Origin of the sequence: Methylocystis sp., from assembly GCF_050246715.1 — a bacterium.
Classification (GTDB): domain Bacteria; phylum Pseudomonadota; class Alphaproteobacteria; order Rhizobiales; family Beijerinckiaceae; genus Methylocystis.
Map to the genome: position 1 here is coordinate 1 of NZ_JBFWVN010000013.1, position 54596 is coordinate 54596.

At 62.4% G+C, this 54596-nt stretch carries 56 protein-coding genes and 1 pseudogene (1 of these 57 running past the window's edge); 34 read left to right on the forward strand and 23 right to left on the reverse strand.

The features are described from left to right. Positions 1 to 170: 170 nt before the first annotated feature. Both AB7I51_RS06590 and AB7I51_RS06595 read right to left on the reverse strand, forming a co-directional pair. Entirely contained in the window at positions 171 to 929 is a 759-nt protein-coding gene (locus tag AB7I51_RS06590) for a hypothetical protein (RefSeq protein WP_428406160.1), read from the reverse strand. A gap of 133 nt (positions 930 to 1062) precedes the next feature. Continuing rightward, positions 1063 to 2046: an IS1595 family transposase gene (locus AB7I51_RS06595; protein WP_428406161.1), complete on the reverse strand. Its 984-nt coding sequence runs from the start codon at positions 2044 to 2046 to the stop codon at positions 1063 to 1065. A 111-nt stretch (positions 2047 to 2157) separates the two neighbouring features. Between AB7I51_RS06595 and AB7I51_RS06600 the strand changes: the two genes are divergently transcribed. From AB7I51_RS06600 to dprA, 3 genes are all read left to right on the forward strand, one after another. Beyond that, on the forward strand, positions 2158 to 2397 hold the full coding sequence (locus tag AB7I51_RS06600; RefSeq protein WP_428406162.1) for a DUF6471 domain-containing protein: 240 nt from the start codon (positions 2158 to 2160) through the stop codon (positions 2395 to 2397). Between the two features lie 107 nt (positions 2398 to 2504). Beyond that, entirely contained in the window at positions 2505 to 3260 is a 756-nt protein-coding gene (locus AB7I51_RS06605; RefSeq protein ID WP_428406163.1) for a hypothetical protein, read from the forward strand. 11 nt (positions 3261 to 3271) lie between these two features. Continuing rightward, complete coding sequence (gene dprA, locus AB7I51_RS06610) at positions 3272 to 4516, forward strand: DNA-processing protein DprA (RefSeq protein WP_428403650.1); 1245 nt, start codon at positions 3272 to 3274, stop codon at positions 4514 to 4516. 1 nt (position 4517) lies between these two features. On the opposite strand, the gene AB7I51_RS06615 is transcribed toward dprA, so the two are convergent. Continuing rightward, a complete protein-coding gene (locus tag AB7I51_RS06615) occupies positions 4518 to 4769 on the reverse strand; it encodes a hypothetical protein (RefSeq protein ID WP_428403598.1) in 252 nt (83 codons plus the stop codon). Between the two features lie 133 nt (positions 4770 to 4902). Beyond that, positions 4903 to 5367, reverse strand: a complete 465-nt coding sequence (gene ruvX / locus AB7I51_RS06620) for a Holliday junction resolvase RuvX (RefSeq protein WP_428403599.1) — start codon at positions 5365 to 5367, stop codon at positions 4903 to 4905. Positions 5368 to 5521: 154 nt separating this feature from the next. Here ruvX and gatC point away from each other — a divergent pair, with 154 nt between their 5' ends. The 3 genes from gatC to AB7I51_RS06635 are packed head-to-tail and all read left to right on the forward strand — an operon-like array spanning position 5522 to position 7735. Beyond that, entirely contained in the window at positions 5522 to 5809 is a 288-nt protein-coding gene (gatC, locus tag AB7I51_RS06625; RefSeq protein WP_428403600.1) for an Asp-tRNA(Asn)/Glu-tRNA(Gln) amidotransferase subunit GatC, read from the forward strand. Between the two features lie 52 nt (positions 5810 to 5861). Continuing rightward, entirely contained in the window at positions 5862 to 7352 is a 1491-nt protein-coding gene (gatA, locus tag AB7I51_RS06630) for an Asp-tRNA(Asn)/Glu-tRNA(Gln) amidotransferase subunit GatA (RefSeq protein WP_428403601.1), read from the forward strand. Positions 7353 to 7354: 2 nt separating this feature from the next. Then, positions 7355 to 7735 (forward strand): chorismate mutase, encoded by a 381-nt coding sequence (locus AB7I51_RS06635; RefSeq protein WP_428403602.1) that lies wholly within the window; start codon positions 7355 to 7357, stop codon positions 7733 to 7735. On the opposite strand, the gene AB7I51_RS06640 is transcribed toward AB7I51_RS06635, so the two are convergent. Further along, entirely contained in the window at positions 7702 to 7980 is a 279-nt protein-coding gene (locus tag AB7I51_RS06640; RefSeq protein ID WP_428403603.1) for a hypothetical protein, read from the reverse strand. The genes AB7I51_RS06635 and AB7I51_RS06640 overlap by 34 nt on opposite strands. A 189-nt stretch (positions 7981 to 8169) precedes the next feature. After that, positions 8170 to 9834, reverse strand: coding sequence for a phytase (locus AB7I51_RS06645; RefSeq protein ID WP_428403604.1), 1665 nt, complete (start codon positions 9832 to 9834; stop codon positions 8170 to 8172). Positions 9835 to 10119: 285 nt separating this feature from the next. Between AB7I51_RS06645 and gatB the strand changes: the two genes are divergently transcribed. Beyond that, on the forward strand, positions 10120 to 11589 hold the full coding sequence (gatB, locus tag AB7I51_RS06650) for an Asp-tRNA(Asn)/Glu-tRNA(Gln) amidotransferase subunit GatB (protein ID WP_428403605.1): 1470 nt from the start codon (positions 10120 to 10122) through the stop codon (positions 11587 to 11589). Positions 11590 to 12263: 674 nt separating this feature from the next. Then, entirely contained in the window at positions 12264 to 12548 is a 285-nt protein-coding gene (locus AB7I51_RS06655; RefSeq protein WP_428403606.1) for a histone, read from the forward strand. A gap of 157 nt (positions 12549 to 12705) precedes the next feature. On the opposite strand, the gene AB7I51_RS06660 is transcribed toward AB7I51_RS06655, so the two are convergent. Beyond that, the gene (locus AB7I51_RS06660; RefSeq protein WP_428406165.1) at positions 12706 to 13170 is read right to left on the reverse strand and encodes a hypothetical protein; all 465 of its coding nucleotides are present in this window, start codon (positions 13168 to 13170) and stop codon (positions 12706 to 12708) included. A gap of 113 nt (positions 13171 to 13283) precedes the next feature. Between AB7I51_RS06660 and hemB the strand changes: the two genes are divergently transcribed. From hemB to pyk, 3 genes are all read left to right on the forward strand, one after another. Further along, a complete protein-coding gene (gene hemB / locus AB7I51_RS06665; protein WP_428403607.1) occupies positions 13284 to 14309 on the forward strand; it encodes a porphobilinogen synthase in 1026 nt (341 codons plus the stop codon). A gap of 258 nt (positions 14310 to 14567) precedes the next feature. Then, entirely contained in the window at positions 14568 to 14987 is a 420-nt protein-coding gene (locus AB7I51_RS06670) for a DUF1036 domain-containing protein (RefSeq protein ID WP_428403608.1), read from the forward strand. Positions 14988 to 15011: 24 nt separating this feature from the next. After that, positions 15012 to 16454, forward strand: a complete 1443-nt coding sequence (pyk, locus tag AB7I51_RS06675) for a pyruvate kinase (RefSeq protein WP_428403609.1) — start codon at positions 15012 to 15014, stop codon at positions 16452 to 16454. A gap of 158 nt (positions 16455 to 16612) precedes the next feature. Here the strand turns inward: pyk and AB7I51_RS06680 are convergent, their stop codons facing one another. Further along, on the reverse strand, positions 16613 to 17083 hold the full coding sequence (locus AB7I51_RS06680; RefSeq protein WP_428403610.1) for a GNAT family N-acetyltransferase: 471 nt from the start codon (positions 17081 to 17083) through the stop codon (positions 16613 to 16615). After that, the gene (locus tag AB7I51_RS06685) at positions 17080 to 17871 is read right to left on the reverse strand and encodes an inositol monophosphatase family protein (protein WP_428403611.1); all 792 of its coding nucleotides are present in this window, start codon (positions 17869 to 17871) and stop codon (positions 17080 to 17082) included. Before AB7I51_RS06685 ends, AB7I51_RS06680 begins: the two co-directional genes overlap by 4 nt. 643 nt (positions 17872 to 18514) lie before the next feature. Between AB7I51_RS06685 and AB7I51_RS06690 the strand changes: the two genes are divergently transcribed. Continuing rightward, positions 18515 to 19048, forward strand: coding sequence for a DUF1465 family protein (locus AB7I51_RS06690; protein WP_428403612.1), 534 nt, complete (start codon positions 18515 to 18517; stop codon positions 19046 to 19048). A 49-nt stretch (positions 19049 to 19097) separates the two neighbouring features. On the opposite strand, the gene rpmE is transcribed toward AB7I51_RS06690, so the two are convergent. Both rpmE and cpdR read right to left on the reverse strand, forming a co-directional pair. Continuing rightward, a complete protein-coding gene (rpmE, locus tag AB7I51_RS06695; protein ID WP_409979448.1) occupies positions 19098 to 19328 on the reverse strand; it encodes a 50S ribosomal protein L31 in 231 nt (76 codons plus the stop codon). 198 nt (positions 19329 to 19526) lie between these two features. Then, positions 19527 to 19901, reverse strand: coding sequence for a cell cycle two-component system response regulator CpdR (cpdR, locus tag AB7I51_RS06700; protein WP_428403613.1), 375 nt, complete (start codon positions 19899 to 19901; stop codon positions 19527 to 19529). Positions 19902 to 20081: 180 nt separating this feature from the next. On the opposite strand from cpdR, the gene AB7I51_RS06705 reads away from it, so the two are divergent. Continuing rightward, positions 20082 to 21038 (forward strand): N-formylglutamate amidohydrolase, encoded by a 957-nt coding sequence (locus tag AB7I51_RS06705; protein ID WP_428403614.1) that lies wholly within the window; start codon positions 20082 to 20084, stop codon positions 21036 to 21038. 33 nt (positions 21039 to 21071) lie between these two features. Further along, positions 21072 to 21884 carry a histidinol-phosphatase gene (hisN, locus tag AB7I51_RS06710; protein WP_428403615.1) on the forward strand — a complete coding sequence of 271 codons (813 nt, stop codon included), beginning with the start codon at positions 21072 to 21074 and terminating at the stop codon, positions 21882 to 21884. A 115-nt stretch (positions 21885 to 21999) separates the two neighbouring features. On the opposite strand, the gene AB7I51_RS06715 is transcribed toward hisN, so the two are convergent. From AB7I51_RS06715 to AB7I51_RS06730, 4 genes are all read right to left on the reverse strand, one after another. Further along, on the reverse strand, positions 22000 to 22947 hold the full coding sequence (locus AB7I51_RS06715; RefSeq protein ID WP_428403616.1) for an alpha/beta fold hydrolase: 948 nt from the start codon (positions 22945 to 22947) through the stop codon (positions 22000 to 22002). A gap of 79 nt (positions 22948 to 23026) precedes the next feature. Continuing rightward, positions 23027 to 23593 (reverse strand): TlpA family protein disulfide reductase, encoded by a 567-nt coding sequence (locus AB7I51_RS06720; RefSeq protein WP_428403617.1) that lies wholly within the window; start codon positions 23591 to 23593, stop codon positions 23027 to 23029. A 63-nt stretch (positions 23594 to 23656) separates the two neighbouring features. Continuing rightward, on the reverse strand, positions 23657 to 26050 hold the full coding sequence (locus AB7I51_RS06725; protein WP_428403618.1) for a TonB-dependent receptor: 2394 nt from the start codon (positions 26048 to 26050) through the stop codon (positions 23657 to 23659). A gap of 60 nt (positions 26051 to 26110) precedes the next feature. Further along, positions 26111 to 26485: a hypothetical protein gene (locus tag AB7I51_RS06730; RefSeq protein ID WP_428403619.1), complete on the reverse strand. Its 375-nt coding sequence runs from the start codon at positions 26483 to 26485 to the stop codon at positions 26111 to 26113. Between the two features lie 287 nt (positions 26486 to 26772). Between AB7I51_RS06730 and AB7I51_RS06735 the strand changes: the two genes are divergently transcribed. Beyond that, positions 26773 to 27879: a LuxR C-terminal-related transcriptional regulator gene (locus tag AB7I51_RS06735; RefSeq protein ID WP_428403620.1), complete on the forward strand. Its 1107-nt coding sequence runs from the start codon at positions 26773 to 26775 to the stop codon at positions 27877 to 27879. A gap of 146 nt (positions 27880 to 28025) precedes the next feature. After that, positions 28026 to 28490, forward strand: coding sequence for an Hsp20 family protein (locus tag AB7I51_RS06740; protein ID WP_428403621.1), 465 nt, complete (start codon positions 28026 to 28028; stop codon positions 28488 to 28490). 54 nt (positions 28491 to 28544) lie between these two features. On the opposite strand, the gene AB7I51_RS06745 is transcribed toward AB7I51_RS06740, so the two are convergent. Continuing rightward, positions 28545 to 29600 (reverse strand): hypothetical protein, encoded by a 1056-nt coding sequence (locus tag AB7I51_RS06745; RefSeq protein WP_428403622.1) that lies wholly within the window; start codon positions 29598 to 29600, stop codon positions 28545 to 28547. Between the two features lie 460 nt (positions 29601 to 30060). Here AB7I51_RS06745 and gltB point away from each other — a divergent pair, with 460 nt between their 5' ends. The 4 genes from gltB (at position 30061) to AB7I51_RS06765 (ending at position 37933) form a co-directional block, all read left to right on the forward strand. Next, positions 30061 to 34755, forward strand: a complete 4695-nt coding sequence (gene gltB / locus AB7I51_RS06750) for a glutamate synthase large subunit (protein WP_428403623.1) — start codon at positions 30061 to 30063, stop codon at positions 34753 to 34755. Between the two features lie 135 nt (positions 34756 to 34890). Next, on the forward strand, positions 34891 to 36096 hold the full coding sequence (locus AB7I51_RS06755) for a diguanylate cyclase (RefSeq protein ID WP_428403624.1): 1206 nt from the start codon (positions 34891 to 34893) through the stop codon (positions 36094 to 36096). Between the two features lie 203 nt (positions 36097 to 36299). Further along, a complete protein-coding gene (locus tag AB7I51_RS06760) occupies positions 36300 to 37718 on the forward strand; it encodes a glutamate synthase subunit beta (RefSeq protein WP_428403651.1) in 1419 nt (472 codons plus the stop codon). A gap of 5 nt (positions 37719 to 37723) precedes the next feature. Further along, entirely contained in the window at positions 37724 to 37933 is a 210-nt protein-coding gene (locus AB7I51_RS06765) for a hypothetical protein (RefSeq protein ID WP_428403625.1), read from the forward strand. 54 nt (positions 37934 to 37987) lie between these two features. Here AB7I51_RS06765 and AB7I51_RS06770 read toward each other — a convergent pair whose 3' ends face one another. Beyond that, positions 37988 to 38770 (reverse strand): L,D-transpeptidase, encoded by a 783-nt coding sequence (locus AB7I51_RS06770; RefSeq protein WP_428403626.1) that lies wholly within the window; start codon positions 38768 to 38770, stop codon positions 37988 to 37990. Between the two features lie 82 nt (positions 38771 to 38852). Then, positions 38853 to 40172 (reverse strand): SGNH/GDSL hydrolase family protein, encoded by a 1320-nt coding sequence (locus AB7I51_RS06775; RefSeq protein WP_428403627.1) that lies wholly within the window; start codon positions 40170 to 40172, stop codon positions 38853 to 38855. 151 nt (positions 40173 to 40323) lie between these two features. On the opposite strand from AB7I51_RS06775, the gene AB7I51_RS06780 reads away from it, so the two are divergent. Genes AB7I51_RS06780 through AB7I51_RS06790 form a run of 3 tightly spaced genes read left to right on the forward strand, consistent with a single transcriptional unit; the run spans position 40324 to position 42408 of the window. Beyond that, positions 40324 to 40806: a hypothetical protein gene (locus AB7I51_RS06780; RefSeq protein WP_428403628.1), complete on the forward strand. Its 483-nt coding sequence runs from the start codon at positions 40324 to 40326 to the stop codon at positions 40804 to 40806. A gap of 27 nt (positions 40807 to 40833) precedes the next feature. Next, entirely contained in the window at positions 40834 to 41550 is a 717-nt protein-coding gene (locus AB7I51_RS06785) for a ribonuclease T2 family protein (protein WP_428403629.1), read from the forward strand. Between the two features lie 12 nt (positions 41551 to 41562). Continuing rightward, positions 41563 to 42408: a 23S rRNA (adenine(2030)-N(6))-methyltransferase RlmJ gene (locus AB7I51_RS06790; RefSeq protein ID WP_428403630.1), complete on the forward strand. Its 846-nt coding sequence runs from the start codon at positions 41563 to 41565 to the stop codon at positions 42406 to 42408. A gap of 77 nt (positions 42409 to 42485) precedes the next feature. Here the strand turns inward: AB7I51_RS06790 and AB7I51_RS06795 are convergent, their stop codons facing one another. After that, entirely contained in the window at positions 42486 to 42821 is a 336-nt protein-coding gene (locus AB7I51_RS06795; RefSeq protein WP_428403631.1) for a hypothetical protein, read from the reverse strand. Between the two features lie 101 nt (positions 42822 to 42922). Here AB7I51_RS06795 and AB7I51_RS06800 point away from each other — a divergent pair, with 101 nt between their 5' ends. Further along, a complete protein-coding gene (locus AB7I51_RS06800; protein WP_428403632.1) occupies positions 42923 to 43516 on the forward strand; it encodes a glutathione S-transferase in 594 nt (197 codons plus the stop codon). A 59-nt stretch (positions 43517 to 43575) separates the two neighbouring features. Here AB7I51_RS06800 and AB7I51_RS06805 read toward each other — a convergent pair. Beyond that, positions 43576 to 43848: pseudogene (locus AB7I51_RS06805) on the reverse strand (LysM peptidoglycan-binding domain-containing protein); the annotation flags it as partial. 298 nt (positions 43849 to 44146) lie between these two features. On the opposite strand from AB7I51_RS06805, the gene coaD reads away from it, so the two are divergent. The 8 genes from coaD (at position 44147) to AB7I51_RS06845 (ending at position 50261) form a co-directional block, all read left to right on the forward strand. Further along, complete coding sequence (gene coaD / locus AB7I51_RS06810) at positions 44147 to 44671, forward strand: pantetheine-phosphate adenylyltransferase (protein WP_428403633.1); 525 nt, start codon at positions 44147 to 44149, stop codon at positions 44669 to 44671. A gap of 9 nt (positions 44672 to 44680) precedes the next feature. After that, entirely contained in the window at positions 44681 to 45232 is a 552-nt protein-coding gene (locus AB7I51_RS06815) for a peptidylprolyl isomerase (protein ID WP_428403634.1), read from the forward strand. Positions 45233 to 45273: 41 nt separating this feature from the next. Continuing rightward, a complete protein-coding gene (locus AB7I51_RS06820; RefSeq protein ID WP_428403635.1) occupies positions 45274 to 45729 on the forward strand; it encodes a peptidylprolyl isomerase in 456 nt (151 codons plus the stop codon). A 65-nt stretch (positions 45730 to 45794) separates the two neighbouring features. Continuing rightward, positions 45795 to 46856 (forward strand): tRNA preQ1(34) S-adenosylmethionine ribosyltransferase-isomerase QueA, encoded by a 1062-nt coding sequence (queA, locus tag AB7I51_RS06825; RefSeq protein WP_428403636.1) that lies wholly within the window; start codon positions 45795 to 45797, stop codon positions 46854 to 46856. Further along, positions 46853 to 47185, forward strand: a complete 333-nt coding sequence (locus AB7I51_RS06830; protein ID WP_428403637.1) for a hypothetical protein — start codon at positions 46853 to 46855, stop codon at positions 47183 to 47185. The genes queA and AB7I51_RS06830 overlap by 4 nt, the downstream gene beginning before the upstream one ends. Positions 47186 to 47354: 169 nt before the next feature. After that, positions 47355 to 48479 (forward strand): tRNA guanosine(34) transglycosylase Tgt, encoded by a 1125-nt coding sequence (gene tgt / locus AB7I51_RS06835; protein ID WP_428403638.1) that lies wholly within the window; start codon positions 47355 to 47357, stop codon positions 48477 to 48479. A gap of 297 nt (positions 48480 to 48776) precedes the next feature. After that, positions 48777 to 49061 carry a HigA family addiction module antitoxin gene (locus AB7I51_RS06840; RefSeq protein WP_428403639.1) on the forward strand — a complete coding sequence of 95 codons (285 nt, stop codon included), beginning with the start codon at positions 48777 to 48779 and terminating at the stop codon, positions 49059 to 49061. A 3-nt stretch (positions 49062 to 49064) separates the two neighbouring features. After that, a complete protein-coding gene (locus AB7I51_RS06845) occupies positions 49065 to 50261 on the forward strand; it encodes a DNA methyltransferase (RefSeq protein WP_428403640.1) in 1197 nt (398 codons plus the stop codon). A gap of 266 nt (positions 50262 to 50527) precedes the next feature. Here the strand turns inward: AB7I51_RS06845 and recG are convergent, their stop codons facing one another. Next, complete coding sequence (gene recG / locus AB7I51_RS06850; RefSeq protein ID WP_428403641.1) at positions 50528 to 52630, reverse strand: ATP-dependent DNA helicase RecG; 2103 nt, start codon at positions 52628 to 52630, stop codon at positions 50528 to 50530. A 34-nt stretch (positions 52631 to 52664) separates the two neighbouring features. Further along, complete coding sequence (locus tag AB7I51_RS06855; RefSeq protein ID WP_428403642.1) at positions 52665 to 53309, reverse strand: M15 family metallopeptidase; 645 nt, start codon at positions 53307 to 53309, stop codon at positions 52665 to 52667. 81 nt (positions 53310 to 53390) lie between these two features. On the opposite strand from AB7I51_RS06855, the gene AB7I51_RS06860 reads away from it, so the two are divergent. Together AB7I51_RS06860 and AB7I51_RS06865 are read left to right on the forward strand one after the other, a co-directional pair. Beyond that, the gene (locus AB7I51_RS06860) at positions 53391 to 53684 is read left to right on the forward strand and encodes a peptide-binding protein (protein ID WP_428403643.1); all 294 of its coding nucleotides are present in this window, start codon (positions 53391 to 53393) and stop codon (positions 53682 to 53684) included. Positions 53685 to 53740: 56 nt separating this feature from the next. Then, on the forward strand, positions 53741 to 54457 hold the full coding sequence (locus AB7I51_RS06865; RefSeq protein ID WP_428403644.1) for a superoxide dismutase: 717 nt from the start codon (positions 53741 to 53743) through the stop codon (positions 54455 to 54457). Positions 54458 to 54506: 49 nt separating this feature from the next. Here the strand turns inward: AB7I51_RS06865 and AB7I51_RS06870 are convergent, their stop codons facing one another. Continuing rightward, positions 54507 to 54596, reverse strand: partial view of a glutathione binding-like protein gene (locus AB7I51_RS06870; RefSeq protein WP_428403645.1) — the final stretch only. 615 nt of this gene lie beyond the right edge of the window; 90 of the gene's 705 nt are visible here — the last part of the coding sequence; the start codon falls outside the window, past its right edge; it ends in the stop codon at positions 54507 to 54509.

A 54596-nucleotide genomic window follows, 5' to 3' on the forward strand; every position in this document is an offset into this window, starting at 1 on the left:
ATCCCTCCAACGCGTTCCATAAAGTGCGGTCCTAGAAGGGGTGAAAAACCCGAACGCCGCCGCGCGGCCATGCCGCCCGACATCACGACGACGCCGAAAGTCGCGCCGTCACGAATAAGACGGGTTAAGGCCTATTTACTATAATCGAAGGGATATCCCATTGAGGTGGCTCATTCCATTGTATATTCGATAATAATTCCGGCATCTTGTAATGCATCAAATAAAACAGAAGATCGTATGTCAGGGTGGTCTTTATCTTTTACCACTACAGATATTCCACGGTTGCTGACCGGCATTCCATGAACAAGATTAGGAGTGGTTGGTTTAATTGCGTGAAACGGATTAAATGGCTTTAAACGATAACCAAGAGTAACGAAAAGCTGTTCCGCGTATTGATATGCTTCGGAGTCATCAATTGCGTATACGGTTATATCTTTTATATCGTCTTTATGCGGACAAATCTTACTATGTATTAGTTTTTTATCATCATCAGATAAGCTGCGTATCGTATGTTTTTCAATATAAAATCGTCCAGCCTTGGTTATAAGATCGCTGTTGGATAGCCGGTCTCCAAGTAATGCTGCAATTATAAATGCAGAAGCCATGCCGAATAATAACCAGCCAATAATAAGTGCAAATTTTTCAACTTTTTGGTTGTCATCTGATTTAATCGCCAGTGGGATTCCAATAAGCCCAGTTAGTATTAGGCCCAGCCCAAAAAATGGATGAGAAACAATTGATATGAACATAATCATATCTCCGCCGAAAAATTTCCAAACATCTTTTGCGGTAAATAAATCAGATACTCTCCGCCAAACCCACTGAAATCTATCAACCGTGAGAAGAAGAGCGCCAAGGGCGGAAACTTCACCCCAGCCGATTTTGAGCCATTTGATAGCCAATAATTTACTTTTTTGTATATCAAACATTTTCTGTTCACAGAAAAAGCATGGACCATGACAATAGCTCCCGTTTCGTGCTAGGTCTGACCTAGACGATGGAGCCATTCGTCAACATGGATGGAAGCGGGGATTCCGGCCCCGCCCATCAACCTTCCTTCTATCACGCCGCAAGATGGCGTTGCCAGTAGCCGACGAAATCCGCACTGGTCTTTTTCTTCGTCATCAAGCCGGCGAGACGCGCCACCTGTTCGCAGTTTGACATGCGCCGGTGATCCTCGCGCCAAGAGGCTTCCTGCGCGTAGCGGAGCAAATAGACGCCCGCGACGTGGTGATGATGGCCAATCTCGGCGCGGCGTAGGCGGCTGAAATATTCCTCGGCTGCGTTCGTGCAGGCGCCATCGAAGCTATAAGCTTCTTCGTGATTGATGCGCTTCATTTCGAACTGGCCGTGCAACGCGTCCCACGCTTTGCCTTCGTCGGCGTTCACGATGCTGCCCTTGGCGATACGTGATTTGATGAACGCCAGCGCATGGCCTTCCGAACGGAAGACGGCCGGAACGGAACCACCCTCGCGCTCGCGGACGATAACGACGCACTGGCGCTTGCCCGATTGATTGACCGCGAGACGGCGATCGCGACGGTTCTCTTTGAGATTGGCGGGCTTCACATACCCTCCAAAGTAGCCGCCGTCGATTTCGCAAACCTTGCCATCGCCGCCGACAACGCGGCCTTTCATCTCTTCGGCCATCGCCTCGCGCAGCTTATGCAACAAGACGAAAGCGGCCTTGTAGGACGTTCCAAGATCGCGGGACATGGCGAGAGCGCTCTTGCCCTTCACCTCATTGGCGAAGATGGCGATAGCGGCGAGATAGACGCGCAGCGGGAGCTTATGAGACGCAAAGAGCGTCCCGCTGGTCACGCTGAAATCCTTCGCGCAGGCGCGGCAACGGAAGCGCGGCGCGCCATTTGGGCGCCGGCAGTCATAGGCGTCGACGCCCCCGCAATGCGGGCAGACCGGCTTGCCATCCGTCCCGGGCCAGCGCACGCGGCGGAACATCGCCTCGGCTTCCGCGTCGGACATGCGGAAGACCTGAGCAAGGCTCAGGGTCTTTGCCGACCGCGAAAGGAGGAAATGCTGCGACACGTTCTTGTATCCGAGATTGCGTTCTCAGATACGATAACAAATGAGTTATCCTTGTCTATATTAAATTCTCATATATGATAACTTTTGTGAGGAAATGAGATTGAGGCGCATATGGGATTCGCAAAAACTGAAAAGGAATGGGGCGAGCGGGCGGCTCGGTTCCTAAAAGCAGAATTGAAGCGGGCCAATGTGACCTATGAGCAGCTAGCGGAACGTCTCAAAGAGCATGGTTTCGTTGAAACGAAGGCGAGCGTAGCCAACAAGCTCGCAAGAGCGACTGTTTCGGCGGCGTTTCTGTTGGCGGCCATTGCCGTGCTTGGGCTCACTGGCATAGATTTGGAAGACATTTAGCCGCAGAACGCTTCACCTATTTCGACAATGATCGGAGTGCCAAACAAAAAAGCGCTCGCGAGGACGACCATTGCGAAACCGATGTTCTGTCTTTTTAGTGACAACCCATGCCGGGATGGTCCAAAGAGCAATACGAAGCCAAGCGCGCCGAGCGCTCCAAGAAACGTCAGGAATCCGCCAAGAAGCCACTTTGGTGGTTGGGCCAAACAGACCCCATAGCGAGGTTTACTGCGTATCTCGCTGTTTTCACTTTTGCTCTCGTTTTCGTTTCCGCCTTCCAATGGTATGAAATTCATAGTGGTTCTACCGATACCCATAATCTCGCTGAGGCGGCGAAAGCCGAATCTATCGCAATCACTAACCAACAAAGGGCGTGGTCCTATGCAACGGCGAGACTCAAAGGCCCTCTCATCTTTAGAGATGACGGCGCTCAGGTAGATGTCTCGTTCACATTGAAAAACTCCGGGTCTGTCCCCGCGAAAAATGCGTATGCTTGGGCTGCAATATTCCATTCGCCACTCAATACTCCTCTGGCCGACGTCAAAGAACGACCACGGGTCTGTATGAACCAAAACCCTTGGACGGATGTCGGGACCATCGTTTTTAAGGATGATCCAATAATTCTCACCACTCAAATAATTAAGACGGGAAAATCCGATGCAATCCCGTCCGGAAAACGCAATTTCATCATTGCTGGATGCGTCATTTATCGGTCTGGCAACGACCCGACCATCCATAAGACCCCATTCCTTTATGGGATCGTTCATGAACCATATGGGCTTGCCATCGACAAGAGCATTGGCCGCATCGATGAAAGCGCCCTTAGCCTGATGCAAATACCCATTAGCGAAGACATAAATTAGAAGAAGCCCACATCGGGCTGCCGCGCTCACCGTGCGCCCCTAGTGGCGTTTGCGCCATAATACCGGGGCCGCGCACCTTCAGGCAGCTCATCAATCGTTTTGGCGGCGCAGGCGCGGCGTTGGATGCGCTGCCGTCATTGGCGGCGCGCTCCTTGCGCGGCCGGACGATCCGCATCGCCACGCGCGAGGAGGCGCTACGCGAGCTCGAGGCGGCGCTCGCGTTTGGCGTGCGCTTCGTCACCACCGTCGATCCGGAATATCCGCCGCTGCTCAAGGAAATCGCCGACGCGCCGCCGCTGATCGCCTTGCGCGGCGCATCATGGGCCGCGCAGCGCGACGGCGTCGCCATCGTCGGTTCGCGCAACGCTTCGGCGGCGGGTCTCGCTTTCACGGAGCGGCTCGCCCGCAGTCTCGCGCTCGAGAATTACATTATCGTCTCCGGTCTTGCGCGCGGCATCGACGCCGTCGCCCATCGCGCCACGCTCCATACCGGAACGATCGCCGTGCTGGCCGGCGGCCATGCGCGCCCCTATCCCGCCGAACATGCGCATCTTATGGAAGAGATCGCCGAACGGGGATTGATCGTCTCCGAAATGCCGATCGAATGGGAGCCGCGCGGCCGCGATTTTCCGCGCCGAAATCGCATCATTTCGGGGCTGAGCCGCGGGACGATCGTCGTCGAGGCGGCGCGCCGCTCGGGGTCTTTAATCACGGCGCGTTTCGCCAATGAGCAAGGGCGAGAGGTCTTCGCCGTTCCGGGTTCGCCGCTCGATCCGCGTGCGGAAGGCGTCAATGATCTCATTCGCCAGGGCGCGACTCTATGCGCTCGGCCAGAGGACGTGATCTCGGTCCTTGCCGAAAACGCCGGCGGGCCTGCGCGCAAGAATCTCTTCGACGACGATATGCTCCAAGGAGAGGAAACGCTTATCGACGAACTGGACCTTTTCTCCACTCTCGACGAGTCGGCGTTCGAGGAAGGGACCGCGCCGCCGCGCTTCTCGGCGCCCGGACCGGCGGCGGAATGCGGCGTCGATCTCGACACGCACGGGCAAGGCGATCAGTCGCTGCGAGCCGATGCGCATGAAATCGTCGTTTCTCTTCTCGGGCCTGCGCCCGTTTTGGTCGACGATCTCATCCGCGTCGCCGGTCTGACGGCGCGCGAGGTCCAGGGCGTGCTGGTCGAACTGGATGTCGAGGGACGGTTGCAGCGCCATGGCGCCAACCGCGTTTCCCTCGTATACAATCAAAAGTTGTGAATTAGGCTGACCGATCGATCGAATAGCCGCCAAGCTCGCGCGCGCGCATATCCGCCTCGGCGCGCGCCAGGGTCAGAAAATAGCAGAGCATGGGCATGTCGCAGCGGCTGGCAAGCTTCGCCATTTCATCCGCCATATCAGCGATATAAGACGCGATTGAGGCTGCTTCCTCTTTGGCTTTCGCGTTCTCCGCAGTCGTTCCGCGGGGCGTCTTGGGGTCGGTCTTGGAAGGATCCGGCCGGGACATCGTCATCGGTCTCCACGGGCCACGGGGTGGTTACGGATTCGTTAACCATAGGAGTTTCTTGCGTTTTTGTTCCACCGCGCCTATCCAATGTCAAGGTTAAATTTCTATCAAAAGTTGTAATTGTTCCGGCGAAGGCACGCTAGAGTCGTTTCAGACGGTCAAGCGCGCCCTGAAGAATATAAGCGGCGGCCATTCGGTCCACCACTTCCGCGCGCTTGGCGCGGGAAGCGTCCTGCGCAATCAGCTCGCGGGTCACGGCCGCGGTCGACAGACGCTCGTCCCAAAAGGCGAAGGGCAGTGGTTCGGTTTTCGTCAGATTGCGCATGAAGGCGCGCGTCGCCTGCGCGCGCGGCCCCTCCGTGCCGTCCATATTGAGCGGAAGACCGACGATGAGCGCGCAGACCTCGAAATCGGCCGCGCGCTTGAGAAGGCTGGCGGCGTCCTGGGAGAATTTTGCTCTTGCGATCGTATCGAGCGGCGAGGCGAGCCGGCGCTCAACGTCCGAAAGCGCCAGACCGATGGTCTTGGTCCCAAGATCGAGGCCCATCAGCCGGCCTTTGGCCGGCAGAAGCGCCGCCAAATCTTCCAAGGTTGTCGCGCGCATCGTCACCGCGCCTCCGCTATCACGCCGCCATCGCTCTTCAAACCGGAGCGGCCAAGCGCTTCCCCCTTTTTGAGCCTGCGACAGGCCGCCATCATTGCGCCGCGATAGACCAGGCGCTATAGCGCCCCGTCGAGACCTTTCTTGCGGAGCCCTAATGTCCGTTGATTCCGCGACCGTCCGCCGGATCGCCCATCTCTCGCGCATCGCCATCGACGACAGCGAGGTCGAGCGCCTGCGCGGCGAGCTCAACGCCATTCTCGCTTTCGTCGAGACCTTGAGCGAGGTCGACATTGACGGGATCGAACCATTGACCTCCGCTCTGCCGATGCAAATGAAAAAGCGCGTCGACGTGGTGACCGACGGCGGGATCCCTGACGACATTCTCGCCAATGCGCCGCTGTACGAAGATCATTATTTCGTCGTGCCCAAGGTCATCGAATAGCGCTTTAGGCGCAGCCGTCATGTATGCGGCAGCCTCAGAAATAAAGGGACAAATGTCCGAACCCACGCATCTCTCTCTGGCCGAGGCGCGCGACGCTCTCAAATCGAAACGGTTCTCGGCCGTCGAGCTGACGCAGGCGCATCTCGATGCGATCGAGAATTCACGCGCGCTTAATTGCTTCATTACGGAGACGCCGGAACTTGCGCTTTCCCAGGCGCGCGAAAGCGACGCGCGCATTGCTCGGGGCGACGCCCGCCCGCTCGAGGGCCTGCCGCTCGGCATAAAGGATCTCTATTGCTCGAAAGGCGTGCGCACGACGGCGGCGAGTCGCATTCTCGACGACTTCACGCCAACCTATGAATCGACCGTCTCGGCCAATCTGCTGCGCGACGGCGCGGCGACGCTGGGCAAGCTCAATCTCGATGAATTCGCGATGGGCTCGTCCAATGAGACGAGCGCTTTCGGTCCCGTCGTTTCGCCCTGGCGACGCGCCGGCGATCCCGAAGCCAAAATTGTGCCGGGGGGTTCGTCGGGCGGCTCGTCCGCGGCGGTGGCGGCGCATCTTTGCCTCGGCGCCACTGCGACCGACACCGGCGGCTCAATCCGTCAGCCCGCCGCCTTCACGGGGACTGTCGGCGTCAAGCCGACCTATGGCCGCTGTTCGCGGTGGGGCATCGTCGCGTTCGCCTCTTCGCTCGATCAGGCGGGCCCGATCACGCGCACCGTGCGCGATGCCGCAATCATGCTCAAGTCGATGGCGGGTCATGATCCGAAAGACACGACCAGCGTCGATGCGCCCGTGCCGAATTATGAAGCCGCCGTCGGCGCATCGGTGAAAGGGCGCCGCATCGGCGTGCCGAAGGAATATCGTCTTGACGGCATGTCGGCGGAGATCGCCGCCCTTTGGGATCAAGGCGCCGCTTGGCTGAAGGACGCCGGCGCGGAGATCGTCGAAATTTCCTTGCCGCACACCCGCTACGCCTTGCCCACGTACTATATCATCGCGCCGGCCGAAGCGTCGTCCAATCTCGCGCGCTACGACGGCGTGCGCTACGGGCGTCGCGAACCGGGCAGTGACATTATTGATATGTACGAGAAGACGCGCGCGAGCGGTTTCGGCCCCGAAGTGCGGCGGCGCATCATGATCGGCACTTATGTCCTGTCGGCAGGCTATTACGACGCCTATTACGTGCGCGCGCAGAAGGTCCGCAGCCTGATCAAGCGCGACTTCGACGAAGCCTTCGCCTCGGGCGTCGACGCCGTCCTCACGCCGGCGACGCCGTCGACGGCCTTCGCGCAAGGAGAGAAGGGCGCAGCCGACCCTGTCGAAATGTATCTCAACGACGTGTTCACCGTGACGGTAAACATGGCAGGTCTCCCTGGCGTCTCGGTTCCTGGCGTTCTCGCGGCAAATGGTTTGCCCTTGGGGCTGCAGCTGATCGGCCGGCCCTTTGACGAAGAGACGCTGTTTTCTCTCGCAGCGGCGATCGAGCAGGCGGCGCCGAAGATCGAACGTCCTCAGCCGTGGTGGCGCGAGGGCTGAAGATGACCACGCCGGGCGCTCAGAAAGATATTGCGCAACGCTCCGAACAAGAGCTGCAGGACGAAATGTCCGACGTTCGCCGTTTGATCGACGAATTGGACGAGGAACTGGTCGCGCTTCTCGCAAAACGGCAAAGACAGATCGAGCGGGCGGCGAGGGTCAAACCGGCGTTAGGGATTCCCGCCAACGTGCCCGAGCGCGTCGACGAAGTATTGGCGCATGTGCTAGGCGTCGCGCGCCGAGAGGGTCTGTCGGTTGAAGTCGCGATGAATCTGTGGCGCGCGGTGATCGACTGGTCGATCCAATATGAAGAGCGGCTAATGGGCGACCGCGCTCCCAAGCGCGATACTCAGGCCTCTTCGGGCGGCGACCCGTCGTCCTGATCGCCGTTGCGCGGCCTTCGCTTGACGCGAACGAAGCCGTTGCGGATCGACCAACGCAGGCATTTGATCGACCACCAGTGAAAGCGCCGCGACAGTCTCTGGGCGCTGGGCGAGTGCGGAGCGAGGATCGCGAGGCCGAGAGGGAACATCCAGACGCCGAAGACCGGCAGCGGCGCGAGAATGGTGCCGCCGAGGATCAGGCCGACCCCGACGGGAATGCTCACATGGCGGGGCGCGTCGCGCATGCGCGAGACCCACTTGCCTGCTCGATCCCTCAAGTCTTTCACTATCTTTCTCGCCTCTATCCAGCGACCGACATATAAGCAGCAGTCGCGCTGTGTGAAAACAATATCGCGGCGGCCGTATTCCGGTCGCCGCGACAATTGTCATGGAGCGAGTAAACGGCGACGCCCAAGCGCGTCGCTTACCGGCGGTTAACGCGCGATTTTGGTATCGACGTAAAGGCCGAGCAGTTGGCCGCCTTCGACCAACTCCGGATCGCTCGACGCTTTATGCGCTTGGGAAGTCAGGATGTACCATCCCTGGCCGAAAAACTCCGACGCGTCGATGACGCCCGAGCTTTCTTCGTCATTGGTGATGAAGTTCGGGTTGGTCGCCGCGTCGCCGCCGAAGAACTTCGGATTGTGCGCGGCGACGAGTTCGAGCTTTTGACTGTCGACGCCATAAGCATAGACGCGGCCGAGACGATTATGGCCGCCGACGTCTTCAAGCAAAATAATACGTCCGAGGGAGTCGATCGTCATATTGTCAAGCATCTGGAAGCTCGGATCGGCGTCCGGCGTCGCGCCGGCGTTCGCGTAAAACTGGCTGGAAAGGAGCATCTCGATCCCGCCGCCAAGTTCCGGGCGCCGGATATCGTCGAAGCGCAGACGCCACAAGCGCGACGGACGCCAGACATTGGCGCCGTTCGAGATGCGGCCGGTCGTCACGAAGTAGAAGTCGCGCTCCTTGCCTGGACGCGGATCCCAGCTGCCGTCCTCGATGCGGATGAATTGCGTGACCTGCTGGGCGATCGACGCGTCTTCGATCTGAACGCCCGTCTTATTCGAGACGTCGCCGAGATCGACGACTTCAAAGCGCGCCGAGGTCACGGCGGGCGCCGAAGACGCGAATACATAATCCTTGTTCTCGCCGGTCACGACCGCGCCCTCTCTGTCGCGGACGCGAATGCCGAAGAGATTGCCGTTGGCGAGGCCCGCGCGTTCGACGTCCGTCGGTCCCTTGCGATGGCGGTCATTGTCGTGGCGATCGTCGTCCCAATCGCCGTCGTCACGCATTTTCGTGCCGACATACATGTAGAGTTCGCTGGGCGGCTCGACGCAGTCCATCTGATCGGTCGCGCGGCAGACATTGGCGGCGCCGACATTGGTTTTCCGCCCCGCATCGTCATTCAGCATGACGATCGTCTTGGTTTGCGGATAGGGGTTGGCGAGCGCGTTCTCGAAGGCGATCTTGCCGAGACGCGGCAACTCGTAAGACTGGTTTTTGTCCGGGCCCGAAACAATATGGGCGAAGACACGGCCATCGTCGTCGGCGTTCGGCGGAGACCTCTCTTCGCCGCTCAGGAAAATGCGGTTGGGCGTGCCGAAACGTCCGGTCGAGCTTGTCGTGAAATAGGCGCCGGGCGCGGCGAGATCCGCGGAGCAGAGTCGGTCGTAGGCCGTCGCGCCCTTGACATAGGATCCGCCAATCCAGGTGAACACATCGCTCGGAGCCGTGTGATGATCGCGTCCGCTGAGCACGCGACCGTCGCGTCCCATGCGCCAGCGCGAGACGAAGCCGCCTGTGGAGCCATGCGCGCGCGCAATGCCGAGCGATTTGCCGATTTCGTGATCGAGCACGAGATTGAAGGCGCCGCGCTCAGCGTCCCATGCCCCCATGCCGTCTGGAACGCCGACCATGCGATAGCCGCCGACAGTGTCGCCGACCGTCAGCATCGGAACGGTCCGCACCCCCGGCATCGACGGCAGAAGATAAGGCTCGGTCGTCGTGCTCGAAACAATGTCTTGAGCCGTAGCAGCGCTGGCAAGCGCGGTTCCAACCGCTGCGCCCAGCATGAGAGAATGTCGTAGATTCATGTCCGCGTCCCAATCGTCTGGATCAGGGCGAACAATTGCGTTCGCCCCTTGTTGAGGGAGCGACGCATGGCAGTCTTGTGTTGCAAGACTGCAACGGATTCATAGGCCGGCTTCGCGCCTGCAGGGCGGATCGCCTGCCTGCATGGCCTTCGAACTGATCTGCACAGATCGCGGACGGCGGCCTGCCGCCGAGCCGGCGATTCGACTGCCGGCCGATGGCGCTTTTCTCTGGCGTCGCCCGTGCGTTATATCTATGGCCGGAAAAATGACGAACGGGCATTCTGAATGACAGCGCATGCGGCACCTTCCAAATTCATCAAGGGCGCGACGGGCGACTGGGAAGTCGTCATCGGCATGGAAATCCACGCCCAGGTGACGAGCAACGCCAAGCTCTTCTCGGGCGCTTCCGCCGAATATGGCGGCGCCCCCAATGATCACGTCTCGCTCGTCGACGCGGCCATGCCTGGCATGCTGCCGGTGATCAACGAGGAATGCGTCAAACAGGCGATCCGGACGGGTCTTGGCCTCGAAGCCAAGATCAACCTGCGCTCGGTTTTCGATCGAAAGAATTATTTCTATCCCGATCTGCCGCAGGGCTATCAGATTTCACAATACAAGCATCCGATCGTCGGCGAGGGCGCGGTAATTGTCGACGTATCGCCGAGCGAGCGCATCACCGTCGGCATCGAGCGCCTGCATCTCGAGCAGGACGCCGGCAAGTCGCTGCATGATCTGTCAGCGACGGAAAGCCACGTCGATCTCAACCGCAGCGGCGTGGCGCTGATGGAGATCGTCTCAAAGCCGGACATGCGTTCGGCCGAGGAGGCGCGCGCCTATGTGTCGAAGCTGCGAACGATTCTGCGCTACATCGGCTCCTGCGACGGCAATATGGAGCAGGGCTCGCTGCGCGCCGACGTCAATGTTTCGGTGCGCCGCCCCGGCGCCGCCCTCGGCACGCGCTGCGAAATCAAGAACGTCAACTCCATCCGCTTCATCGGCCAGGCGATCGAGGTCGAGGCGCGCCGTCAGATCGGCATTCTCGAAGACGGCGGCAAGATCGATCAGGAAACGCGGCTGTTCGACCCCGGCAAGGGTGAGACGCGATCGATGCGCTCCAAGGAGGAAGCGCATGATTATCGCTACTTCCCCGATCCCGATCTTTTGCCGCTCGAATTCGACCAGGCCTATGTCGACGCGCTGAAGGGCGGATTGCCTGAACTGCCCGACGCCAAGCGCGCGCGCTTCATCGCGCAGTATGGTCTGCCGCCTTACGATGCCGGCGTGCTTGTGATGGAGCGGGCCGCGGCGGATTATTTCGAGGAGACGGCGAAGGGCCGCGACGCCAAGCTTGCGGCCAATTGGGTGATCAACGAGTTGTTCGGCCGCCTGAACAAGGAAGGGCTCGACGTCGCGCGCGCGCCGGTGTCGTCGCAGGCTCTGGGCGCGATCATCGATCTCATCTCACAGAACGTCATTTCGGGCAAAATCGCCAAGGATCTTTTCGAGATCGTGTGGACGGAAGGCGGCGATCCAAAGGAGATCGTCGAGGTGCGCGGGATGAAGCAGGTGACGGACACGGGCGCGATCGAGGCTGCCGTCGACGCCGTCATCGCCGCCAATCCCGATAAGGTCGAGCAGGCGAAGGCGAAGCCGACGATGCTCGGGTGGTTCGTTGGACAGGTGATGAAGCAGACCGGCGGAAAGGCGAATCCGCAGGCGGTGAACGAGCTCCTGAAGCGCAAATTGGGCGTTTGACGCGCGCCTTTCGCCGCCAAAACGAATCAGTTTGCGACATGCGCTGCGCGATTCCTCTCCAAACGGAGACGTTGCGCAGCGATTTTTTTCGATACGGCGGCGCTAGCCACAAATTTTTTTTTGTCCCAATGCGCCTTCGCTTCATGTCGCGCCGGCGCGTACGTTTCCCACGGCGTTTGACGCGCGCCGTGTCTCGATGGACGTAGATTTCACCATTTGCTGAAGCAGCGCGTGGCGCATATTCATCGTGGCTCGACATATTTTTTGATGGATGATCGCCGTCAGCGTCGGCGACGTGCGGACGTTGGCGGATACAAAATCAAATCAAGTAATTGAACGCCAAGGGCGCCGCGTCGCGCAGCAGTCGCGCGCATGTGTTGGAGCCTTGTCCAAGCAAATGCCGCTCACAGATTCGGCGCTTGGATCGTCGCAATAAAACGCAAGACGCAAACCTGTCGCGACAGTCTCGATAAAGCGTTCGCAAAGCAGCTTCGCGAGTGTTTTGCTTGTCGTGCGACGGCGCTCATCATGCCTCGTCATGCGTAGCGTTGATCACTTCTGCGCGCTTAGCTCTTGAACGACTGATTAACCGCGTTACGCTATTTGCGCGTATTGTCGGTCGAGCATAGTTCCGGCAATTCGGATCAAGGGGACTTATTATGGCGAGAGCTACAATGAAGCGTAAGCCGGCCAAGAAGGCTGCGGCGAAGAAGGGTGCGCGTAAAACCGCGAAGAAGGCTGCGACGAAGAAGTCGGCGGCAAAGAAGGGCGCCCGCAAGGCTACGCGAAAGACCGTTGCGAAGAAGACGGCCCGCAAGGGTGTCCGCAAGGCGGTGACCAAAAAGCGCGGCGTGAAGAAGGCAGGCGCCAAGAAGGGCGCTCGCAAGGCGACCGCTAAAAAGCGCGCGCCACGAAAGGTAAAGACGCCGGCGCCATCTGCTCCGCCGGAGTCCATGTAAAGCGAAGCGCCTTCGCATACGCGATCGATTGCGTCGCGTCGTTGCGGCAGCGCTTCATGCACGCATCGCCCGAGGGCGCGCATCCAACGAGGCGCGTCCCGGGCGATAGCCGTCACAGCTGATTGTTTTGTGCGCGCCGCGGTCGCCCCCGGCCACTTCAAGGCGCTTGTCGCGTCAGGCACTCCGTCGCGAAGTCGCGCCACGTCGGCAATCCTTCTTTCGACTCGCGCTTCATCCTGTCCCATTCCTCGGCGCAGGCGCGCATCTTCTGGCGCGGCGCGCGGGGAAGCGACGGCGGCGGCTGACTCGTATCGACTGGAGGCGGCGCTTGCGGCGGCGGAAGCGCGCCGACTGCCGGAGGCTCGCTGATATGCGGCGCAGGCTTTGCGTCTGGCGCCGTAGGAGCGGCGTCTTGGAGCGGCGGACGCGCGGGCTGCCCGACATTCCGTTCAGGCAGGGGCGCGTTTCGCTTTGGCGGCGTCGGAACGGAACGCGTGGGCGGCGTCGGCTTTGCAGTTTTGACCTGCGCTAGAGCCGCGCTGGCCGCGACAAGCGCGCCTGCGCCGATCGCGGCGGCGCGCGCCGAGCGGCGCAATGAAAAGTTGCGCGAGCCGATTTTCAATGGTTTTTCCTCGCGCAAGCGCAATGTCCGTCGATCCTCTATAGCCTGAAGTCCATTCGTCTCGAAAGCGGATGAAGGGGATAGGCCGGGAATGAGCGCAAAGCGGAGGCCCCATGAATGACGCAAAACGGCAACTCGACGGAACTGCGCGGATGAGCCTGCTCCAACGCCCGCGCCGAAATCGCAAGAGCGAATGGGCGCGACGGCTGGTGAGAGAAAACGCGCTCGAAGTTTCGGATCTGATCTGGCCGCTCTTCTTGATCGACGGCGCGGATCGACGCGAGCCGGTGTCCTCGATGCCGGGCGTCTACCGTTATTCTGTCGACGCCGCGGTTGAAGCCGTGGGGCAGGCCGCCGCGCTCGGCATTCCCGCCGTCGCGCTTTTCCCATACACGGATCCGGACCTGCGCGACGAGCGCGCGAGCGCGGCTCTTGATCCGGAAAATCTTGTCTGTCGCGCCTGCCAGGCAATCAAGCGCGCCGTTCCCGACATCGGCCTCATCACCGATGTGGCGCTCGATCCTTACACGAGTCACGGCCATGACGGCCTTCTCGTCGGCGACGAGATCGTCAATGACGCGACCGTCGCCGTGCTGGCGCGACAAGCGGTGACCCAGGCGCGCGCCGGCGCGGACGTCATCGCGCCCTCGGACATGATGGACGGACGCGTCGAGGCTATACGCAGAGCGCTCGACGCCGAGGGTTTCGAGAATGTCCAGATCATGAGCTATGCGGCGAAATATGCTTCCGCCTTCTACGGACCCTTCCGCGACGCGATTGGAACAAGCAAGACGCTGAGAGGCGACAAGCGAACCTATCAGATGGACCCCGCCAATTCCGACGAGGCGCTGCGCGAGGTGGCGCTCGATCTCGAACAGGGCGCCGACATGGTGATGGTGAAGCCCGGCATGCCCTATCTCGATGTGGTGCGACGCGTCGTCGAGACCTTTCGCGCGCCGACATTCGCCTATCAGGTGTCGGGCGAATATGCGATGCTGACCGCGGCCGCGCAAAACGGCTGGATCGACGGCGAGAGGGCGATGCTGGAAAGCCTTCTCGCTTTCAAGCGCGCGGGCGCGTCCGGAGTCCTCACCTATTTCGCGCTTCGCGCCGCTCAGTCGCTGCGGGAAAAAGAGTGACGCGCGAAACGCGATCGGCGTCTTTGGCCGCATCCTCGCTGCGTTCGACATCTTCGAGCGCTGATTATTCCGACTGGCTGGTCGGCGCTGCCTTCAGATTGAGCGCGTGCAGGTCGCGCGGCGCGCAGTTTGGAGGCAGGACGCCGGCGTCGCGGGGTGGACAAAGCCTCCGAGGCGTGGTTTGCAGAGCCGCCTGCCGCGTCGACTTCGCGCCGGCGCCAGCCACCCGGTCAGCCCCCTCCAGGCATCGCTAATACTATGATTGGACGCGCCCTTCTTGTTGCCGCTCTATCATTTTGCGCCGCCGCGTCGGCGCGCGCCGACTTTCGTCTGTGCAACAATACGAGCGCCCGCGTCAGCGTCGCCATCGCCTATACCGACGGGCGCAACTGGTTGTCGGAAGGCTGGTGGAACCTCCGGCCAAGTGTTTGCGAAACGCTTCTGCGCGGTCCGCTCGCCGCACAATATTATTATGTCTATGCCATGGACGAACGCGGCGGCGAGTGGAAGGGCAAGGCGTTCATGTGCACGCGCGACCGGGAATTTCGTATCGACGGACGAGAGGATTGTTTCGCGCGCGGATTCGACCGGACCGGATTCTTCGAGATCGACACGGGGCGGGATGCGAAGAGCTGGACGGTTCAGCTCACCGATCCCAATGCCGCGCCGACGCAATAACTTGAGCTCAGGAACGTCTTCGCCATGAGAAGGTCGCGGCGCGTCAAGATCATCGCAACGCTTGGACCGGCGACGGTCGACAAGGCGGTCATCGCGGGCCTCGTGCGCGCCGGCGCCGACGTTTTCCGCATCAACATGAGCCATACGGATCATGCGGGGCTTGCGAGCTATGTCCGGATGATCCGCGAGATCGAGAACGACATGTCGCGCGCGATCGCCGTGCTCGTCGACCTTCAGGGCCCCAAGCTGCGCATCGGCGCTTTCGAGGAAGGCTCGGTCCATGTGCGCAAGGGCGACGTCTTCGTCTTCGACAGCGATCCGAAGCCGGGCGACGCCACGCGCGTGCGCCTGCCGCATCCTGAAATCCTAGCGGCGCTCAAGGTCAATGATTCAATCCTCATCGACGACGGGCGGGTGCGGCTTCATGTCGTCGAAACTTCTCCCGAGCGGGCGCACGCCGTCGTCGACGTCGCCGGACGCCTGTCGAATCGCAAGGGCGTGAGCCTGCCGGATACGGAAATTCCGATCACCTCGATGACGAATAAGGATCGCGCCGATCTCGACGCCGCGTTGAAAGAGGGCGTCGACTGGGTCGCGATCTCCTTCGTCCAGCGGCCTGAAGACGTGATCGAGGTGAAGCAGATCACCCAGGGCCGCGCGCTGGTCATGGCGAAGATCGAGAAGCCTCAGGCGATTTCGAGGCTCGAGGATGTGATCGAGGTTTCGGACGCGCTGATGGTGGCGCGTGGCGACCTCGGCGTCGAAGTGCCGCTCGAACGCGTTCCCGGGCTCCAGAAGCGCATCAACCGTTCAGCGCGGCGCCTCGGCAAGCCAGTGGTCATCGCCACGCAAATGCTCGAGTCGATGATCCTTTCGCCCTTGCCGACGCGCGCCGAAGTTTCTGACGTCGCCACGGCGGTGTTCGAGGGCGCGGACGCGGTGATGCTGTCCGCCGAAAGCGCGGCGGGGCAATATCCGCACGAAGCCGTCGCGACGATGAGCCGGATCGCGGAAGAGGTCGAGACCGATGCGATCTATCGCTCGATCATCAACGCCCAGCGCGGCGAATTGCCCAATCCGACGTCGGCCGACGCCATCGCCGTCGCGGCGCGCGACGTTGCGCAGACGCTCCACTCGAAGGCGATCATCGCCTGGACGTCGTCCGGTTCGACGGCGCTGCGCATCGCGCGCGAACGGCCGCAGTCGCCAATTCTGGCGCTGACCCCGAAACGCGACACAGCCCGCCGACTGGCGCTGGTCTGGGGCGTGCATGCGCTCGAAACGCGCGACGCCGTCGACATCGAGGACATGGTGGGGCGCGCCTGCGAATATTCGGAGAGCGAGGGGTTCGGCGTCGTGGGCGATCGCGTGATCATCGTCGCCGGAATGCCGTTCGGCACGCCCGGCGCGACGAACATGATCCGCATCGCGCATTTGGGCGAGCAGGGCGGTCCGCCTCAAGCCTGATCCGCCAAGCGCACAGGGCGATCAGGTGAAGGGCTTCCTGATCCTGAGGAGCGTGCGCGGCACGCGTCTCGAAGGACGAGAAAGCCCTTCACCCGATTCCCCTGGCAAGCGCTGCCTAACGCGGCGCCTTGGTCATGCGCGACCGGTTCAGCGCATGATTACGCCCGCCATTCCATCATGATGGTTTCGCGCCCGGACAATGTGTTCGTCCCTCGTCCCACGCACGAAAATCCGTCGCGCTCGTAAAATCGAATGGCGCGAAGATTATCGGCATTGACGTCGAGTCGGATCACGCTCGGCGAGACATTGCGCGCGGCCGACAGCAGCGACGCCCCGAGGCCGGCGCCGAAATGGTCCGGCGCGACGCAAATCTGGTCGAGCCAACCGTCGGCCGGATTGATCACGACGAAGCCGGCGAGCGTCGATCCTCCATCGAACAGGCAAAGGGTCACCCCGCCGAGCGCCTCCAGGTCGCGAACGTGGCGCATCAGCCAGTCGCGGCGCGCGTCGAAGTCGATTTCGGGATAGGTGGCCCGCCAGGAGGCGACCCAGACATCGAGAATCGACGGCCAGTCGCCTTCGGCGCGCAGGCGCAGTTTCATCGAGACGGGCGGGGCAGGGGCGTTCACGCCTTCCTCATCACGTCGAGCAGTTGACGATGGATTGTTTCGTTGCCCGCGCATATCTCGCCCTTCGCAAGCATGTCGCCGCCTCCCGAAAGGTCGCTGACAAAGCCGCCGGCTTCGCGCACAAGCACGATTCCCGCCGCGACATCCCATGAATTGATGCCACGCTCCCAATAGCCGTCAAAACGCCCGCAGGCGACCAGTGCGAGATCGAGCGCGGCGGCGCCCATGCGCCGAATATTGGCGATCTTTCCCATCCCGGCCGCGAGCTCGCGCTTGAACGACTCGTGATCGCACGATCGCGCCAGCGGCGGAATCCCGCAGGCCACCATGGAGTCCGAAAGCGAGCGCCGCGCCGCGACCCGCATGCGGCGATTGTTGAAATAGGCCCCTTGGCCGATCTCGGCGACGAACATGTCGTCGGTGGCGGGATTATAGACGAGGCCGGCGACGAGACGGTCCTCGCGCTCCAGGCCGATCGAGATGGCGAAGATCGGAACGCCGTGGAGAAAATTCGAAGTGCCGTCGAGCGGATCGATCAGCCAGCGGTGGCTCTTGTCGGAGCCTTCGATGACGCCCCCTTCCTCCAGAACGAAGCCGTAGCCTGGGCGCGCCTTAGATAATTCTTCAAACAAGGTTTTCTCGGCGCGCCGGTCGGCGGCGGTGACGAAATCGCCCGGACCTTTCACAGAGACTTGCAGGTTCTCCACCTCGCCGAAGTCGCGTTTAAGACCGCGGCCCGCTTTCAGCGCGGCGGCGGTCATTACATTCATCAAGGCGGAGCGAATCATTCAGGGAGAGCCTAGGGGGACAGTTGCGGGGAGATCAACGCTTTCCAGCGCGGCGGGACGTTCCGAAGAACGCGGCGGGAGCCTTCAAATGCGCCAGTTTTTGTCCCAGGGCCAGTGCCTTTTTGGTTTCGCCGACAGACCCTTGCGCCTATCAGCGCATAGGGCGGCCGGCAGTGTCGCCATGTTCGGGATAACGCGTTGGCTGAGTTGAATTATCGCTTGAAGCTCAACTCAAAATAGTCGCAGAAAGCGTCAATCCGGGGACGACTGTTAACCTCATGTTAATGATTAGCGCCTTACGCTGGGCGTATCCCTTCAGTGGGATGTCCGAGTGGCTTCTTCTCCACTCGTCCTTGATGCCTCCCTGTTAAGAAGCCTTGAGAGCCGCCGTGCGGCTCTCTTTTTGTGCGCAAGGCGAGGCGCGATCCTGTTAAGGTTAAAGAAAGGCTAAGCGCGCGCGGTCCGGCCGCCTGCGTTACTGTCTGCGCATTAGAGCGCGCGGCGAAAAAGCGGGAACCGGTTTTTCGCATAGAGCGCGCTCTAAAAAACCTTGGAATCGATCACGTTATCTGCATTTGGACGAATCCGCCCAAATACGGCGTGATCTTGCGGCGCCGTCGCGCCGAACATGCGTGAGCGTCGTATGGCTCGAGTCACAGGCAGCGCCGGAGAGCAACAGCAGCCGGTCTCTTTCATCGAAAAGCTCGCGGGATCTGAAGGATTTTGCGCGCTTTTTCGCGAAGGCATGAGCCTTGTCGAGGAGGCGGCCTCCTATCTCGACGGGCAGGGGCGGTTAGAATCCAAGGAGCTGGCGAAAGCCGAAGCGCTTGCCTATGCGGCCGAAAGCATGCGGCTGACCACCCGGCTGATGCAGATTGCGTCCTGGCTGTTGCTGCAGCGGGCGGTCAATCAGGGCGAACTGACGCGTCATCAGGCGGCGAGCAATCGCCACCGTGTGAAGCTTCGCGAACAGGAGCTGGCCTCGGCCGCCGACATTTTCCAGCGCCTGCCGGAGCGCTTGCGCGAACTCTCGCTGCACTCGGTGCGCCTGCAGGCCCGGATCATCCATCTCGACCGGCTGATCTATGCGCCCGAGCCGGCGTCGGCGGAGCCCGCGCCGGCTTTCAGTCCGGTAGAACAGCAGATCGCGAAATTGCGCGCCGCGTTCAGCCAGTAATTTTCTTCAGGCGAACCAACTTGAGGCGGCGGGTCGACCGCCGCCTTTTTTATTTCTTGCCGAAAGAAAGATTGCCGAAGCGGGAGTTGAAGCGCGACAACCGGCCGCCGCGGTCGAGGAGTTGGGTCGATCCGCCCGTCCAGGCCGGATGAGTCTTGGGGTCGATGTCGAGATGCATCGTGTCCCCGTCCTTCCCCCAGGTCGAACGGGTCGTGTATTCCGTGCCGTCGGTCATCACGACCTTGATGGTGTGATAGTCCGGGTGGATGTCCTTTTTCATCGCGACGCATCCTTCCTGCGATAGAAACGACTGTAGCCCCGCGCCGCAGCGGCGCGGGGTCGGCCGATCGAAACAAGCGAATTTGACGGCGCTGATAGCGCAATGCGGACGAATCGGCAAGTTGGCCGGCGCCGCGGCGTGGCGATCACAAGTCGCAGGCGGCCGATACCGATCGGCCTTTAGCCAGGCCTATTCCGCTCAGGCCGCGAGCATTCTCTGCACTTCGGTGACGAGATCCCGCAGATGGAATGGCTTGGAGAGGATTTTCGCCTGCTTCGGCGCGTGACTGTCGGGGTTGAGCGCGACGGCGGCGAAGCCCGTGATGAACATGACCCTGATGTCGGGGTCAAGCTCGGTCGCGCGGCGCGCAAGTTCGATCCCGTCCATCTCGGGCATGACGATGTCGGTCAACAGCAGTTCGAAGGGCTCGACCCGAAGCTGATCATAGGCGGAAAGCCCATTGTCGAAGGACGTGACCGAAAAGCCGGCCTGTTGCAGCGCCTTGACCAGAAAACGCCGCATGTCGTTGTCGTCTTCGGCGAGCAGAATTCGTGCGGCCGGACTATCGTTCATCGCCATCCTCGCAGGTTTTTTGCCATATGGCCCGAGCTTCGTAAATTTCAGGTGAAACCGAGGCGGCGCCGCGCTAACGTAACGTTCGAATATAGCGGGAGGGGCCGTCATTTTCGAGCGCCTGTCCGCAGCGTCGGCGCCACTTTTAAGGCCGTTGCGGCGCGGAAATGAGAAGGGCGAATGAACGAGGGCATGCGCGAGCGGCGCGATATGAATGTGGCGGAGCCCTGCTGCGAACCGGAATTCGAGCGCGCCTTCGACATTATCGAGCCGGACGCGGTTGTTTCGCCGCTGGTTTTTTCTTCGCCGCATTCAGGCCGAATCTATCCTGCGCGCTTTCTGGCCGCGACGCCGCTCGATGCGGCGACTCTGCGCCGGTCGGAAGACGCCTATGTCGACGATCTCTTCGCCTCGGCGCCGTCGATCGGGGCGCCTCTGCTGCGGGCGCGCTTTCCTCGCGCCTATCTGGACCTTAATCGCGAGCCCTATGAACTCGATCCCAGGCTCTTTGAGGGCGCCTTGCCGGCCTTCGCCAATGCGCGTTCGCTGCGCGTCGCGGCGGGGCTGGGGACAATTCCCCGGGTGGTCGCCGACGCGCGCGAAATATATGAAATCCGGCTGTCGCTCGAAGAGGGCTTGCGTCGCATCGACAGCCTCTACAAGCCCTATCATTCGGCCTTGCGCGGCTTGATGGAGCGCGCCGCCGCCCGCTTCGGCGTCGCCGTGCTGATCGACTGCCATTCGATGCCCTCGACCGGCGCGCGCGATCCCGTGCTCGCGGCGCGGGGCGACAAGCGGCGCATCGATTTCGTCATCGGCGATCGCTATGGCGCGAGCGCTTCCACCGGCCTCGTCGACATCGTCGAGGATAGATTGCGAGGCCGCGGCTATCACGTCATGCGCAACCGGCCTTACGCGGGCGGCTTCATCACCGAACATTACGGCAAGCCCGCCGCCGGCTGGCATGCGCTGCAGATCGAAGTGTCGCGCGGTCTTTACATGGACGAGTCTACGCTCCAGAAGAACGAGCGCTTCGACGCCGTCGCCCGCGATCTCGGCGACGTGCTGGCGGCAGTGGCGCGGCAGGAAGATTTGGCCGAGATTCTGGGCGGCGAGCGACGGGCGGCGGCCGAGTAGCTGGACGACCGACCGCTCGGCCCTGGAGCTCGCATGACCGCCGTCGATTTCGAGAAATTCGTTGATCGTCTCGCCGATGTTTCGGCTGAAGCGATCATGCCCTTCTTCAGGACCGCGCTCGCCGCCGACGACAAGGCGCATGGCGGGGCCTTCGATCCCGTCACCGAGGCCGACCGCGCCGCCGAACTCGCCATGCGGCGCCTGATCGAATCGACCTTTCCGGGCCACGGCATTTACGGCGAGGAGTTCGGTCCGTTACGCGAAGACGCCGAATATGTCTGGGTGCTCGATCCGATCGACGGCACTAAGAGCTTCATCTGCGGTCTGCCGCTGTGGGGCACGCTGATCGGACTCGCCCATCGCGGGCGCCCCTGCTACGGGCTGATGGGTCAGCCTTTCACCCGCGAGCGCTTCTTCGGCGATGGCGAGGCCGCGCATTGGCGCGGTCCGGCGCGGGGGGCGGGGGGCGCGCGCGGCGCCCTCGAGACTCGCCGGCTGGCGACTCGCAGTTGTTCGAAGCTCGCCCAGGCGACGCTGATGACGACCTCGCCCCTGTTGATTGACCCGGCGCTGCGCGAAAACTTCCATCGCGTCGAGCGCGCGGCGCGGCTGTCGCGTTACGGGGGCGACTGCTACGCCTATTGCGCGCTGGCGTCCGGCCATGTCGATCTGGTCATCGAAACCAATTTGCAGCCTTACGATATTGTCGCGCTGATCCCGATCATCGAGGGGGCGGGCGGCGTCGTCACCAACTGGAGCGGCGACGCGGCGGCCCAAGGCGGGGCCATTGTCGCGGCCGGCGATCCGACGCTGCACGAAGAGGCGCTAAAGCTGCTCGGCGCCTAGATCACGCTGCGGTTAGGCGGAGTCGCCCAAGCGCAGATGAAGTGGTCGATTTCAAAAGTTTAGTGCGCGCTCTAAACTGGTAAGATCGATCGCGTTATCCAAAAGGCGTCGGGATTTAAGCGACGTAGGCTTCGCCCGGAATGAAGGCGTCGAAGGCGCGCCAGAACTGGCTGCGGAACTCGTCGCGCTCCATCAGAAGTTCGTGTTTGGCGCCCGCGATCATCGCGAGAGCGCCGCTGTCGAGGTTTTGTGCGAAGCGTTCGATCGCCGCGTTGGAGACGATCATCTCCCGCCCGCAGCCGAACATTAGAATGGCCGCGCGGAGTCTTCTGGCGTAGTCCGGCGATTCGAATGCTCTCATCAACCGAAAGGCGGCGTTGATCCAGCCGATCGTCGGATCGCCGATGGCGAGCTGCGGCGCGGCCCTGAGAATCGCCGCGTTTCGTTCGAAGCGAACCGGATCGGTCGTCAGTAAATTCCCATCAAAAGGCTTCTCGATAAAGGACGCGCCTTTCCCGCCCGGAATGTACATGCCGCCAAATCCGCACATGTCGAGCGTATCGGCGAGCCACCGCGTGGCGCGCGGAAAGCGCAAATTGGCGAGATCGATCATCGGGGCGGTCAGCACGAAACGATGAAATGGCGTTCGTTCGGAATGCGCCGCCTCGAGCATGATGGCGGCGCCCATCGAATGGGCGAGCGCGAACCAGGGCTGCGGCCGATCGCTCAATACTTGCGTGATGAACACATCGAGGTCGCGCTGATATTGCGAGAAATCGTCGATATGGCCTTTACGCCGGTCGGCGAGTTCGCGCTCCGAGCCGCCCTGGCCACACCAGTCAAGCGCGACGACGTCGAAGCCGCGCTTGCGCAAATCCTCGATCGTCTCGAAATATTTCTCGATGAATTCATTGTGGCCCTGGAACAGCGCCACCGTGCCGCGTGGCGTTTCGCGGCTGGGAAAAGCGGCGGCGCGCAATCTTCGTCCGTCCCGCGTCTTCAGCGCGTAGACAGTGGCGCCTTCAGGGACGGGATTATTGGGCGACGCAATAAGTTCTCGCATGGGGCCTCCTCGGCGCTCGAGGCCGATTCTTCACGCGAAGATAATGCATTTTGGCGTCGAGGCCGAACGGCGCGTTTTTTCAGTCGGCGCAGAAGGCGGCGAGGCGTTGCGGCTCCGCGAAGTTCAGCCTGCCGTTGACGATGGCGTCGACTTGTCCGGACGCGCCGACCAGATAGTGGAGCGGCGTGACCACGCCGCCGTCGGCCGTCGCGCCGTAGAAGGCGCGCGCGCTTTTCGCTTTCGCCACATCAGTTTTCGTCGAATTGCCGACGCGGAAGATTTTCCAGGGCAGGCCGTAGGTTTTAAACTTCGCCGCGTCCTTGGCGTAGTCGCTCGCGCGCGCCGAGACGAAGACGATGTTCCAGCGATCCGGGCAAGTCGCCGCGATCGCCTTGAAGCCTTTCATTTCGGAGAGGCAATTCGGACACCAATGCGCCCAAAGGCTCACCAGAGTCGGCCGGCCGTTCGCCAGCAGCGCGCGCAGGTCGAGCGGCGCGCCATTCGCGCCGACGAGGTCGATCTGCCGCAGCGAAGCCTTCATCTCGTTTTCGGTGGCCGAGCGCGGCGTCTGCGCGCCGATGATCTCGGCGCGCGTCGAGGCGAGCGAAGCGCAGAGCATGACGGTCAGAACAAGAGTTCGCCGCATCACAAGCGTCCTCCAAGAAAGGCGGCGCATCGGCGCGCCGCCTTTCAAATTAAGGGGTCGCGGTCAGAACTTCACGGTGAGGCCCGCGTAGAAGTTCCGGCCCATTCCCGGCACCTGGCGCACGTTTGCAAGACCCGCATTGCGACCGTAAACGAACGCATTGTACGAATAGTTCGACAGGTCGAATCCGCCGAGCGGCAGAGAGTAGAGGGCGTTCGTGAGATTGTCGACGCCAAGGTCGATGCGCATGTTGCTCCATTCGTAGGCCGCGCGCAGGTTGAGCAACGCGTAAGCGGGCGTCCTGAATTCGCCCTTGTTGGCGGAAACGTGATCCTTGGGCGCCACGAGCTGCGTTTCCGCAGCCATGCTCAACCCGCCGATCTGATGTTCGAGCGCGATGCGCGCATTGGCCGGCATCAGGTTCCACAGGCCGTCGCCTTTCTTGATCAAGAATGACGCGACGGAGCACAGACCGTTGCCCGGCAGACAATATTGCGGATTGCCGATGTCGAGATTTCGTCCATAGACGAAGCTGACGACGCCGACCGCCTGCAACCTGCCGTATTCCGGCGATTCATGCAGTTTGACTCTGCCTGAACCGTCGACGCCGTAAAGCTCCGCCTTGAAGTTACGGAACTGCATGATCTGAAAAATATAGGCGTTCCCCACGGGGAAGTTATTGAAGGTTCCGCCGGTTCTGGCGCCGTCGATGTAATTCTCGACATAGGTATAGAATGGCGAAATCCGCGCCTCCCAATTATTGGCGCCTGACATGTCTCGCCAAGCGCCGGTGATCGCCACATTGTGAGCGACCTCCGGCTTGAGATTGAGATTGCCGGTATAGCCGTTGCCGTCGCCGAACCAGTTGAACATTCCCGTGAACGCGCTGAACACCGGCCAGACATAGCGTTCATACAGATTGGGCGAGCGCGTCTTTCGCGAATAGCCGAATTCGTAAAAGCTGCCGGGCTCCGGCGCATAGCGCCCCAGCGCCGTCATGTCGAAGTTGACATCGGTGCGGGCGTGGCTCTGCACATTGAACAGATTGACCGCTCTGACATTTGGATTGCCGAAGGTGAAGGGCGTGTAGCTGCGGCCTGGACCCGTATCCATCCAAACAACGTCGTTGCGCAGGCCGATCAGGCTCGACCATTGCGGGGTCCAGCGGCGTTCCCATTCCGCGTAGGTTCCGACGCGATTGCGTTGGCCGCCGTTGATATTGATCTGGGCGAATTGCCGCGGCATGGCGGCGAAATTGGGGAAGCGGGTCAAATCGTTCGGCCAGTAGTCCTGCAGCCGAAAGCCGTGGAACTCGTTGCCGATACGAAACGTATCCTGCTCGCTGTAAGGAATTTCCGTCTTGACCGAATAGCCGAAGTCGCGTCCGAGCGCGATCATCGGATGGTTCAAGTAGAAGCGGTCCTCCAGGAATCCCATCTTGTGGAACACCTGATGCCAATAGGCGCGCGCCTCGACCGTGCCCCACTCGTAGGCGCCCTTGTAGCCCGCATCCAGCGAATAGGAGCGATTTCGCGTCATATCCATGCGCTGGTTCGGAAAGCCCTGATAGGGGATGTTCTGATAGGCGCCGCGGAAGGTGAAAAGGTGCCCGTCGTTCTGGTAGCCAAGCGTGACCGCATGGTTCTCCGAGATGAAGCTCGTGGAGAGAACTTTGTCGCCATTGCCGCCGGCGTGATAGTCGGTCCCCCTCTGCCAAGACCCGTTGTAAAGCAGGCTCCAGTGGTCGTTGGCCATATTGATGTTGGCGGACACGCCGACGCCGTTGTTGTTGCCGCGGAAGAAGGCGGAGATGGCGCCCGTCGCCAGCACCTCATTGTTTGGGCCGAAACGCAGCGTGCCCGGAACTGGAAGCGGCAGATAGGGGACGGGACCGTAGGGACTCGCCGCGACGATCGGCGAAATTGGCGCGCCAGGGCCGACGACCGCCGGAGCGGCGGGGCTCACAAACACCGGCGATATGGGGGTGACCAGAATCGATCCGCCGATCGAATCGCCGCCCTTGCTCACCGACGACACCGCGGTCACGACCTCAACCCGGCCGATTGTATTGGGATCGGTGTAGCTCAAGGGCGAATTCATGTGATTGGCGCAGGTGGATGTCGTCTGCACGCCGCCGACGAGAATCTTCAGCCGATCGTCGGCAAGGCCGCGAATCGCGGGAAGGCCCGAGACGCCGCCGCCCGTTTGCACGCTCACGCCAGGCTGATGCTCGAGAAGCTTCGCCGTATCCGTTTCGGGGGGCTTTTCCTCCACGATTTCCTTTTGCGGGACGTCGGTCTCGCCAGCCTTTTCCAGCGGCGGCGTGGATGGTGCCGCCTGTGGTCGCGCCGCGCCGACGACGATCTGGGGGAGAGACACTTGGGCCTCGGCGCTGGCGACCGACGCGAGCATGAGAGCGCAGGCGCTGGCGCCGCGCGAAAGAGCGGTGAAAGTCATGGAACAGTTCTCCTGGTCCGCCGGCGGACGGCGGTTGAAACAACGCGAATTCTTGTTTCGTCAGGAGAGGAAGGGAGGCGCGCGCGAGCGCGTTTCTCCCGGACGGCGTCTTTCTTGGGGATTGAACGACCAGGCGTCGAAATAAACCAGCGGTGTCGACGATTGCTCGACGCGCGCAATAAGCGGCTTTTGGGGAATGAACGGCGCCGTCGCGATTGGACAGGCGCCGCAATGCGCCTTTCCGCCAAGCGCGGGCAGCTCGTTTGGCGCATTATTGTCTGTCGGCGCGTGGTCGTCTACGCAGAGTTCGAATGTCGTCGATAGAGCCGCATGCGGCGCGATCGTCGCATGCATCAATGCCGAGACGACCAAAAGCGCCGCAACAAGAAAGGCGCGCACGCCCATCTGTCTCGCGTCCGTCGAGGCGGTCTTCATTGATATTCTGCGTAACATGGCGTCGCTGGATTCGTTTTTTTTGAATTTACTTGTTGCGTATTTCTTCGTTTCCCCCCGATTGGGAGGGAATTAATGCGACTGTGCGCAAATTCTTGTCCTTGTTGCAGTTGCGCAACACAAAAGCTAAAATGCATTGAATTGGCGCCCTTGAATTTTTGCTGATTTTTCTAGGGCTCCAGGGCAGTTCGACAGCTCGCCGCGCGGCGCGCGCCATCGCAGGGACCGGCCTTGCGAAGGTGTGGCGAGAGGTCGCACCGGGAGAAGAGATGACGAGTTCGGCAGATGAGGACGCGCGTGTCGTTGCAGCGATCAAAGCCGCGGGCGCCGACGCGCGATGCTGGCCGAATGCGCTTGACGAGATCGCGCGCGCCTTGAATGCGCGCTTTGCGGCGCTCCTGTTCGAAGATCGCGCTTCGGCGCTGCTGGAGCTCAAATATTCGACGCATGCGGAAAAGGCGTGGATCGTCGAATATCTGCGCAACCATCGCAAGCTAGATCCGGTCAAGGCGCGCGTGTTGGCCGAGATTGGGATCGGCCGGGCGTTCTCCTCGGAAGATTTCGTTCCACTCAAGGCGTTTCACCGCAGCAGCGCCTATCAGCGCTGGATGGCGCCTTTCGGACTTGCGGATGTAATCGGCGGCGTCATTCACCGATCCGAGACGGGCGTTTGTTTGTTCGTCGCGTTTCGTGACGAACGGGCTGGCGTGGCGGACGCTGGAGCGAAGATGCGTCTGGGCGACTTTTTGCCACCGCTTGCAGGCGCGATCGCGCATCACACGCCGGTATCAGACACATCCGCGCTGGCGGAATTGTTCGACGAGCTGACGCCGCCCGTGCTTGTCGTCGACAGCAAGATGCGCATCGTGCACAGAAATCGCAGCGCGGACGACATGCTCGGCGAAGGCGACGCGCTTGCGGTCGTCGGCGACACGCTGACGGTGCGCGATCCACGCGCCAAGGAAGCTTTGGAGCGCGCGCTCGCCAGCGTCGGCGGCGCCGACGCCGAAGCCTTCGCAATCATGGTGAAGCGCGGCGAGTCGCGCTGCTGCGTGATGCATGTGCTGCCGCTGGCGAATGGGCTCTCGGCGCTGTTCCTGCGCCGCCTGGAGCCCGTCGCGGACGACGGCGGCGCGGTGGCGGCGGAACTTTTCGGACTCACCGCGCGCGAGAGTTCGGTGCTGCTGGCGATCGCCGAAGTCGGCGGGGTCCCGGCCACGGCGCGCGCCCTCGGCCTGAGCGAGGGAACCGTCAAGGGCTACCTCAAAAGCATTTTCCAGAAGACCGGCGCGACCCGCCAGGCTGATCTGGTCAAGCTCGTGCTTGCGCTGGAATCGCCGTTCCGCGCGCCGGAGCGCCATTCGCTGCCGGCCTGAGACCTTCCGCGCCACATCGCCGCCGCCCCTTGAACGACGCTTTCCCGCTTCCTAGATCGTGGCTAGCGCGGGCCGTAACGGACGCGCGAAGAGGCGCGGCGCGGTCACGCAAGCGCGCCGCATGTCGCTCAACTGGAGGATATGTCATGCGTCAGTTCGATCTCTCTCCGCTGTATCGTCAGACCGTCGGCTTCGACCGTCTGTTCAATCTGCTCGATCAGGCCAGCGGTTTCGAGACGTCACAAAGCTACCCGCCCTATAACATCGAGCGCACCGGCGAAAACGCCTATCGCGTGACGCTCGCGGTTGCGGGCTTCTCGCGCGACGAATTGTCGGTCGAGACCAAGGAAAACACCCTGTCCATCAAAGGTTCGAAAGAGTCGGCGCAGCCCGCCGACGGCCGCGAAGTCCTGCATCAGGGCATCGCCGCGCGGGCCTTTGAGCGTCGGTTCCAGCTCGCCGACCATGTCGTCGTGACCGGCGCGAGCCTCGTCAACGGCTTGCTGCATGTCGACCTCGTGCGCGAGATTCCGGAGGCGCAGAAGCCCCGCCGGATCGACATCGGCGTTAGCGCGCCCTCCGCGAAGATCGTCGAGTCGAAGGCCGCGTAACGACGAAAAATCAGGAGTGAGAGTGAGAGGCGCCCCTCGCGGGCGCCTTTTTCGTTATCCGCCCGCCTCAGGTTTCGCGGCGTCGTCAGGCGCGGTCGCCGAGCCATTCGCGGCCGGAACCGGGGGCGCCGATGCGGCGGCGGGCGCCACGATCGTCGTCCCGCTCGAATCCTTCGGCGGCACGATCGCCCGACGCGTCGAGGCGGCGCGCGCGGCCGCCGCGCGCCGCGCAGGCGCGCTTCGCTGCGCTGAGGCGGCGGGTATTGCCGGCGACTGCGCCGCAGATGAGGCCGCACCCCTGTCGGGAGCCTTCTCGGCGACTGCGGCGGCCTGCGACGGCGCGGGGGCGGCTGCCGACGACGTGACCGACTGAGATTCCGTCGCGGCCGTCGCGGGCAGGTCGGCCGCTTCCTTCGCGGCGTTCTTCGCCGGCGCGGCGACGCCAGCGTTCGCAGACTTCTCAACCGAGTTCGCGTCAGTTGGAGGACTCTTGGCGTCAGCAGGGGAGTCCTGCGCCGCAGTAGGCGACGCCGATATTGCCGGCGGCACGATTGCGCGCGAGGTCTTCGAAGACGCTCCAGATTTGGCGGCGGCGGCGCGGCGCTGGACCGGCCCGTCGGGCGCGCTGTTTAGCCTCGCGCCACCCGGCGCCTGCGGCGCGCGATCCGCCTCGGGGTCTCGCCCATTGTCGAAACCGGGAACGATCGGTCCTGGACCAATCGGGCCTGGACCTGGAGCGCCGGCCATCGGCGGCGCATAGGGCGCTCTGCGGCTCGGCAGCGGTCCGAGCCGGACCGCGCGCAATATCCGCCCCTCATAGGGATCGATGATGAAGCGCATCTCGCCCTCGCGTCGACTGACGCCGGTCGCGACGATCTGATCGCCACGACGACCGAGCGGTCCGACCAATTGAAAGCCCGTGCGCCCGAGAATGGAAGCGACGGCGGGACGGGAGGCGAAGGCCGGCGGTCCCTCGCCGGGAATCTGGTAGTGGAAGACATTGGCGAAGGGCCGGAAGAAAAACTGGGCGAAGGCGTGCTGCGGAGCGGACGCGCTCGCCGCCAGCGCCAACGCAAACGCGAGCCCCGCTTTCCTATCGAATGACCGCATTGATTTTCCCTTGTTCAAGCCCTCTCGGTCGCTGGCGGGATGCTCTGACAACAATGCGGCGAGCGTTGGACTGGCGAGGCGCCCAAGGAGCGTTCAAAGCGCGTCGGATTGCTTGTCACTTCAGCGCAAATCTGGCAGTAAGTTAGCCCCCAGATATGTCAGCGATACTGACCTTAAAATGGGGCTCGCTGGTGCAAACCATTGTTTCATCTAGGTGGTCAGCGCTCGACAGGACGCAGTCGCCCAGATGAACTGGAAGGGCTTGCAAGGGTGGCGCGTCGCTTGCCTTGCGCGGAATCGCAAGACGACGACGCGAGGGTTCGCAGCCCGCCGTTGCGGGACCTGCGCTGACGGCGATTCGGGCGGCGACGATTTCGGTCACGCCTGCGAAAGTTTTATGGTTCGATGAGAGGGCGGCAGGCGCGCGTGAAGAAGCGCGATCCGTCGAGGAGACGCCGAGATGACGAAAGCCGCCGAGCATTACGCTGAAGCCGGAGCGCAGCCGCTTGGTCGCGATCCCGCTCTTCCGCCGGCGCAGGGACTTTACGATCCCGCCAAGGAGCACGATTCCTGCGGCGTCGGCTTCGTCGCCAACATGCGTAACGAAAAGTCGAAGTCGATCGTCGAGATGGGCTTGCGCATCCTGCTCAATCTCGATCATCGCGGCGCCGTGGGGGCCGATCCCAAGCTCGGCGACGGCTGCGGCATCCTCGTGCAAATTCCGCATGAATTCTTCAAGGCGGAATGCGCGAAACTCGGCATCGAGCTCCCGGCCGCCGGCGATTACGCCATCGGCCAGTATTTCATGCCGCGTGATCCCGAGACCCGCGCCAAAGCGCGCGACATTATCGAGGCGGCGGCGAAGGCGGAGGGGCTCGTCGTTTTCGGGTGGCGCGACCTTCCCGTCGATTCGAGCGATCTCGGCGCGGCGGTGAAGGCGGTCGAGCCGCATCACGCGCAGATATTCGTTGGCCGCGGTCCGGGCGTCGTCGACGCCGACGATTTCGAACGGCGCATCTATCTCGCGCGCAAGGCCGCTTCGAACGAAATCTATGCGCTCGGCAATGGCGGACGCGAATTTTACGCAGTTTCCGTCTCGTCGCGTACCATCGTCTACAAGGGGATGGTGCTCGTTTCGCAGCTCGGCGAATATTTCCTCGACCTTAAGGACGAGCGTTTCATCTCGGCGCTGGCGCTCGTTCATCAGCGCTTCGCGACCAACACCTTCCCGTCGTGGCGGCTGGCGCATCCCTATCGCTTCGTCGCGCATAACGGCGAGATCAACACGCTGCGCGGCAATCTGAACTGGATGGCGGCGCGCCAGGCGTCGGTCTCGTCGCCGCTCTTTGGCGACGAGATCAGCAAGCTGTGGCCGATCTCCTATGAGGGACAGTCCGATACCGCCTGTTTCGACAATGCGCTCGAATTCCTGGTGCGCGGCGGCTATTCGCTCGCCCATGCGGTAATGATGCTGATCCCCGAGGCCTGGGCCGGCAATCCGCTGATGGACGCCGACCGCAAAGCTTTCTACGAGCATCACGCCGCGCTCATGGAGCCGTGGGACGGTCCCGCCGCCATGGCCTTCACCGACGGGCTGCAGATTGGCGCGACGCTCGACCGCAACGGGCTGCGGCCGGCGCGCTATCTCGTCACCGACGATGGCCTCGTCGTCATGGCGTCCGAAATGGGCGTGCTGCCTATTCCCGAAGAGAAGATCGTCGCCAAATGGCGCCTCCAGCCCGGCAAGATGCTGCTTGTCGATCTCGAGCAGGGGCGCATCGTCTCGGACGACGAGATCAAGAAGGATCTGTCGGGTTCTCATCCCTACAAGGAGTGGCTGACCCGCACGCAGATTCAACTCGAGGATTTGAAGCCCGTCGATACGCGTCCGGCGCGCTGGGATGTGTCGATGCTCGATCGTCAGCAAGCCTTCGGGTACACGCAGGAAGATCTCGACCTTCTGCTCTTCCCGATGGCCGTCACCGGCCAGGAGGCGGTCGGCTCGATGGGCACTGACACGCCGGTCTCGGCGCTCTCCGACAAGGAGAAGCTGCTCTACACCTATTTCAAGCAGAACTTCGCGCAGGTGACCAATCCGCCGATCGATCCGATCCGCGAAGAGCTGGTGATGAGCCTTGTGTCGTTCATCGGACCGCGGCCCAATATTCTCGACCATGAAGGCTCGGCGAAGAAGAAGCGCCTCGAAGTGCGCCAGCCGATCCTGACGAGCGAAGATCTGGAAAAAATCCGCTGGATCGGCACGGTCGAGGACAGTTTCGACACCAAGACGATCGACGTCACCTATGACGCCAAGAAAGGCGCCGAGGGCATGCGTGCGGCGATCACGCGGCTGTGCGAACGCGCCGAGGAGGCGGTGAGCGGCCGCTACAACATCATCATTCTGTCAGACCGGATGGTGGGGCCGGACCGCATTCCGATTCCCGCGCTGCTCGCCACCGCAGCGGTGCATCATCATCTCATCCGCAGAGGGCTGCGCACCTCCGTCGGCCTTGTCGTCGAGACCGGCGAGGCGCGCGAGGTGCATCACTTCTGCTGCCTTGCGGGCTACGGCGCCGAAGCGATCAATCCCTATCTCGCATTTGAAACGCTCATCGCCTCGGCGGCGGAGTTTCCCTCCGACGTCGATGGGCCGACTGCCGTCAAGCGCTTCATCAAGGCCGTCGACAAAGGATTGCTCAAGGTGATGTCCAAGATGGGCATCTCGACCTATCAGTCCTATTGCGGCGCTCAGATTTTCGACGCGGTGGGACTAGCGCAAAGCTTCGTCGATGAATTCTTCACCGGCACGACGACGCGCGTCGAAGGCGTCGGGCTCGAGGAAATCGCGCGCGAGACCGTTCGTCGCCATCGTCTCGCCTTCAGCGACGCGCCTGTCTACAAGGAGGCGCTCGACGTTGGCGGCGATTACGCCTTCCGCATCAGAGGCGAAGCGCACAGCTGGACGCCGCAGACCGTGTCGCTGTTGCAGCATGCGGCGCGCGGCAATGCGCAAGAAAAATATCGCGCCTTCGCCAAGCTTTTGAACGAGCAGGACGAGAAGCTTCTCAATCTTCGTGGACTCTTCCGCATCAAGGGCGCCGAAGAGGACGGACGCAAACCGGTTCCGCTCGATGAGGTCGAGCCGGCAAGCGAAATCGTCAAGCGCTTCTCGACCGGCGCCATGTCGTTTGGCTCGATCTCGCGCGAGGCGCATACGACGCTCGCCATCGCCATGAATCGCATCGGCGGCAGGTCGAACACCGGGGAGGGCGGCGAAGAGCCCGACAGATTCAAGCCGCTGCCGAACGGCGATTCGATGCGCAGCGCCATCAAGCAGGTGGCGTCCGGGCGGTTTGGCGTGACCACCGAATATCTGGTCAACGCCGACATGATTCAGATTAAGATGGCGCAGGGCGCGAAGCCCGGCGAAGGCGGACAGCTGCCGGGCGACAAGGTCGACGCGGTCATCGCCAAGGTGCGTCACTCGACGCCGGGCGTCGGCCTGATTTCGCCGCCGCCGCACCATGACATTTATTCGATCGAGGATTTGGCCCAGCTCATCTTCGATCTCAAGAACGCCAATCCGCGCGCCGCCGTGTCGGTGAAGCTCGTCTCGGAAGTTGGCGTCGGCACCGTCGCCGCCGGCGTCTCAAAGGGCCGCGCCGATCATGTGACGATTTCCGGCTTCGAGGGCGGCACCGGCGCTTCGCCGCTTACGTCAATCAAGCACGCTGGGTCGCCCTGGGAAATCGGCCTCGCCGAAACGCATCAGACGCTGGTTCTGAACAATCTGCGTTCGCGCATCGCCGTGCAGGTCGACGGCGGCTTGCGCACCGGCCGCGACGTGGTGATCGGCGCCTTGCTCGGCGCGGATGAGTTCGGATTCGCGACGGCCCCGCTGATCGCGGCGGGCTGCATCATGATGCGCAAGTGTCATCTCAACACCTGCCCGGTCGGCGTGGCGACTCAAGACCCAGTCCTGCGCAAGCGCTTCGTCGGTCTGCCGGAACATGTCATCAACTACTTCTTCTTCGTCGCCGAAGAAGCGCGCGAACTCATGGCCGCCATGGGCTACCGCAGCTTCGACGAGATGACCGGGCAGATGCAAATGCTCGACAAGGAGGAGGCGATCGCGCATTGGAAGGCGTGCGGTCTCGACTTCTCCAAACTTTTCTTCAAGCCGCAAGGCGAGGGCGCCGCGATCCGGCACAGCGCCGCGCAGGACCACGGACTGGACAAGGTCCTCGACAACAAGCTCATCGCCGAAGCGCGCGCGGCGCTCGATCGCGGCGCGAAGGTTTCGATCGAGACGCCAATCCGTAACGTCGATCGCGCCACCGGCGCGATGCTTTCCGGCGAAGTCGCGCGCATCTACGGCCATGCGGGACTGCCCGAGGACACGATCGACATTCGCGCGACCGGGACGGCGGGCCAGAGCTTCGGCGCGTTTCTCGCGCGCGGCGTGACGCTGCGTCTCGAAGGCGAAGCCAATGACTATGTCGGCAAGGGCCTTTCGGGCGGGAAGCTCATCGTCCATCCGTCGCGCGCGGCGAAGCAGATCGACCCGGCGAATTCGATCATTGTCGGCAATACGGTGCTCTACGGTGCCATCGCCGGCGAATGCTATTTCCGCGGCGTCGCCGGCGAACGTTTCGCCGTGCGCAACTCGGGAGCGATCGCTATCGTCGAAGGCGTTGGCGACCACGGCTGCGAATATATGACGGGCGGCGTCGTGGTGGTGCTCGGCCAGACCGGGCGCAACTTCGCCGCCGGCATGTCTGGCGGCATCGCCTATGTCCTGGACGAGGACGACGCTTTCTCCACGCGCTGCAACCTCGCGATGGTCGACCTCGAGCCAGTGCGAAGCGAGGAGGCCGTCATGACCGAGACCTATCACCAATCCGGCGATCTCGAGGGCCACGGCCGCGTCGACGTGATGAGCGACATGACGCGCTTTGACGCCGAACGTCTGCGCCAGCTGATCGCCAATCACCTGCGCTACACCGGCTCGACACGCGCGCGCGACATTCTCGAAGACTGGCCAAATTACATGGGCAGGTTCCGGAAGGTGATGCCGGTCGAATATCGGCGCGCGCTCAACGAGCTGAATGCGCGTAGGAAGCAGCCTCAGCAATTGCGGGCCGCCGGCGAGTGACCCAGGCGCAGTGAAAACTGACAAGGCGGCGCGTAAGCGCCGCCTTGCGTTTATCGGCAAGCATTGTAAAACAGGGGCGTTTAGCTAAATTGGTTTAAACTCGGCGGTTTTCCTTAATGGCGGCGAGGAAGCCTGATGCGAGACGATTCCAGGGTCTACACTATGCCGCGCTGGGCCGTGATGCGCTGGCTCGTGCGCCCTAGTCTGGGCGCGCCCGTAGACATTGAGCTACAGCTGATCGGCGGGCTGTTCGGCACGCTTCCTGTGTTCTTCGGCGGGATTATCAACACGATCGTCGTTGCGGGAGCGATCGCCTGGCGCGAACAGACGCCGCCCTTCATCGCATGGTTCATTTTTGAAATCGTGCTCGGCGCCATTCGTCTGATCGTTTTGAGCGTCTCGCGTCGCGCCGCGCTCGCGCATCGCCCCACGCCGACTGATCTTTATCTGCTGCTTCAGCTTTTTTGGAGCAGCGGCGTGGGCTACGGCGCTTTTATCAGCCTTGCAAGCGGCGACTGGGTTTCTGCGACGCTCGCCTGTCTTTCTGGCACCGCCATGGCAGGTGGCATTGGATTTCGCAATTTTGGCGCGCCACGTCTCGCTGGCGCAATGATCCTCACCAGCCTCGGCCCTCTTCTGCCGGGCGCCGCCCTATCCGGCGAACCCTTACTTTACCTCGTGTTCCTTCAGATTCCGTTGTACCTTTCCGCTATGATCGCCGCCGCGTACAGTCTAAACAAGATGCTTGTCGCGACGATGCAGGCTGAGCGCGAGAACGACCACCGCGCCAAGCATGACGCGCTCACCGGCCTGTCGAATCGCATGGGACTTGCCGCCGCGGTGGACGCTGGGCTGAAAGGCGCGCCCCGGCACGGCGGCGATCTCGCCGTTCTGTTTCTCGATCTCGATAACTTCAAGGGCGTCAACGACACCTACGGTCACGCCGCAGGAGACCGGATGCTCAAACTGGCGGCGGAGCGCCTTCGCCAGTCCTTGCGCGCGACCGACGTGGCGGCGCGAATCGGCGGCGACGAATTTGTGGTGCTTGCAAAGGGATTGACCCGCGCCCAGGCGGCGGAGCTCAGCCAGCGGCTGACACATTCCATTTCGGCGTCTTACGATCTGGGCGACGGCGTTCACGCAACCGTCGGCGTCAGCGTCGGCGTCGCTCTCGTGCCGGAACATGGCGCCGACGCCGAGGCGCTTCTCTCCGTGGCGGATGAAGCGCTGTATGAGGCGAAGGCGCAGCGGCAGGTGAAATCGCTGCATAGCCGGATCAAGGAGGATCAGCTTCGCCGCGTCGCCCCTGTCGTCGGCGGAATGACGCCGAGGACCCAATAGTCTCGCGCGAGCGCGGTCGACGGGGATCGCCTCGAAGCTTCGCGGCTTGACGCCGACGCCTCGAAAGCGTTTAGAAAACATCCAAGATTGCGGCGGCTCCGGGCGCTTTGGCCAGAAAGCGAATTCGCTTGCGGCGGAAGACTGCCGCGCTGATGAGAAATGCCGTTGCCTCCGCGGTCGAGGCGCGAAAGGTGCGCGAAAAAATGGGTAAGGTGACCGGGTTTCTCGAGATTGACCGGCATGACCGCAAATACAAGCCGGCGGCCGATCGCATTCGCCACTATCGCGAATTTATCATTCCGTTGTCGGACGAAACGACGCGCAGCCAAGCGTCGCGTTGCATGGATTGCGGCATTCCCTTTTGTCACAACGGATGCCCGGTCAATAACCAGATTCCCGACTGGAACGATCTGGTCTACCATGGCGAGTGGCGGCGCGCGCTGGTCAATCTGCATTCGACCAACAACTTCCCCGAATTTACCGGCCGCGTGTGCCCGGCGCCCTGCGAGGCGTCCTGCACGCTGAATCTCCAGGATCAGCCGGTCACGATCAAAACCATCGAATGCGCAATCGTCGACCGCGGATTTGAGCACGGCTGGGTCGTTCCAGAGCCCTCAAAGCGCAAGACAGGCAAGAAAATCGCGATCGTCGGCTCCGGACCCGCGGGACTTGCCGCGGCGCAGCAACTCGCCCGCGCCGGCCATGACGCGCATGTCTATGAAAAGCATGCGAAGCCCGGCGGCTTGCTGCGTTACGGCATTCCCGACTTCAAGATGGAGAAGCGTCTCATTGACCGTCGTGTTCTGCAGATGGAGGCGGAAGGCGTCGTGTTTCACTGCGGCGTTCATGTCGGCGTGGATCTTTCCGCCGACGATCTGGTCGCCGGCCATGACGCGGTGGTCCTCGCCGGCGGCGCCGAACAGCCGCGCGATTTGCCGATTCCCGGCCGCGAATTGCGCGGCGTTCACTTCGCGATGGACTTTCTGCCCCAACAGAACCGTCGGGTGTCGGGCGAGCCGCTCTCGACCAACGAGCCGATCCTCGCCACCGGCAAGCATGTCGTCGTCATCGGCGGCGGCGACACAGGCTCGGACTGCATCGGGACGTCGGTGCGCCAGGGCGCGCTTTCGGTGACTCAGCTCGAAATCATGCCGCGCCCGCCGGAGAAGGAGCACAAGCTGCTGACCTGGCCCGACTGGCCGTTGAAGCTGCGCACGTCCTCTTCTCACGACGAGGGTTCGTCACGGGAATTTTCGGTGCTGACGCGCGAATTCGAAGGCAAGGACGGCGCGGTGAAGGCGCTGCGCTGCGTGCGCGTCGACGGAAAGATGCAGGAAGAGCCCGGAAGCGACTTCAAGATCAGGGCCGATCTCGTGCTGCTCGCGATGGGTTTCGTGTCGCCGGTGCGCGAAGGCCTGCTTGAAGGGCTCGGAATCGCGCTCGATTCCCGCGGCAACGTCGCCGCCGACACAAGCGCCTATCGGGCGTCCCGCGAGAAAATCTTCGCTTGTGGAGACATGCGGCGCGGTCAATCGCTCGTCGTCTGGGCCATTCGCGAAGGTCGCCAATGCGCCCATTCGGTGGATGAGTTCCTAATGGGCGAAACCAATCTGCCAAGGTGAGAGTAATGTTCAGCGAGAAACTCAATCTCTGGTATTGCGACACCTTTGTCGGCACGCCCTGGCAGTTCTTCTTCCTGATCCTGCCGCTTATTGGCGCGTTTCTTTACGGCCGCGAGAAATACAAGCTCGCCTGGACGCTGATCGGCATATGGATCTTCGTGCAGGTGACCTTCTCGGCGCTGACCAATTTGGTGTTCAATTGCTCGCTGGAGTAGGCGCATAAAAAAGGCCCCGAAAACCGGGGCCTTTCTTTTTGATGCGGGGCTCGCCTACAGAACGACGACCGTGGTGCCCACCTTCACGCGGCTGAACAGATCGGTCACGTCATTGTTCAGCATACGGATGCAGCCCGAGGACACCGCCTGGCCGATGGTCCAGGGCTCGTTGGAGCCATGGATGCGGAACATCGTGTCACGAGCGCCCGAATAGAGATACATCGCGCGCGCGCCGAGCGGATTGTCCTCGCCGCCGGCCATGTGGCGGGGCAGGTCGGGACGGCGCTTCAACATCGCCGCAGGGGGCGTCCAGCCGGGCCAGGTTTCCTTGCGGCCGATATGCGTGCGGCCCTTCCAGGTAAAGCCCTGGCGGCCGACGCCGACGCCGTAACGCATGGCCTGTCCGTTCGCCAGCGATAGATAGAGATAGCGGTTCTTGGTGTCGACGGTGATGGTGCCGGGACGCTCATTGGTCGGGTCCTGCACGATCTCGCGCGTCGTGCTCGGATATTCGCGGGCGAGCCGCGCCTCGTCCGGGTCGCCGTAATAGGCCTGCGGATCCTGGGAGCCGTAATAAGCTTCTTGCGGGTCCTGGGAGGCGTAATAGGACCGCGGGTCCTGCGCGGCATAAGAGTCTTGCTGATCCCCACCGTAGTAAGCCTGCTGCTCGCGCGCGTCATAATAGGCGGCGGTCGTGTTCTGCGCGCTGTCGTCCAGACCAAACAGCGCCATGAAGGAGCGTTCCTGGGCGTTGGCGGCAGTCGACGAAAGTCCCGCAATAGCGGCGACGGCGGCGACTTTCAGAAAGCGGCGGGCAGCGAACTCACGGTGGGACATAACGTAGGCTCCACAATTTCCCTGTTGTGCAGAGACAATGCAGAACCACCGAAAAGCGTTCCGTGCGCTAACGCACAAATCGCTAATGCGGCTGAGAAGCGGCGTTCGCGGGTGGACGCCAGCTGTAGTCGTCGGCGCGATTGTTGCGCGGACTTTGGTCGCCGCCCTCGACGAAGACATGTCGAACGAGCGCCTGCGCCGGCGCGCCGGATTCAGCCGCAGCGCCGGCAGGCGTTTTCCTGGCGAGCTCGGTCGCCGTTCCAGAGCCGGTCAACTGTTGCGTCGGGCCGACCGCCGGTCGTTCAGGCAAGGTCGGGGCCGCCGAGGGGCCGCCAACGGGAGAGCGGAAAATGATCGGCTGGCCGTTCGCCGGAACCGCCGCCACCGGTTGCTGGGGCGAAGTCGAATCCGTTGACGCCTCGGAAGGCGTCGCCGCCGGAGCGTCGGCGACTGGAGCCTGTTGCCGATAGGCGTCGTAATATTTCTTGATCTCGCCCTCGACGAAATGCGCGACGCTGCGCGCGCCGGCCTCCGTGAAATGCACCCCATCGGCAGAGCGCAGCTTGACGATCTGGCCGTTGATGTCCGGCCCGAACGCGCTGTACTGCCCGTGTTCATCGGTCAGCGCGTCCCAAAGGTCGACGTAAGGAACGTCGGCGTGGGCCGCGCGGGCTTTGAAAATTTCGTTGAGCTGCGCCATGTCTGCCGACAGACGTTCGTTTTTCATGACCGGCAGACCGACCCAGATGACCGGAATGTTCTTTTCCTTGAAGGCCGCGATTATCGCATCCACGCGCGCTGCATAGATTTCCCGCCAGCGTGGCGACAGCGGCTCATATGTTTCCTGTCCCTGCTGAATCGCCTGACGATCGTTGCTGCCGATCATGACCACGGCGACATTGATCTTTTGCGCGTCGGCGGCGATCTCCTTCGCCGACTTCGGCCAATCATAGAAGTCGTCGCGGACGAGGCCGCTGCTTTCCTTGCCCATTCGCAGGATCGCCACGTCGGGGCGATCCGAGAAGCTCTCCTTCAGGCCGTCGGCGAGAAGCATGCCCAGCGTATCGCCGACCGTCGCGACGAAGAAGGCCGGCTGAGTGACGGCCGCGCTCTCAGACTGATCCGGCGCGCCTTGCTTTCGTTTAGCGGCGCGGCGCGCGTTGTCGGTCTGTCCGTGCCAATAGGTCGGCCCGCGGTTTTCCCGGTGCGGCATGATCCGTCGGACTCGCGGCTCGTGGCGATGCCCGTAACCACGCTGTGGGCCGCCGAATAGCCCGCCGAAAAATTCGGTAAAGGGGTCCTGCGCAAAGGACGCGTCGGGCGTCGCGATCGTCAACAATGCGCCAAAAAAGAGCACGATTACGCGGCGCAGGCTCTGCACGCTGATAGACATGCGGGCCATTATAGCGCGTCTTGGGCGCCTTGACATCCTCGTCGCAATTCTTCGGTTAATTACTGGGTTGACGGCTTCGACGTTGTGGCGCACCGCCTTGACGTCCAGCACTGTTTTGGCGTCAATCGTCATTTATTTGGCGGGACTGAGGAGAAGAACGATGCGCGGCACTCCCGGAGTAGGCCAAGCTTGGGCGCGAGCGGCCGCAGGCGCGCTCTTCGCGCGCTTCGCGCTGGGCGCGGCGACAGCGGCCGCGCAGTCCACGCTTGAAGATAGTCCGCCGGCGGAGTTCCGAATTTTGCCTTACTCGGGGCTGACGCCCTATTGCGCCGATCCGAACATTCTCGCCCGAATTGTCTCCGATTTCGCCGCGAGAGAAGCCTGGTATTGGAATTCGCCGCTGGCCATCGTGAATTTCGAAGGCGTCGCAGAAGCAGGCGTGCGCAACAACGGGCTGAGCTATATTCCGCGTCGTTATTGTCGCGGACGCGCGCTGTTCAACGACGGCGTCGGACGCGAGGTCGTCTACAATATTGGCGAAGGACTGGGCTTTATCGGCGCGGGTCCTGGCGTCACATGGTGTATCGTCGGGCTTGACCCCAATCATGCCTTCAGCCCCCATTGCCGCGCCGCGGGGCCGTAGGCGTCCCTCATTGCAGAGTCGTTTGATATGAGAGGAGTTTTCATTGGCTGCGCGGCATCGGCCTTTCTCTTCGGGGCGGCTTTGTGCGCCGGGCTTGTCAGCGCCGTCGCAAAGGAGGGCGATTGCGCCGCGGCGGATTGCGGGAATCGCGGCGCGTCGCGCGCCGCCGGTGCCGCCCCGCGCGACTACGACTTCTATGTTTTGGCGCTGAGCTGGTCGCCGGGCTTCTGCGAAAGCGTCGAGGGCGCGCGCGACCAATGCGAACCAGGAAAAGGGCTGGGTTTCGTGGTCCATGGACTCTGGCCGCAATATGAGCGGGGCGACTTTCCCAGCGATTGTCCAGGCGCGCGCTCGCCGTCGCGCGTCGCGCTGGAAAAGGCGGCAGGGCTATTTCCCGACGAACGGCTGGCGCGCTATGAGTGGCGGAAACACGGAACCTGCTCCGGCAAAAGCCCAAGCGACTATTTCGCGGATGTGGCGCGCGCCAACGCTTTGGTGACGATGCCGCCGCTCTTCGTCAAACCCGCGCGCGACCAGAGATTTACGCCGATCGACGTCGAGCGCGCGTTTTATGAAGCCAATCCGAGGCTGCGGCCTGGCATGATGGCGGTGTCGTGCCGCAAGACAATCATGGACGGCGTGCGCATCTGCCTGTCCAAGGACCTGCGCGAATTTCGCGCCTGTCCGGAAGTCGCGCAGCGCGGCTGCCACATTCGGGAAATCAGCGCGCCCGCGCCGCTTTAGCGCAATGCGCCTATGAACTATCGCCATGGGTTTCATGCCGGCAATTTCGCCGACGTTTTCAAGCACGCGCTGCTCGTGCGCCTTCTGGTCTATTTGAGCCGCAAGGAAACGCCCTTTCGCGTGATCGACACCCATGCGGGAGAGGGCGCTTATGACCTTTCCGCGGACGAGGCGCAGCGCACCGGCGAATGGCGCGGCGGCGTCGGCCGTCTCGCGGCGCTTTCCGACTCGAGCGCTGAGGTTCGCGCGCTGCTCGCGCCTTATCTCGATTGTCTCGGACCACTCGATCCAGAGGGCAGGCCCGCGCTTTATCCGGGTTCGCCGGCGATCATACAAAAATTGATGCGTCCGCAGGACCGCGCGATTTTCTGCGAATTGAGGCCTGATGCCTTCGCCGCGCTACGTCGCCGATTCGCGCGCGACGCGCGCATCAGGTCGATTCATATCGACGGCTATATGGGGCTAGGCGCCTATGTGCCGCCCAAGGAGCGGCGCGGGCTTGTTCTGATCGATCCGCCCTTCGAGCGCGAAGACGAGTTCGACGCGGACTTTGACGCCTTCATGAAAGCCTATGCGAAATGGAGCTTCGGCATTTACGCGTTGTGGCATCCCTCGAAAAGCGAGTCCGACGTTCGCAAATTCTATGATCGGCTGACGGGCAGCGGCATCAGGCGCATCTTGCGGCTTTCCCTGAGCGTCGGCGGAAGCGAAGAGGGCTTGCGAAGTTGCGGCATGGTTGTCGTCAACCCGCCCTTCGTCTTCGAACGGGAAGCGCAGACGATCCTTGCCTTTCTCGCCGAGCGGCTGGCGCAGGGAGAAAACGCCGGCGCTCAGGCGGCGTGGCTGGCCGGCGAGTGATGCAACAAAGCTTCCGAGCCCGAACGCGCCGGACTCGGAAGGACATTCAGGCGCAGACGCGCGCCGTTGCAGCTATCTTAGTACCAGTAACGGCGACGCCAGTACCAGCGACGGCGCCAATAGGGCCGACGCCATCCCCAGCGGCGCCAGCCCCAACGACGCCACCAGGTTTTTTCGATCTGCGCCTTTTCCATGTCTTCCGGCGTTGCGACGCCGAACTCGGGCCGCTCAGGCGTCATTCCATTCTTGGCGAGCGGCGCGAGCCCCGAAAGCGCCTGCGCCTGTGTGGCGACAAAAGTTGCGCCAAGACCGGCGATCAGCGCTGCTATGAAGGTGCGGCGTTCCATTTCAAACTCTCCCAGCAACAAGTATTTCTCGCCGCACGCCGCCCCGAGCACCCGGCCTTTCGACACCTGGCTCATCCTGAGCCGTAATCAAGTCCGCAGCGGTTGCAAGGTTAATTGACCGAATTCAACGCCGTTGTTGCTTCGATAAGCCAATGATAGGAACCGCCATGCTCATCCTCCGTTATTCTCCCGCCTCGCCCTACGCCCGAAAAGTTCGGATTGCCGCCGATCTGCTTGGTCTTTCAGAAAGAATTGAAATCGTCGCCGGCGACGCGGCCGATCCTGCCGACAGTCTGCGTCGTCAGAATCCTCTTGGCAAAATCCCGACCTTGATTCTGGAGGATGGTTCGACGCTCTACGACAGCCGGGTCATCGTCGAATATCTCGATCATCTCTCCGGCGCCGGCGTTATTCCCGTCGATCCTTCGGCCCGCTTTGCCGCATTGCGGCTGCAGGCGCTTGGCGACGGCGTTAACGACGCGGCTCTGCTGATCCGCTATGAAACTTTCAGCCGGCCCGAAGCCTTGCGCTATGATGAAGCAATCGCGCATCAGCAGGGAAAGATCGACCGCGCGCTCGACGCGCTCGAGGCGGCTCCCCCGGCCGGCCAGGTCGACATCGGCCATATCGCGGTCGCCTGCGCGCTCGGCTATCTGGATTTGCGTTTCGCCGGAGCATGGCGGGAGAAACATCCGCGCCTCGTCGCCTGGCTGGAAAAATTTGCGCGCGCGGTCTCCACCTTCGAAGCGACGAAGGTCTGATATTCGGCCTCGCGCCGTGCCGCTTGGCCTGACCTTGCTTTCCCGAGCGCCGCCGCCGGCTAACTCTGCTTGCCGGCGATTTCGGCTGGAGGCTGCCATTCGCCGGCAGCCAAGGGTCCGGTCGTGGCGTTGGGAATGCGCAGCCGTTGGCCCGGTTGGATCCTGTCGGGATCGCTCAGCAGAGGCCGATTGGCCTCAAATATCTCCATATATTTGGCGCCCTTGCCGGCCCCGTAATGCGCTTCGGCGATTTTCCAAAGCGTGTCGCCTTCCTTGACGACATAGAAGGTCTCGGCCGCAGCCGCGGCGCCGGCCGCAGGCTTCTCTTCGGCCTTAGTGGTCGCTTCGGCCGACTGTTTGGGCGCGCCCGAAGCCGGCGTCTGTTTGCCCTTGCCGGACAGAAAATCCAAAAGTCCCATCTTGGAGTCTCCTTCACAGGCGTCCCGCCTTCTGCGCTGGACGCGCCGCATTATTGTAGCGCTCGCTTGGCGGCCAGGGAGTGCGGGCGGCGCCGAATTCCCGCCGTTCCAGTGCGATGCGTTCCGGCGCGGTCGTTTACGGCGAAGCCACGGATCGCGCCCCGCGCGCCGCCGCCTCGCGAAACGCAATGAAATCCCCTATACCGCTGCGATGACCGCCGCCTCTGTCACGACCGCTCGGACCGCGCTCTACGCCGGCTCTTTCGATCCGCTGACCTTCGGCCATCTCGACGTGATGGCGCAGGCTGCGGCGCTTTTCGATCGGATCGTCGTCGCCATCGGCGTGCATCATGACAAGGCGCCCTGGCTTTCCTTCGAGGAGCGTGTCGACGTCATTCGCAGCGCTTGCGCCGCAATCGGCTCCTCCTGCGTCTTCGAGGTCGCTGGATTCGACGGTCTCGTCGTCGAGGCGGCTCGCGAGCATGGCGCCTGCGCCATTTTGCGCGGTTTGCGCGACAGCGTCGATTTCGACTATGAAATGCAGATGGCGGGGATGAACGGGACCCTCGCGCCCGACATTCGCACGATTTTCCTGCCTGCTTCGCCAGGGCTACGCCATGTCAGCGGAACCTTTGTGCGCCAGATCGCGGCGCTTGGCGGCGACGTGTCGGCCTTTGCGCCGGCCGCTTCCGTCGCGGCGCTCGAACGCGCCGTCAAAAGGCGCGAAATAACATAGGGAGGCTTCATGAAACTCACTCGCCGTCTCATCCTCGCCGCCGCGGCCGCCGCCGCGCTTTGCGCCGCGCCCGTTATGGCGGCCGATGATCACCTCCTTTACCTCGACACCAAGGACGGTCGCATCACCATCAAGCTGCGCCCTGATCTCGCGCCCAAGCACGTCGAGCGGATCGAGAAGCTCGCCAAGGAGCACTTCTACGACGGGATCGTCTTTCACCGCGTCATCGACGGTTTCATGGCGCAGGCCGGCGATCCCACGGGCACCGGCATGCAGGGTTCGCGCTATACGGATCTGAAGGCGGAGTTTACCGATACGCCGTTCAAGCGCGGCACGGTTGGCATGGCGCGCGAAGGCGGCGACGTCAATTCCGGCAATTCGCAATTTTTCATCTGTTATGCGGACGCGCCGCAGCTCAACGGCAAATATACGGTGTTTGGCGAAGTCGTGTCCGGCATGGATGTCGTCGACAAGATTAAGAAGGGCGCGAAGTCGAATAATGGCATGGTCGACAATCCCGACAAGATCATCAAGATGCGCGTCGCCGGCGACGAGAGCTGAGTTCAAGAGCCGTCACGCATCAATTTTCAAAGGAAGCGCTAATGACCGAAGTCGCCGACACTCTGACGCTTGCGACGACGAAAGGGCCGGTCGTCATCAAATTTCGTCCCGACCTCGCGCCCAATCATGTCGCGCATATCAAGAAGCTGGTCTCGGAAGGATTCTATGACGGGATCGTCTTTCACCGGGTGATCGACGGCTTCATGGCGCAGACCGGTTGCCCGCACGGCACCGGCACTGGCGGTTCGAAATATCCGGATCTCAAGGCCGAGTTCAACAGCGCGCCGCATGTGCGGGGAACCTGCTCGATGGCGCGCGCGCAAAGTCCCGACAGTGCCAATTCGCAATTCTTCATTTGCTTCGACGACGCGCGTTTCCTCGACAATAAATATACGGTCTGGGGCGAAGTCGTCTCCGGCATGGAGAATGTCGACAAGATCAAGCGCGGCGAACCGGTGCGCGATCCCGACAAGATCGTCAAGGCGACGCTGGGCTAGCGTTCTTGCTTTGGCGGACGCGCGACATGGCCGGGCTTGTCCCGGCCATCTTCATCTGAACCTCCATGCGCGTCGATCTCTTCGACTTCGAGCTTCCGGCGGACCGCATCGCCTTGCGGCCGGCGAGCCCGCGCGACAGCGCGCGCATGCTGGTCGTGCCGGAGAAAGGCGAATTCGAAGACCGCCGCGTGCTGGACTTGCCGAACTATCTGCAGCCGGGGGATGCGCTAGTCGTCAATGATTCCCGGGTCATTCACGCGCGCCTTTCCGGTCGGCGCCTGCGCGGCGAATTGAGCGCCAATGTCGAAGCGACGCTGATCGAACGACTCGATGCCTCCCGCTGGCGCGCGCTGATGCGCCCGGCGAAAAAGCTTAGCATTGGCGATCGCATTCGGTTTGTCGGCGATGGCGGCGAACTCGACGCTTGCGTCGAAGCAAAGGGCGATGAAGGCGAGATTGCGCTAGCTTTCGAGCTTGGTGGACCGGCGCTCGACTTGGCGATCGAGCAGGCGGGCGTGATGCCGCTGCCGCCCTATATCGCCGGCAAGCGGTCGGCTGACGCGCAGGACGAAACTGACTATCAGACGATCTTCGCGCGCGAGGCGGGCGCCGTCGCCGCGCCTACCGCCGGCCTGCATTTCACCCCGCGACTGCTGGCGGCGATCGAAGCGCGCGGCGTCAGCCTTTATCGCGTGACGCTTCATGTCGGCGCCGGCACATTTCTTCCCGTGAAGGCTGAAGACACGGATTTGCATAAAATGCATGAGGAATTCGCGAGGATCGACGCGCCGACGGCTCAGGCGCTCAACGACGCGCGCGCGAAAGGCGGCCGGATTATCCCTGTCGGCACGACGGCGCTGCGCGTTCTGGAAAGCGCGGCGGACGACGCCGGCCGGATTTTACCTTATGCCAATCGCACCGGCATTTTCATCACGCCAGGATATCGTTTTCGCGCGGTCGACATGCTGCTCACCAATTTCCATCTTCCGCGCTCGACGCTGTTCATGCTGGTCGCCGCATTCGCCGGTCTCGAGCGTATCAAGGCGGTCTACGCGCATGCAATCGCCAGCGGCTATCGCTTCTATTCCTATGGCGACGCCTGTCTCCTGCAGCGCCGCGCCACATGAGCGACGCGCGGGAGAGGCGCATTCTGGCGCTCTGGCGCGACGATCCAAGGGAAGCGCCGATGACCATCGACGCGCGGATCGAGGACATGCGCATCGTTTCGACATGGGAGCTTTTTGGCGCCTTCACGCTCGACGGCGACGGCGTGCGCCCGTTCGTCCTGCGCCGTGACGGGCGTATCGACTTTGGGCGCGGCGAGAGCTGGCGAACGAATCTGCGCGAAGCGACGGTAAAGGTCGGGACGGAGTTCGTCATATGGTTCAATGAGAGCGACAGCGGCCTCTACCGCATCGTGAAGATCGCCACGCTCGGCGCTAAGGACGACAAGTGATACGAATTCCGCCTGATACATTCGCTCAGGCCTTGTCATTCCCGGCAGGCCGAAGGCCTGACCGGGAATCCAGAGCCAATCCAAGAACGCTGGTCTTGCTCTGGATTCCCGATCGCGCGCTATGCGCGCGCGTCGGGAATGACAGCCGAGCCGTTCAAACGGAAGTCGTATGACGCAGGATTTTTCTTTCTCCATTCTTGCGACCGACGGTCTGGCGCGCCAGGGCGAAATTTTGACCCCGCGCGGAACGATCCGCACCCCGGCGTTCATGCCGGTCGGCACCGCGGCCACGGTGAAGGCGATGTTCGCCGAAGACGTGCGCGCCGCTGGCGCCGATATTCTTCTCGGCAATGTCTATCATCTCATGCTGCGGCCCGGCGCTGAGCGCATCGCGCGGCTTGGCGGCCTGCATGAATTCATGCGCTGGCCGTATCCGATATTGACCGACTCCGGCGGCTTTCAGGTGATGTCGCTGGCGAAGTTGCGCAAGCTCGACGAAAGCGGCGTCACCTTCCAGTCGCATATCGACGGATCGCGACACCATCTTTCGCCCGAACGCTCGATGGAGATTCAGGATCTCCTCGGTTCGGACATCCAGATGCAGCTCGACGAATGCGTGCGTCTGCCCTGTTCCGAAAGCGAGGCGGAGCGCGCCATGCGCCTCTCGCTGCGCTGGGCCGAGCGTTCGCGCAAATCTTTTCGTGAGCGGCCGGGCCGGGCGGTTTTCGGCATCGTGCAGGGCGGCGAGTCGAAGCGGCTTCGAATCGAAAGCGCCAAGGCGCTCGCCGGCATGGATTTTCACGGAATCGCCGTGGGGGGCCTCGCCGTCGGCGAACCTCAGCAGGTCATGCTCGATATGCTCGAGACGACCGCCCCGCATTTGCCCGAATCAAAGCCTCGTTATCTTATGGGCGTGGGTGCGCCGGATGATATCGTCGAAGCCGTCGTGCGAGGAATCGACATGTTTGACTGTGTGATGCCGACTCGCGCCGGCAGGCACGGCCTTGCCTATACAAGCCACGGAAGAGTGACGCTGCGCAACGCGCGCCATGCCGACGATCCTCGGCCGCTGGATGAGACGTCGACCTGTCCCGCCGCGCGCGACTATTCGCGCGCCTATCTGCATCATCTGGTGAAAGCCGGGGAAATCCTCGCGATGATGCTGCTGACTCAGGCGAATGTCGCCTATTATCAGGAATTAATGGCGGGCCTGCGGGCGGCGATCGCCGCGGGATGTCTTACCGACTTCATCGCCGAGACACGGGCCGGATGGATCGAAGGCGAGAGCGCTTAGCTACTGGCGGATCGGGTGAAGAATTGTTTTCCTCACCCTCATCCTGAGGAGGAAATCCTTCGTCCGACAGCCCCGCGCTCAGCCGTGGCGCCGATTTACGGGCCGGATAATATGGTTTACGAAAACTATATTCGGCGGGGGCGGAGCATGGGCCATTATCATGAAGAGCTCACCAGGAGGTTTTTGAGCGGCGTTCGGGAGGAAACGTCCGCGAATGCGCGCCGTCCGGCTCGACTGCGACGCCAGAGCGTTCGCGCGCGTCCAATAAATCCCAAACTGGCGTCGATGGAGAATGGAATGTCGCACCCCGGCGAAATTCTTGCCCGTCATTTACAGGAACTTGGACTGACGGCGTCGGACCTGGCGCGCGATATTGACGTGCCGGTCAATCGGGTCACCGCCATCATCAACGGGCAGCGCGGCGTCACTGCCGATACGGCGTTGCGGCTCGGGCACTGGTTCGGCGTCGATCCTGAAGATTGGCTTGAGTTGCAAACTCAATATGAACTTTCGCTCGCGCGCCGAACCGCGGGAGCAAGGATAAAATCATTGCCGAGCCTCGCCGATCGTCGGCGCAACTGAGGCATGAGCGCTGCTCCAGAGTTCACGGATTCGGGATTTTTTCAGGAGCTGCGGCGGGCGGATTTCGGCGCGCCGACAAGCGTCGTCATTGACGAAGCCATTCCCTATTACATCAACGCCTTTTGGACCGCGGCGCAAAGGCGCGCGCATCCGCTGCATGAGATCAGCTATCGCGCCTGTTTCAAGCCGCAATTGCCGGCCTTCTTCATCGATCGGCTGACGCAGGCGGGAGAAGTGGTCTGCGATCCGTTCATGGGCCGTGGAACCACGGTGCTGCAAGCGGCGCTGATGGGACGAAAGCCGATTGGCTCCGACGCCAATCCGCTATCGCTGTTGCTGACGCGACCGCGGCTGCGTCCGCCCGCGCTTTGCGAGATCGAAGCGCGGCTTGCGGTCGCGCCCTGGGGGCGCGGCGAGATCGAACGCGACGATCTTCTCGCCTTCTATCATTTTGAGACGTTGCGGCAGATTTGCGCGTTGCGCCGCTATTTGCTCGGCCGCGAAAAACATGGCGGGCTCGACGCCGTCGATGATTGGATTCGCATGGTGGCGCTCAATCGATTGACCGGCCACTCGCCCGGATTCTTTTCAGTCTATACGATGCCGCCGAACCAGGCGGTTTCCCTCAAAGCGCAGCTGAGGATCAACGCGCGCCGCGCGCAAACGCCGCCGCCGCGCGACATCGCCGAGCTGATATTAAAAAAATCGCGCGCGCTGCTGGCGCAAGGCGCCCCTCTCGCCTGCGATTCGCCGCTGGCCGTGGCCGACGCGGCGCGCTTGACGCACATTGCCGACGCCACAATCGATCTCGTCGTCACCTCGCCGCCCTTTCTCGATGTCGTCGACTATCGGGCCGACAATTGGCTGCGCAACTGGTTTTCGGGAATTGGGGCCGAGCATATCGCCCTTTCGCAGCTTCGTTCGCCGCAGGACTGGAGCCTGATGACGCGGGCGGTTTTTGAGGAGTTGGCCCGAGTCGTGAAGCCCGGCGGTCACGTCGCTTATGAGGTCGGCGAAGTGAGAGGCGGCGCGCTTCCTTTGGAGCAACTGGTCTGGCGCGCGCTTGACGATCTTCCGTTCGAAAGGCTCGGCGTGCTGGTCAATGCGCAAAGCTTTACCAAGACGAGCAATTGCTGGGGCGTCGCCAATAATGTGAAAGGCGTCAACAGTAATCGCGTGGTCGTCGCGCGACGGATCTGACGTTCGCGCCATAGGGTTTTCGGCTGATCGGTTCGCTCGGAGAGTGTCATTCCCGGCAGGCCGAAGGCCTGACCGGCAATCCAGAGTCACAACCAGGATAGCGGATGTCGCGCTGGATTCCCGATCGCGCGCGTTGCGCGCGTCGGGAATGACACTCGACCGGTTGAAACGGATTTCCTATTGTTGCTTAGCCAGACAACGTAGCGATCCAGCAATCGCCGCGCGATTCAGGATTGCTTCGCTTCGCTCGTGATGACGACGCAGCGTCAGCCGGCGCGCAGCAGGCGGACGGCTTCGTCGCGTTCGAACAGATAGAGCAGGGCGCGCAAGGCGTGTCCTCTCTCGCTCGAAAGCTCGGGATCGCGGCGCAGGATCAATTCCGCGTCGTCGCGCGCGATCGCGAGAAGCCGCGCATGAGCGGTAAGATCGGCGAGACGAAAGCTCGGCAAACCGGCCTGCCGAACGCCGAGAATTTCCCCTTCGCCGCGCAGCCTCAGATCTTCCTCAGCGATGCGGAATCCGTCTTCGGTCTGCCGTATGATCATCAGGCGCGCCTTGGCGGCTTCGCTTAATGGACCCTTGTAAAGCAGCAGGCAGGAAGATTCCGCCGCGCCGCGCCCTACGCGTCCCCGCAGTTGGTGGAGTTGCGCAAGGCCGAAGCGCTCGGCGTGTTCGATGACCATGATGGTCGCTTCCGCAACGTCGACGCCGACTTCGATCACCGTGGTCGCGACCAGAATTTTGATGTCGCCGCGCTGAAAGCCTTCCATGACGGCGTCCTTCTCGGCGGATTTCATGCGCCCGTGAACGAGGCCGACCGCCGGTCCAAAGAGCTTTGCAAGATCGGCGCGGCGTTCCTGCGCCGCGGCGAGGTCGAGCTCCTCATTCTCTTCGACGAGCGGGCAGACCCAATAGGCGCGCGCCTCCTGCGTCAAGGCGCGCCGCAGCCCTGCGACCACCTCGTCGATCCTTTCGGCCGGTAGCGCGCGCGTCGAAACGGGTGTGCGGCCGGGCGGCTTTTCGTCGAGCGCGGAACAGTCCATGTCGCCGAAGGCGGTTAGCGCCAGCGTGCGTGGAATCGGCGTCGCGGTCATCACCAGAACGTCGACCGCGTCGCCCTTGGCGCCCAGCGCCAGCCGCTGCTCGACGCCGAAGCGATGCTGCTCGTCGACGACGGCGAGGCCGAGGTCGCGAAAGGCGAGATCGCTTTGCACGAGCGCATGCGTGCCGATGACGATGTCGACTTCGCCGGCTCCGATCGCCGCATGGAGCGCCGCTCGCTCGCTTGCTTTGGCCCGGCCAGTCAGCAGCGCAACGCGCAATCCCGCTGGCTCGAGCAGCGGCGCTAGCCGCTCATAATGTTGGCGCGCAAGTATTTCGGTCGGCGCCATCAGAGCGCATTGGCGGCCGGTTTCGGCGACGCTCGCCATTGCCAGCGCCGCGACGATCGTCTTGCCGGAGCCGACATCGCCCTGCACAAGCCGCAGCATGCGCTTGTCCGACGCAAGGTCGGCGCGAATCTCTTCGAGTGTGCGCTGCTGCGCCTGCGTCAGGCGAAAGGGCAGGGCCGACTCGATCGCGCCGGCGAAGCGGCCGTCGCCCTTATGCGCGCGACCTGAGGGTCGCCGCATCTTGGCGCGAATGAGCCGCAGCGCGAGCTGGCTCGCGAGCAATTCATCGAGCGCAAGGCGCTGACGGGCGGGGTGCTGCGGCGAGAGCGCATCGGCGCCCGCGGGCCGATGCGCGGCGCGCAGCGCCTCGGCGAAGCCTGGAAGCTTGTTGGCGGAAAGAACGCTTGCGTCCTGCCATTCGGGAAGACTCGGCAGGCGCGCCAGCGCCTCTTCGCTCGCACGCAGGACATAGCGCGCCTGCAACCCTTCGGTGAGTCCGTAGACGGCCTCAAAGGCGGGGAGCTTGGCGAATCCCGCCTCGTCAAGAACGCGGTCTGGATGCACGATTTGGCGGCGTCCGTCGTAAAGCTCGATGCGCCCCGAAATCCAGCGCGTCGCGCCGAGCGGCAGGCTGCGCTCGATCCAGTCGGGATTGGCGAGAAAGAACACGAGTTCGACATCGCCGGTGTTGTCCTCGACAAGCACGCGATAGGGAGATTTCGAATAGCGGCCTTGAGGCCGGCGATGTTCGGTGACGCGAGCCTTCAGCACGACCATCGTATCGAGCGGCGCGGCGGCGATCGTTGGCCGTGCGCTGCGGTCGATGACGTTCGACGGAAGATGGAACAGCAGGTCGACGAGGCGCGCCTCGGCGCCGGGTCTGGCGAGCAGCCGGTCGAAAAGTTTAGCGGTCTTCGGCCCGACGCCGGGGAGCGCGGCGACACGACCGAAGAGGGGATCGAGCAATGACGGACGCATGAGGGTTCAGTTCAATCGAGCGGCCCGCGCCGACTCACTTGATCTCGACATCATAACTCGGCGCGCCGTCAGCGCCCTTGTAGGTGAAATGCCACCATTCGCGCGGATAATTTTCAAAGCCGTGGCGGCGCATCAACGCGACAAGCGCGTCGCGATGGGCGCGCGCGGTTTTCGAGGTCTTGGCCTTCGTCCACGAGCTAGGGTCGAAAAAATCGAAAGGCGTGCCGAAGTCCCAGCCCTTGACGCCGATGTCGACGGCGAGTCCGGTCGAATGGGTGGAATGTTCGGCGATATAGCCCTCAGGAAAGAGCGCGCTTTTGTTGAGATGCGGATAATGCGCCGCCTTCGTCCGCTGGTCGGGATTGCGCGACCAGTCAACGAAGGCCGAAACCGCGCGCTGCGGTCGATAGCAGTCATAGACTACGAGCGAAACGCCCTGCGCGCGCGCGTCCTGCTGCGCAGCGGCCAGCGCCTTGGCGGCTTCGGTGCGCAGCCAGCACTGGGGCGCGCCATAGCCGGGCACCGGCGCGTCGGTGAAATTATTGGCGCCGGCGTAGCGCATGTCCTGAACGATGTCTGGCGCGACGTCGGAGAGGCGCGCGAAGCCTGGCGGCGGGCTGTCGGCGCGTGCAAGGGACGCGGAAAGCGCGGCGATGAGTGAAAATGTCAATCTGCGCATGCCGGCTCCATGTGCGCTGGCGCAAACCAGGGTCGCCAAGCCTTGACTATAGGTCTTTCCAACTCAATCGGGAGCCCTCAGATGCAAGAGAGACGCGCCCCTTTCACCGGCCTCACCGTCGCTGCGCTGGTCGCTGGGGTCGCCTGGGGAGCAACGGCGCTCGCCGGCGACCGCTGCGTGGCGACGGATGCTCTAGGCGCTTCGATCGCCATCCGCGACCAGCACAAAACCGTCATCGACGTGATTGAGGATGGCAAGGCGATCGTCGTGCAGCGCTACGGCGAGGATGATAACGGCAAGCCCTGGGCCTATGTGGCGAGCCCCGGCGGCAAGCGGCTGGGCTGGCTCTATCGCGAATTCATCAGCTGCTCTTGAGTGCCGGGGTCGATTTGCCGATGATAAATTCCGGGCGTGCAGTCCGGAGGACGCGTATGACGAACCGTTTCAACCGACGCCGATTTCTCGCCGCCTCCGCCGCCGCAGGCGCTGCGCTTGACATGGGCGCCGACGCGGCGAGAGCCGAGGGAGCCACGTCCTTCTCGCGCGGGGCCGCGCTCAATGCGCCACAGCCTTTGCCGTTCGATTCCGCCAAGATCAAAGGGCTGTCGGAGAAGCTCCTCGTTTCGCATTATGAAAATAACTATGTCGGGGCGGTCAAACGCCTCAATGCGATCGCCAAAGAACTCGCGACTCTCGATTTCGACAAGGCGCCGGGATTTCAGATCAACGGACTGAAGCGCGAGGAATTGATCGCGACAAATTCGATGATCCTGCATGAAATCTATTTTGCTGGACTCGGCGGCGGCGGCGCCGGGCCGGGAGCCGAACTCGTCCAGGCGATCGATCGCGATTTCGGCGGCTTCGAGCGTTGGCGCGCCGAATTCGTCAGCATGGGCAAGGCGCTCGGGGGCGGTTCCGGCTGGGTAATCCTCGCCTATGACAAGCGCGGCAAGAGGCTTGTTAATTCATGGGCCAGCGACCACACCCAAAATATCGCTGGCGGCGAACCGCTGCTCGTCCTCGACATGTTCGAGCACGCCTATCAGATGGATTTCGGGGCAAAAGCCGCCGATTACGTAAAAATCGTCATGGAGGCGCTCGACTGGTCGAACGCCGATCGACTCTACGCCAGATACAGCAAGGCGTAGGCGTGGGAATGCAGTTCGGACCGTTTGAACGACGCCGCGCCGCCACAGCCTATTTTGTCCCATCGGGCGCCGCCGTCTCGCCAAACAGTATCTCGCGCTCCAGCGCGGTAAAATCCAAACGCCGGCGCTCATAGGGCGC

What these genes read in the sequence shown, in the direction of transcription:
- AB7I51_RS06590 (WP_428406160.1), bottom strand. Translation starts at nt 929, where the DNA reads ATGTTTGATATACAAAAAAGTAAATTATTGGCTATCAAATGGCTCAAA.
- AB7I51_RS06600 (WP_428406162.1), top strand. Translation starts at nt 2,158, where the DNA reads ATGGGATTCGCAAAAACTGAAAAGGAATGGGGCGAGCGGGCGGCTCGG.
- AB7I51_RS06605 (WP_428406163.1), top strand. Translation starts at nt 2,505, where the DNA reads ATGCCGGGATGGTCCAAAGAGCAATACGAAGCCAAGCGCGCCGAGCGC.
- AB7I51_RS06615 (WP_428403598.1), bottom strand. Translation starts at nt 4,769, where the DNA reads ATGACGATGTCCCGGCCGGATCCTTCCAAGACCGACCCCAAGACGCCC.
- ruvX (WP_428403599.1), bottom strand. Translation starts at nt 5,367, where the DNA reads ATGCGCGCGACAACCTTGGAAGATTTGGCGGCGCTTCTGCCGGCCAAA.
- gatC (WP_428403600.1), top strand. Translation starts at nt 5,522, where the DNA reads ATGTCCGTTGATTCCGCGACCGTCCGCCGGATCGCCCATCTCTCGCGC.
- gatA (WP_428403601.1), top strand. Translation starts at nt 5,862, where the DNA reads ATGTCCGAACCCACGCATCTCTCTCTGGCCGAGGCGCGCGACGCTCTC.
- AB7I51_RS06635 (WP_428403602.1), top strand. Translation starts at nt 7,355, where the DNA reads ATGACCACGCCGGGCGCTCAGAAAGATATTGCGCAACGCTCCGAACAA.
- AB7I51_RS06640 (WP_428403603.1), bottom strand. Translation starts at nt 7,980, where the DNA reads ATGCGCGACGCGCCCCGCCATGTGAGCATTCCCGTCGGGGTCGGCCTG.
- AB7I51_RS06645 (WP_428403604.1), bottom strand. Translation starts at nt 9,834, where the DNA reads ATGAATCTACGACATTCTCTCATGCTGGGCGCAGCGGTTGGAACCGCG.
- gatB (WP_428403605.1), top strand. Translation starts at nt 10,120, where the DNA reads ATGACAGCGCATGCGGCACCTTCCAAATTCATCAAGGGCGCGACGGGC.
- AB7I51_RS06655 (WP_428403606.1), top strand. Translation starts at nt 12,264, where the DNA reads ATGAAGCGTAAGCCGGCCAAGAAGGCTGCGGCGAAGAAGGGTGCGCGT.
- hemB (WP_428403607.1), top strand. Translation starts at nt 13,284, where the DNA reads ATGAATGACGCAAAACGGCAACTCGACGGAACTGCGCGGATGAGCCTG.
- AB7I51_RS06670 (WP_428403608.1), top strand. Translation starts at nt 14,568, where the DNA reads ATGATTGGACGCGCCCTTCTTGTTGCCGCTCTATCATTTTGCGCCGCC.
- pyk (WP_428403609.1), top strand. Translation starts at nt 15,012, where the DNA reads ATGAGAAGGTCGCGGCGCGTCAAGATCATCGCAACGCTTGGACCGGCG.
- AB7I51_RS06685 (WP_428403611.1), bottom strand. Translation starts at nt 17,871, where the DNA reads ATGATTCGCTCCGCCTTGATGAATGTAATGACCGCCGCCGCGCTGAAA.
- AB7I51_RS06690 (WP_428403612.1), top strand. Translation starts at nt 18,515, where the DNA reads ATGGCTCGAGTCACAGGCAGCGCCGGAGAGCAACAGCAGCCGGTCTCT.
- rpmE (WP_409979448.1), bottom strand. Translation starts at nt 19,328, where the DNA reads ATGAAAAAGGACATCCACCCGGACTATCACACCATCAAGGTCGTGATG.
- cpdR (WP_428403613.1), bottom strand. Translation starts at nt 19,901, where the DNA reads ATGAACGATAGTCCGGCCGCACGAATTCTGCTCGCCGAAGACGACAAC.
- AB7I51_RS06705 (WP_428403614.1), top strand. Translation starts at nt 20,082, where the DNA reads ATGAACGAGGGCATGCGCGAGCGGCGCGATATGAATGTGGCGGAGCCC.
- hisN (WP_428403615.1), top strand. Translation starts at nt 21,072, where the DNA reads ATGACCGCCGTCGATTTCGAGAAATTCGTTGATCGTCTCGCCGATGTT.
- AB7I51_RS06715 (WP_428403616.1), bottom strand. Translation starts at nt 22,947, where the DNA reads ATGCGAGAACTTATTGCGTCGCCCAATAATCCCGTCCCTGAAGGCGCC.
- AB7I51_RS06720 (WP_428403617.1), bottom strand. Translation starts at nt 23,593, where the DNA reads ATGCGGCGAACTCTTGTTCTGACCGTCATGCTCTGCGCTTCGCTCGCC.
- AB7I51_RS06725 (WP_428403618.1), bottom strand. Translation starts at nt 26,050, where the DNA reads ATGACTTTCACCGCTCTTTCGCGCGGCGCCAGCGCCTGCGCTCTCATG.
- AB7I51_RS06730 (WP_428403619.1), bottom strand. Translation starts at nt 26,485, where the DNA reads ATGAAGACCGCCTCGACGGACGCGAGACAGATGGGCGTGCGCGCCTTT.
- AB7I51_RS06735 (WP_428403620.1), top strand. Translation starts at nt 26,773, where the DNA reads ATGACGAGTTCGGCAGATGAGGACGCGCGTGTCGTTGCAGCGATCAAA.
- AB7I51_RS06740 (WP_428403621.1), top strand. Translation starts at nt 28,026, where the DNA reads ATGCGTCAGTTCGATCTCTCTCCGCTGTATCGTCAGACCGTCGGCTTC.
- AB7I51_RS06745 (WP_428403622.1), bottom strand. Translation starts at nt 29,600, where the DNA reads ATGCGGTCATTCGATAGGAAAGCGGGGCTCGCGTTTGCGTTGGCGCTG.
- gltB (WP_428403623.1), top strand. Translation starts at nt 30,061, where the DNA reads ATGACGAAAGCCGCCGAGCATTACGCTGAAGCCGGAGCGCAGCCGCTT.
- AB7I51_RS06755 (WP_428403624.1), top strand. Translation starts at nt 34,891, where the DNA reads ATGCGAGACGATTCCAGGGTCTACACTATGCCGCGCTGGGCCGTGATG.
- AB7I51_RS06760 (WP_428403651.1), top strand. Translation starts at nt 36,300, where the DNA reads ATGGGTAAGGTGACCGGGTTTCTCGAGATTGACCGGCATGACCGCAAA.
- AB7I51_RS06765 (WP_428403625.1), top strand. Translation starts at nt 37,724, where the DNA reads ATGTTCAGCGAGAAACTCAATCTCTGGTATTGCGACACCTTTGTCGGC.
- AB7I51_RS06770 (WP_428403626.1), bottom strand. Translation starts at nt 38,770, where the DNA reads ATGTCCCACCGTGAGTTCGCTGCCCGCCGCTTTCTGAAAGTCGCCGCC.
- AB7I51_RS06775 (WP_428403627.1), bottom strand. Translation starts at nt 40,172, where the DNA reads ATGGCCCGCATGTCTATCAGCGTGCAGAGCCTGCGCCGCGTAATCGTG.
- AB7I51_RS06780 (WP_428403628.1), top strand. Translation starts at nt 40,324, where the DNA reads ATGCGCGGCACTCCCGGAGTAGGCCAAGCTTGGGCGCGAGCGGCCGCA.
- AB7I51_RS06785 (WP_428403629.1), top strand. Translation starts at nt 40,834, where the DNA reads ATGAGAGGAGTTTTCATTGGCTGCGCGGCATCGGCCTTTCTCTTCGGG.
- AB7I51_RS06790 (WP_428403630.1), top strand. Translation starts at nt 41,563, where the DNA reads ATGAACTATCGCCATGGGTTTCATGCCGGCAATTTCGCCGACGTTTTC.
- AB7I51_RS06800 (WP_428403632.1), top strand. Translation starts at nt 42,923, where the DNA reads ATGCTCATCCTCCGTTATTCTCCCGCCTCGCCCTACGCCCGAAAAGTT.
- coaD (WP_428403633.1), top strand. Translation starts at nt 44,147, where the DNA reads ATGACCGCCGCCTCTGTCACGACCGCTCGGACCGCGCTCTACGCCGGC.
- AB7I51_RS06815 (WP_428403634.1), top strand. Translation starts at nt 44,681, where the DNA reads ATGAAACTCACTCGCCGTCTCATCCTCGCCGCCGCGGCCGCCGCCGCG.
- AB7I51_RS06820 (WP_428403635.1), top strand. Translation starts at nt 45,274, where the DNA reads ATGACCGAAGTCGCCGACACTCTGACGCTTGCGACGACGAAAGGGCCG.
- queA (WP_428403636.1), top strand. Translation starts at nt 45,795, where the DNA reads ATGCGCGTCGATCTCTTCGACTTCGAGCTTCCGGCGGACCGCATCGCC.
- AB7I51_RS06830 (WP_428403637.1), top strand. Translation starts at nt 46,853, where the DNA reads ATGAGCGACGCGCGGGAGAGGCGCATTCTGGCGCTCTGGCGCGACGAT.
- tgt (WP_428403638.1), top strand. Translation starts at nt 47,355, where the DNA reads ATGACGCAGGATTTTTCTTTCTCCATTCTTGCGACCGACGGTCTGGCG.
- AB7I51_RS06840 (WP_428403639.1), top strand. Translation starts at nt 48,777, where the DNA reads ATGTCGCACCCCGGCGAAATTCTTGCCCGTCATTTACAGGAACTTGGA.
- AB7I51_RS06845 (WP_428403640.1), top strand. Translation starts at nt 49,065, where the DNA reads ATGAGCGCTGCTCCAGAGTTCACGGATTCGGGATTTTTTCAGGAGCTG.
- recG (WP_428403641.1), bottom strand. Translation starts at nt 52,630, where the DNA reads ATGCGTCCGTCATTGCTCGATCCCCTCTTCGGTCGTGTCGCCGCGCTC.
- AB7I51_RS06855 (WP_428403642.1), bottom strand. Translation starts at nt 53,309, where the DNA reads ATGCGCAGATTGACATTTTCACTCATCGCCGCGCTTTCCGCGTCCCTT.
- AB7I51_RS06860 (WP_428403643.1), top strand. Translation starts at nt 53,391, where the DNA reads ATGCAAGAGAGACGCGCCCCTTTCACCGGCCTCACCGTCGCTGCGCTG.
- AB7I51_RS06865 (WP_428403644.1), top strand. Translation starts at nt 53,741, where the DNA reads ATGACGAACCGTTTCAACCGACGCCGATTTCTCGCCGCCTCCGCCGCC.